Genomic DNA, 56,652 nt, shown 5'->3' on the forward strand with positions numbered 1-56,652 from the left:
CGATCGTGCCTTCGACGATGTCGCCATCGTTGAAGTACTTGATCGTCTTGTCGATAGCCGCGAGGAAGTCTTCCTCCGACCCGATGTCGTTGATGGCGACCTGCGGGGCCCCAACGGGGGCGGTCGGGGCGGTGGCGGTGTCGGTGGTCATTAGGCGGGTTGCTCCGGTGGATGGGATCGAGGGTTGGCAGTTGTCGGCGCGATGGGCTGCTACGGCATGCGACGACCCCACGAGCTACGTCCACCAGTGAACGACCGCGGCATGACCCGCAAACGGTGCGCGACCCGATTCCCAACCAGAAGCTGAGCGGAAGGCAGCGCGAACCCACTGCGCTAACACTTATCCTACGCGGCAGTCACCAGGCGGCACAATCAGGGTCCCCCCGCGATCGCTAAGGTCCTCGCGAAGGCAAACGCACGCAGGAGGACGCAGGTGGAGCAGGGACCGGCGGCCGGGACCGGAGACACCATCATGCCACCGAACGACCCCGCCGCGCCGGGGCGCCACGAAGCGGCCGAGCACCGGCTGGGCACGACCGCCGTCGCCTACCGCGAGGTCGGCGGGCCGGAGGCCGCGGCGGCGAACCTCGCCTGGTGGGACGCCGACGCCGACGACTACCAGGCCGAGCACGGCGGGTTCCTCGGCGACGCCGACTTCGTCTGGTGCCCGGAGGGCGTGCGCGAAGAAGAGGCGCGGCTGCTCGGCGACGTCCGCGGCAAGCGCGTGCTGGAGATCGGCTGCGGGCAGGCCGCGTGCTCGCGCTGGCTGACCGCGGCGGGCGCCCGCGCCGTGGCGACCGACCTGTCCGCCGGCATGCTGCGCCACGCGCAGGACGGCAACACACGCACCGGCGTCGCCGTGCCCCTCGTGCAGGCGAACGCCGAGTACCTGCCACTCGCCTCCGGCAGCTTCGACGCCGCCTGCTCGGCGTTCGGCGCGATCCCGTTCGTGGCTTCGGTGGACGCGGTCTTCGCCGAGGTGCACCGGGTGCTGCGGCCGGGCGCGCCGTGGGTGTTCTCGGTGACGCACCCGATGCGGTGGATCTTCCCGGACGACCCGGGCCCGCAGGGGCTCACCGTCACCCAGCCGTACTTCGACCGCACGCCCTACGTCGAGGTCGACGACGAAGGCACCGCGACCTACGTCGAGTACCACCACACCCTCGGCGACTACGTCCGCGCGCTGGCCGCGGCCGGGTTCACCCTCACCGACCTGGTCGAGCCGGAGTGGCCGGAGGGCCACACGCGGACCTGGGGCCAGTGGAGCCCGCTGCGCGGCCGGCTCTTCCCGGGCACCGCGATCTTCCGCACGCACCGCTCGTGAACCCCCTGGAGGAGCAGCAGAACGCGCGGTTCGCCGCGCTCGACCCGCTGCTCCCGCCGATCGCGGCCCCGCCGGCGGCGAGCGAGCCGCTGGTGGTCACCGCCGGCGGGCTGAAGGCCGGCGGCCTGCTCACGCACGTCGTGCACGCGCCGGGGTCGTGGCCCGCGCTCTGGGGGCCGCTTGAGCTCTGGGACCTGACGGCGGTGCCGGGTGACAGTGGAGCGGCGGGCCTCGCGGCCCTGCTGGACGCGTGGCGCGAGCGGATGCGCGGGACACGGCCCGCCCTCGACTCGGGCTGCTCGCTGACCTGGCCGAGCCGTGACGCGGAGGCGTCGGCGGTCCTGCTGGCGCACGGGTTCGCGCCGATGACCTGCCTGGCGGTGCGCGCCCCCGGCCCGCCCGCCGGCGACGGCCCGCCGCGGGTGTCCGTCCGCCGGGCCGGGGACTCCGACGTCGAAGCCCTGACCCGGCTGCGGCTGGCGGAATGGCGCTACACGTCGCTGGTCGGCACCGCGGTGCCGCGGCCGGGCGCCCGGCCGCTGCTGCGTGCGGAGGTGGTCCGCTCGCTGCGCTTCAGCGGGCTGGTCTGGCTCGCCGAAGACGACGGCGTGCCGGCCGGGATGGCCGCCTGCGCGCTGGCTTCGCCCACGCCCGGCGACAGCATCCACGGCCGGTTGGCGCCGGGGCGCTGGGGTTACGTCGACACGCTGTCGGTCGCGCCCGAGGCCCGCGGCGGCGGCGTGGGCCGGGCGCTGATGGCCGTCGCGCATCGTGAGCTGGCCCGGCCCGGCGTGCGCGGTACGTTCCTCTTCTACCACCCGGCGAACCCGCTCTCGCCGGTGTTCTGGCACCGGCAGGGTTATCGTCCACTGTGGACCATGTGGATCCGGCGCCCCGCCTGGTCCTGACCGAGACCCAGGGGGACCCATGGACGACCTCGCGGACCCGCTGTTCGCCGCCCACCGGGCGCGCTTCGCCGCGGTCGACGCGCTGCTGCCGCCCGCCGCGCCCCCGGCCGAGGGTGAGCGGCTGGACGCGGCGACCGCGGACGGCACCCGGGTCACCGCGGTGCTGCAGCGGCAGCGGTTCGCGCCCGGCGACGTCCCGATGCTGTGGTCGGCCGCCGACACCTGGCAGCTCTTCCCCTACATCGGCGCCACCGGCACCGAGGGCGCCGATCTGCTGCTGCGTGCGCTGAAGGGCCGGCTGGAGACCGAGGAAACCGGGGACGACTCGGCGTGCGTCGTCGTCTGGCCCAGCCGGGACGCCGAGGCGATCCGCGCCTTCCTCGACCACGGCCTGGTCCCGCTCGGCGCGCTGGGCGTGCGGACCGCTGCCCCGGCCGAGGCCGAATCCGCCGTCACGATCCGCCGGGCCGGGCCGGGCGACTTCGCCGCGGCGCTGGAGCTGGCCGCGGCGACGTTCGACTACACCGGTCTGGTCGCCGCGCCCCGCCGTGCCAACACCGCCGACCTGCTGGCCCCCGCCCTGCGAGAGGCCCTCGACGCCGGCGAGCCGGGGGTCTGGCTGGCCGAGGACGGCGGCGAGGTCCGCGCGCTGGCGCACTGCGCGTGGATCGACGTGCTGCCGGGCAGCGAAGCGGCCGAGATGCTCCCCTCGGGGCGCTGGGGTTACGTGAACAACGTCGTGACCGCGCCCGGCGAGCGCGGCGGCGGCTTGGGCCGGGCGCTGATGGCCCGCGTGCACCGGGAGTTCCACGAGGCGGACGCCACCGGCACCTACCTCTACTACAACCCGACCAACCCGCTGTCCTCGGTGTTCTGGCACCGGCAGGGCTATCGTCCACTGTGGACGACGTGGGAGGTGCGCCCGGCGTCGGCGCTGCGGTGAGTCACCCACGAGTGTGACGTGCGTCCGGTGATCTTGCCCCGGGCCCCGGCGAGGGCTAGTTTTTGAACTGACCGGTCAGTTCAAAAACATGCTGGAGCCACCGTGCAGGTCCGAGCCGATCGGGTGTCCCTCGAAGGGCACCACGGCACCTTGTTACCGCCCACCTCGCTGACCGTCGGCGAGGGTGACCTGGCGATCGTGCACGGCGAACCCGGTGTCGGCGTCACCGCGTTCGGGCTCGCGCTGGCCGGGCGGCTCAAGCCGACCACCGGCACGGTGCACGCCGAAGGCGCCGAAGGTGACCTGCCCGGCCTCGTCGCGGTCGTCGACGCACCCGGGGTCAGCGAGCCCGACGACGCGCTTTCCCTGCGCGTGGTCGTCGGCGAGGAGCTGGCGCTGGCCCACCGCCCGGCGGGCAAGGAAGACGTCACCCGCTGGCTCGCGGAGCACAACGCCGCGCCGTTCGCCGGCACGCGGTTCGAGAACCTCGTCCCCGCCCTGCGCACCCGGCTGCTCACCGAGCTGGCCGCGGAGCGCAAAGGTGTCCGCGTGCTCGTGCTCGACACCCCCGACCGGCACACCAGCGACGTCGGCAGCTGGGCCGGCCTGGCGCGTGAGCAAGCCGAACGTGGCCTCGCCGTCGTGGTGCTGACCGCGACCACGCCGCTGTCCGCGCTGCCGTTCACCCCCGCGCGCATCGGCTCGACCGAGCAGCCGGCGCCGCAGCACCTCTCCCCCGAACCCGAACCCACCGAAGAGCTCCCCGAGAGCGCCGACGGAGACCCCGCATGAACGCCTTCCGGATCGCCCGCAACGAGCTGCGCCGCCTGTCCACCGGCACGATGCCGAAGCTGGCGCTGGTCGCGCTCGTGCTGGTTCCGCTGCTCTACGCGTCCTTCTACCTCTACGCGAACTACGACCCGTACGGCCGGCTCGACAAGCTGCCCGCCGCGGTCTTCACCAGCGACACCGGCGCGCAGGACTCCGGCGGCCAGCAGCGCAACGTCGGCCGCGAGGTGACCGACGAGCTGGTCAAGTCCGGCACCTTCCAGTGGCACGAGGTGTCCGAGCAGGAAGCCCGCGACGGCGTCCGCGACGACAGGTACTCCTTCGCGATCGGCATCCCCAACGGCTTCTCCGCCGCCCTGCTGGGCGTCGGCACCTTCCAGCCGCAGCAGGCGACGATCACGCTGACCACCAACGACGCCAACAACTACCTGTCCGGCACCATCGCCAAGCAGGTCGCCGAGCAGGTGCGCAAGACGATCGCGGAGAAGGTCGGCAGTGAGGCCGCGGACCGGTTCCTCGTCGGCTTCTCGACGATCTACGGCAAGATCCAGGAGGCTTCGACCGGCGCGGCCCAGCTCGCCGACGGCGCCACGCAGCTCAAGTCGGGGCAGCAACAGCTCGCCGGCGGCGCTGCGCAGCTCGCGGACGGCTCGTCGACGCTCGCCACCGGTCTCGGCACGCTGAAGAGCAGCACCGCGGATCTGCCGTCCCAGACGCAGAAGCTGGCCGACGGCGCTTCGCAGGTGGCCGCCGGGGACCAGAAGGTCGCCGACGCGGCTTCGCTGGCCGCGACGGCGTCGTCCGACATCCAGGGCAAGCTCGACGGTTACCGCACCCAGCTCGTCACCGACCTGCGCAACGCCGGGGTGCCGGAAGCTCAGATCCAGGCGATCGTCGCCCGGGCCGACCAGCTGCGCTCCCCCGTCGACCAGGCCAACGGCAAGATCCAGCAGGCCAACGGCGACCTCGCGAAGCTGGCCGACGGCGCCCGCCAGGTGTCCGACGGCGCGGCCAAGCTCGCCGCCGCGTCCCCGCAGCTGGCGAACGGCATCGCGCAGGCGTCCGACGGCGCGAACCAGCTGCGAGACGGCGCTGCGAAGCTCAACGACGGTGAGAAGACCGCCGTCACCGGGACGAACCAGCTCGCGGACGGCGCGGTGAAGCTGCGTGACGGGCTTTCCGCCGGGCTCAAGGAGATCCCGAACCCGGACGACCCGACCCGGTCGGCGACGGCGAACACCATCGCCGACCCGGTGGCCGTCAACGCCAACGGCGAAGCGTCGGCGGGGACGTACGGCGCGGGCCTGGCCCCGTTCTTCATCTCGCTGGCCACCTGGATCGGCGCGTTTGTGCTGTTCCTGATCCTGCGCCCGCTCTCGACCCGCGCGCTGACCGCGGGCGCGGCGCCGTTCCGGGTCGCGGTCGGCGGCTGGCTGTCGTCGGCACTGCTCGGCGTCGCGCAGGTGATCGTCCTGTTCGGCGCGGTGACCTGGCTGGTCGGCATCCACATCGCGCACCCGCTGGGCGCGATCGGGTTCGCCGTGCTGGTGTCGCTCACGTTCACGTCGGTGGTGCACGCGCTCAACGCGTTCTTCGGCGCGGTCGGCAAGTTCCTCGGGCTGGTGCTGCTGGTGCTGCAGCTGGTCAGCGCGGGCGGCACGTTCCCGTGGCAGACCATCCCGGACGCGCTGTACCCGCTGCACGTGGTGCTGCCGATGGGTTACGCCATCGACGGCTTCCGCCACCTGTTCTACAGTGGCGCCACCGTGCAGATCCTGGGTGACATCGGAGTGTTGCTGGCGTACCTCGCCGGCGGGATCCTGGTGTCCACGCTGGCCGCGCGCAAGCGTCGCGTTTGGACGGTGTCCGCGCTCAAGCCCGAGCTGAGCCTGTGAGCGGCGGGACCAAGCAGAAGCTCTTCGAGGCCACTCTGGAGCTCTCGAAGAGCCGGGGCCTCGTGGGGCTGACGGTGGACGACATCGCCGCCGCGGCCGGGGTCGCCAAGGGCACGGTCTACTACAACTTCGGGTCGAAGGACGGGCTCGTCGACGCGCTGCTGCGCTACGGCGTCGACCTGCTCGCCGGGCAGCTGCGGTCCGCCGTGACCGACGCGGACCCGCTCGAGGTGATCGAGGCCCAGGTCGACACGACACTCGCGTTCATCGCCCGCTACCCGGGGTTTTCGCAGATCCTGGTGAGCGAGCTGTGGCGGACACCCGGCCAGTGGCACGGCACGCTTTCCCTGCTGCGCGAGGAGGTCATCTCGATCGTGAAGCAGCAGCTGTCCCGGTTGGAGTCGGCCGGCCGGCTACCGGACGGCGTCCAGATCCCGACGGCGGCGGCCGGGCTGTTCGGCACGATGCTGGTGGTGGCGCTGGATTGGCAGGTGTTCGGGCCACAGCGGACCCGGGCGGAAGTCCGCGAAGCGGTGATGGTGCTGATCCGCGGGCTGGGGCGCCGCTAGCTTCGCGGCTCGGCGGCCGGCTGCCCTCCCGGGGCCGACTGCTGCTCGAAAGCCGGCTCACCCGCGGCCGCCCGCAGGGGCGCCCCCCGTCTTCCACTCTACCGCCCGGCACCGACAATTCCGGCGCCCGAAAGCCGAGCGGGAAGTCAGCCGCGATCTTGGGTACGCGCCCGCGCCCAATGTGGCCTTCGGTGCGTCTCACGCACCCAAGGCGGCCTTGGTTGCGTCGCACGCACCGAAGGCCACATTGGGGCGCTGGAATCCGGCCGGCTGAGCGTCAGCCGCGGTCTTCGATGCGGGCCCGGACCGCCGCCGCATAGCTGTCCACCGCGGTTGCCGCCGCCGTCAGCTCACACGGGCCGTCGATCAGCAGCCGCTTAGCCGGGACGTACGCCTGCTCCAGCTCCGGGTCGCCGTCCAGGCCGTGCTCGCGGGCGAGCTCGTGGTCGCCGGCCAGCCGGGCGCGCAGCTCTTCGCGGCGGGCGACCAGACCGTCGAGCACCGCGCGCTGGCGGCGGCCGTCCTCGACCGCCGGGGCCACCGCGTGCTCGTGGCTGCCGAGGTGGCGCTCGACCCACTCCGCGTCGCCGTCGACCTCGGCCGACCGCAGCTGCTTGAGCGCGGCGCGCAGCCGCTGGGCCCGCGCCGGAAGCATCGCGACGCCGGTGAAGCGCGTCGCCACGCGCAGCTGGTAAGCCTCGATTTCGCCGAGCTCCTCGACGGACTGGGTGAGCACGTCGAGCCGGCCGGACAGGTCGTCCGCGGCCGGGCGGGCCTGGACCGTGCCGGCCTGCACCGCCGCGACGCCGGGCGAGGACTCCTCCCGGAACCCGAGCAGCAGCCGCAGGCCGAGCTCGGCCGCGCGGCCGGCCAGGGGCGCGAGCACCTCGCCGACGAGCCGGTCGGGCTCGGCGGAGTCGTCGATCGCGTCGACCACGAGGGTGCGGCCGGCAACACCGGTGGTGAGGCGGTCGGCGATGCGGTGCCGGACGGCGTCGGCGGTGCGGCCGGTGGCGTCGACGGCCAGGTCGACGCTGCCCGCCGGCGGCATCGAGCCGAGCGCGGGCGGCAGGCCGGGGACACCGAGGGAACGTTCGCGGTCGGCGAGGACGATGCCGAACCGCAGGGCCGCGGCGATGGGCGAGCCGGCCTCACCGGTGTCGACGACCCAGACCGTGCCGGGCTCGGCCTTGGCGAACCAGTCGGCGACGCGCTGGACGAAGGAGACGTCGACCGCTTCGCCGACCGGGCGCGAAAAACTGGCGTCGACGGCCGGGCTGCCCGAGGCCCAGATGCTCAGCTGCGGCAGGTGCCCCAGCATCGTCTCGACGGGGATCATCCAGGTGCCGGTGTCCTTGCCGACGACCATGCCGACCACGTGCCCGGTCGCCTCGTCCAGCACCGCGGTGCCGCCGAAGCCGGGGCCGAGCGGTTCGGCTTCGGCGGTCCGGAAGAGCCGGACCCATTCGCCGCCGGTCTGTTCCGGGGCGCCGAGCCGGGCGTGGGTCCAGCGGCCGACCGAACCGGGCGGGAACCCGAAGGCGCGCACGAGCTGGTGCTCGCCGAGCGGCATGCGGTGCAGCGGGGCGCGGAACACGCGGGATTCGGGGCGTTCCAGGCGCAGCAGGGCGAGATCGCCGTGACCACCGCCGTCGGAGGGCACCCAGCACCCTTCGACAACCGTGGCGGCGCCGGGCAGCGCCTCGGCCAAACCCACGAAGTCGACACTCAGCGCGGAACGCGGACCACCGGCGGCTTCGACGACGTGCGCGCTCGTGAGCACGTGGTACTCGTCGAGCACCGTGCCCGCCCCGCACACCCGGCCGAGCTCGTCGTGCAGCCGGACTCGCCAGCGTCGTCGCTCCCGCTCGAACCCCATTCGGCGGACCCTACGCCGTGATCGCCACGGCCTGCCGCCGACCTCCCTACCCAGCGGTAACGGCTCACCCGAACGGACTCCTCCGTTCGTCGCAACGCCGAGGGGTGTGGTGTGCCGGTGAGTGGTTCAGACCCGGCCGAAGACCCAGCTGCCGGGTGCCGCCGGGTCGTCGCCGGCCCAGAACTCGTACCAGTGCCCGGTGAACTCGGCGCGGGAGAGCCGGCCGTCGCCGTCGAGATCGAGGTGCGCGAAGACGTCTTCGGTGGGGGTGTCGACGCCGTTCCACGCCGCGATGAGCCGGTGGTACTCGTCGGCGGTGATCGCGCCGTCGCCGTTTTCGTCGACGGCTTCGAACATCACGTCGGCCGTGCCGGTGACCGCGCCCGGCATCTTCGGCAGCGCGTCGACGACGTCGAGGACCTCGTCGAGGGTGACCTTGCCGTCGCGGTCACGATCGGACGCGTCGAGCAGCGCCGCCCACCAGCCCATCATGATCGCGGCGAGCTTCTCCCCTTCGGGTGTGCTGCCGTCGGTGCCGCGGAGCTCGAGCCATCTCGACGTGAGGGCCCGGAAGTCGGACTCGGTGAGGTAGCCGTCGTCGTCGGCGTCCATGGCGCCGAAAACGCCGGAGATCTTGCGCCGCTGGAAGTCGGTGGCCATGTGCTGGTCCTTCCGGCCGGGCCCGGGTGGGCTGTTCGGGCCACCCAGCTTCGTCGTGTCCCCCGGCACGCTGCGCCGTCCGGCCGAGTAGACCCGCGCCACGACCCGGTGATTCCCGCGGCGACCCTCCGTAGGCGGCCCGGACACCGGCGAACCCCGCACCGGACCGGCACGGGGTTCGTCGGGAAGCAGCGAGACGCTAGTGCGCGGCGTCGTTCCAAGACCGGCCGTAGCCGACCGAAACCTCCAGCGGGACCGCCAGCTCGTAGGCCGAACCCATGCCCTGGCGGACGAGCTTCTCCAGCTGCTCGCGCTCGCCCTCGGCGACTTCGAGCACGAGCTCGTCGTGCACCTGCAGCAGGATCCGGCTCCGCAGCTTCGCTTCGACCAGCGCGTTGTGCACGTTCAGCATCGCGACCTTGATGATGTCGGCCGCGCTGCCCTGGATCGGGGCGTTCAGCGCCATCCGCTCGGCCATCTCGCGGCGCTGGCGGTTGTCGCTGTTGAGGTCCGGCAGGTAACGACGGCGGCCGAAGACCGTCTCGGTGTACCCGTTCTTCGCGGCCACGCCGACCACCGAGTGGAGGTAGTCGCGCACGCCGCCGAAGCGGTCGAAGTACGCCTCCATCTGGGACTTGGCGTCCTCGGTCGAAATCCGCAGCTGCTGCGAAAGCCCGTACGCCGACAGCCCGTACGCGAGCCCGTACGACATGGCCTTGACGCGGTAGCGCAGCTCCGGCGTGATCTCCTCCGGCGGCAGCGAGAACGCCCGCGACGCCACGAACGTGTGCAGGTCCTCGCCGGAGTTGAACGCCTCGATGAGGCCCTCGTCCTGGGAGAGGTGCGCCATGATCCGCATTTCGATCTGGCTGTAGTCCGCGGTCATCAGCTCGGTGAAGCCGTCGCCGACCACGAACGCGTCGCGGATGCGGCGGCCTTCTTCGGTGCGGACCGGGATGTTCTGCAGGTTCGGCTCGGTCGAGGACAGCCGCCCGGTGGCCGCGATCGTCTGCAGCAGCGTGGTGTGGATGCGGCCGTCGTCGGCGACGGACTTGATCAGCCCTTCGACCGTGGTGCGCAGCTTCGTCGCGTCCCGGTGCTCCAGCATGTGCTGCAGGAACGGGTGCTCGGTCTTCTCGAACAAGCCCTGCAGCGCCTCGGCGTCGGTGGTGTAGCCGGTCTTGGTGCGCTTGGTCTTCGGCATGCCGAGCTCGTCGAACAGCACCACCTGCAGCTGCTTCGGCGAGCCGAGGTTGATCTGCTTGCCGATCACCGCGTACGCCTCCTCCGCCGCCTGCGTGACGCGCGAAAGGTAGTGCGCTTCGAGCGTGGTCAGCTGCTCGAGGTCGACGGCGACCCCGGCGATCTCCAGCTCGGTGATCACTTCCAGCAGCGGCAGCTCCAGCTCGGCGAGCAGCCGCGCGCCGCCGATCTGCTCGAGCTCCTTTTCGAGCGCGCCGGCCAGCTCGAAGATGGCGCGCGCCTTGACGAGCTCTTCCTGGATCTCCTTCTGCTCCAAGCCTTCCGCGCCGCCGTCGAGCAGCGACAGCTGGCCGTCACCGCCGTCGGTCTCCGAGCGCAGCTCGCGGTGCAGGTAGCGCAGCGCGAGGTCGTCCAGCTCGAAGGTGCGCTGGCCCGGCCGCACCAGGTACGCGGCCAGCGCGGTGTCCATGGCGAGCCCGGCCAGCGCCCAGCCGCGGGCGCGGATCGCGTGCAGCGGGACCTTGAGGTCGTGGCCGGTCTTGCGGATCTTCGGGTCGGCGAGCCAGGCGGCGAGCGCCGTGTCGTCGGCCTGGTCCATCGCCGTCACGTCGACGTACGCGCCTTCGCCGTCCGCCGCCGCGAAGGCGACCGCGCGCAGGTCGGACCGGACCGACGTGCCGACGGCGCGGAAGGCCAGCGCCACCGGCTCACCCTCACCGGCGTGCGCGGCGAGCCACGCTCCCAGTGCGCCGGGGGCCAGCGCGTCGCCCGAGACCTCGAACCCTTCGTCGGCCTCGGGTTCGGCGCTCTGCAGCGTCGCGAACAGCCTGTCCCGCAGCACGCGGAACTCCAGCTCGTCGAACAGCGCGTGCACGGCTTCGCGGTCCCACGGACGCAGCTCCAGCCCCGACGGCCCGATCTCCAGCTCGACGTCGCGGATCAGCTCGGTGAGCTGGCGGTTCAGCTGGACCGAGCTGAGGTGCGCGCGCAGCGCCTCCCCGGCCTTGCCCTTTACTTCGTCCACCCGGTCGATCAGGTCGTCGAGCGAGCCGAACTGCTTGATCCACTTGGCCGCGGTCTTCTCGCCGACGCCGGGGATGTTCGGCAGGTTGTCCGACGGGTCGCCGCGCAGCGCCGCGAAGTCGGGGTACTGCTGCGGAGTGAGCCCGTACTTCTCCTCGACGGCGTCCGGGGTGAACCGCGTCATCTCCGAGACGCCGCGCTTCGGGTACAGCACGGTGACCTGCTCGGTCACCAGCTGGAGTGCGTCACGGTCTCCGGTACAGATGAGGACGTCGAAGCCTTCGGCCGTGGCCTGTGTGGTGAGCGTGGCGATGATGTCGTCGGCCTCGAAGTTCTCCTTCGTGAGCGACGGGATGCCGAGGACGTCGAGGACCTCCCGCACCAGGTCGACCTGGCCGCGGAACTCGTCCGGCGTCGCGCTGCGGTTGGCCTTGTAGTCGGCGAAGGTCTCCGACCGGAACGTCTTGCGCGAGAGGTCGAACGCCACCGCCAGGTGGGTGGGCGCCTCGTCGCGCAGGAGGTTGATGAGCATCGAGGTGAACCCGAAGACCGCGTTCGTGACCTGCCCGGTCTTGGTCTTGAAGTTCTCGGCGGGCAGCGCGAAGAACGCGCGGTAGGCCATCGAATGACCGTCGATCAGCAGCAGCTTCGGCCGCTCCGCGGTCGCGGTGGTTCCTGTGGCGTTGGCAACGGTCGTCTTCTCACTCGGGCTCACGGGCCCGAGTCTAGGCTGAGGGTCCGACACTCTTACGTGTCGCATAGGAAGAGGAGCATTGCGTGACCGAGAGTGCCGCCCACGTCGACGTGGACCGGCTGTCGGGGATCGACCCCGCCGCCGCCGACCAGCAGCTGAACGACAAGGTCGGCATGAAGCTGCTGGAAGCGACCGCCGAACGCGTGGTCGGCACCATCCCGGTCGAGGGCAACCTCCAGCCCTACGGCCTGCTGCACGGCGGCGCCAACGCCGTGCTCGCCGAGGCGCTGGGCTCCACGGTGGCCGCGCTGAACGCGGGCCCCGACCGCGCGGCGATGGGCCTGGAGCTGTCCTGCACCCACCACCGGGCCGTCCGCTCGGGCACCGTCACCGGCGTCGCGACACCGCTTCACGTCGGCCGCGGCACCATCACCGCGGAGATCGTGCTGACCGACGACGAGGGCCGGCGCACCTGCACCGCGCGGCTCACCTGCGTCGTCCGGGACCGTCCGCCGGGCGCGTGAGCCGGTGGACCTCGACCTCGCCCAGGTGCGGGCGTTCGTCGTCACCGCGGAGCAGCGCCACTTCGGGCGGGCCGCCCAGGCGCTGTTCCTGACCCAGCAGGCGCTGTCGAAGCGGATCCGGAAGCTCGAAGAGTCCCTGGGTGTGCCGCTGTTCCTGCGCACCAACCGCTCGGTCGAGCTGACCGGCGACGGCGAGCGCTTCCTGCCGCACGCGCACGAGCTGCTGCGGGTGGCCGACGCGGCGGTGGCCGCGATGGGCGCCGAGGACCGGCCGCTGCGTCTCGACGTCGTCGACTTCCGGCTGTCCCCCATGTTCGTGCTCCGCCGGCTCGCCGAGCGGGAGCCCGGGCTGCGGATCGACCGGGTCGCCGGCGGCGGGTTCGCGAACGCCGTCGAGCCGCTGCTGTCCGGCCGCCTCGACGCCGCCATCGGCCGGGTCACCGGTTTCGGCGGGCCGCTGCCCGAGGAGCTGGAGCACCGCCCGATCCGGCTCGAGCCCCTGGTCGCGCTGCTCGCCCCGGAACACCCGCTCGCCGTCCTGGACGTGTTGCCGCTCGACGAGCTGCGTGCCGACGGGATCTGGCTGCCCGGGTCCGGCGGGGCCGCCGAATGGCTGTCCTACCTGCAGGCGATGTGCGCCCGGTTCGACGTGCCGATCGACGACTCCGGCGTCAGCTACGACCTGCGGCACACCCTCGAGCAGACGCGGTACGGCAAGCGGCGGTCACCCTCGCCGGCGCGGACATGGAGCTCGCACCCGACCTGAACCTGAAGGTGCTGCCGTTCGCGCCGTCCCCGCTGTTCCCGTGGTCGCTGGTGTGGCGGCGCGGGAAGGCGCACCCGGCGCTGCGGCGGCTGCTGGCCCTGGCCGGGCGCACCAGCCGCGAAGAGGACTGGTGCGCCTACGACCCCGGCCACGCCTGGCTGCCGGACGAGGACCTCAGCCTCGTAGCCGGCGGGCGAACCACTCGCTGAACGCCGCGTCGACGGCGGCCGCGGCCGCCGTCCCCGGTGCGAACTCGTGCGCCATCCCGTCGACCGTCACCAGCTCGGCCCCCACTTTCCCGCTCAGTGCCGCGGCGGGCTCGCGCACGGCGACGTCGTCGTCCGCGCCGGTGACGAGCAGCAGTGGCGCGCTCAGCTCGGCGGCCCGGTTCACGTAGTCGTAGCGGGCCGCGACCGCGCGGGACCGCTCGGTCCACGGGTAGGTCACCCCGAAGCGCCGCTCGTTGGCGGCGATCATCGGCGCGAGCCGGACGACCGGGCTGGCGACGGCGGCGGCCGCGACTTCGACGGCTCCGCGCGCCAGCACCTCCAGCGCCACGATCGAGCCGGCCGAGCCGCCGAACACGCCCAGCGGGCCGGTCGCGCCCGGCAGCCGGTCGCGCAGTTCGGCCAGCGCCGCCGGGAACTCCGCCGCCGCCTGCTCGGTCACCGGCTCGAACACGTTCAGCACGGCGTCCTCGCTCGCCCGCCGGAAGAGTTCGTCGTGGCCACCTTCGGGCAGCCGGGCCCCGGTCAGCGGCAGGCCAAAATACACCCGCCACGCCTGCAGGCCCGCCATCGGGACGGCCGCGGCCATCGCCTGCTCACTGGCCGGCGCGTCCATCAGGTGCCAGCCCGCGACCAGCGCCGCCGGCGCGTCCGGGTTCGCCGGCGGCGCCGCCACGAACGGCACCCCGGCCGCGATACCCTCGACCATCCTGCACTCCCTTGTTCCTCGGTTTCCGTTGTGCGACAAGCAAACCGCGGGGAGGCCGGGCGGGTCCAACAGCCTTTCCGGCGCCGACGACAACCGATGGTTGTCACCGAAAACGAAAAACCGGCCCCGCACGCCGAAGCGCACGGGGCCGGTCGAAGAAGCTCCTTCGACGTCAGCCGACGCCGAGGTAGGCCTCCTTGATGCTGTTGTCCGCCAGCAGCTCCTTGCCGGTGCCGGACTTGGTGATCTGCCCGGTCTCCAGCACGTAGGCCCGGTGGGCGCGGGACAGCGCCTGCTGCGCGTTCTGCTCCACCAGCAGCACCGTGGTGCCCTGCTTGTTGATCTCCGTGATGATCCGGAAGATCTGCTGGATGAACTGCGGGGCCAGCCCCATCGACGGCTCGTCCAGCAGCAGCAGCTTCGGCTTCGCCATCAGCGCGCGCCCGATGGCGAGCATCTGCTGCTCGCCGCCGGACATCGTGCCGCCCATCTGCGTCTTGCGCTCGGCCAGGCGCGGGAACAGCTCGAAAACCCGCTCCAGGTCGCCGCTGAGGTCCTTGCGGTCCTTGCGGGCGTACGCGCCCATGTCGAGGTTCTCCATCACCGTCATGCCGGGGAAGATGCCCCGGCCTTCCGGCGCCTGCGAGATCCCGCGGACCACGCGGAGGTCACCGCGCAGCTTGGAGATGTCCTCACCGGCGAAGGTGATCTTCCCGCTCGAAATGGGACGGATCCCCGAGATGGCCCGCATCGTCGTCGACTTGCCGGCGCCGTTGGCGCCGATGAGCGTGACGATCTCGCCCTCGTTCACCGAGATGGACAGCCCGGAGACCGCCTGGATCCGTCCGTAGTGGACGGACACGTCCGACAACTCAAGCAACGTCATCGTCAGGCACCCCCAGGTAGGCCGCGATCACCGCGGGGTTCTCTCGAATCTCGGCGGGCACCCCTTCGGCGATCTTCTTGCCGAACTCGAGCACGACGATCCGGTCGGTCACGCCCATCACGAGCTTCATGTCGTGTTCGATGAGCAGCACGGTGTAGCCGTCGTCGCGGATCGTCCGGATCAGCTCCATGAGCTGTTCCTTCTCCGCCGGGTTGAAGCCCGCCGCGGGCTCGTCCAGGCAGAGCAGCTTCGGCTCGGTGGCCAGCGCCCGCGCGATCTCCAGGCGCCGCTGGTAGCCGTAGGGCAGGTTCTTCGCCCGGTCGGCCGCGCGGTCGGCGATGCCGACGAACTCCAGCAGGGCCATCGCCTTCTCGACGGCGGCCTTCTCCTCGCGGTGGTGCCGCGGGGAGCGCACCAGCGCGCCGAGCAGGCTGGTCTTGTGCCGCGCGTCGGTGCCGACGACGACGTTCTCCAGCGCGGTCATCTCGCTGAACAGCCGGATGTTCTGGAACGTCCGGGCGATGCCCAGCTGGGTGATGCCGTGCCGCGACGTCTTGCCCAGCGCCTTGCCTTCGAGCCGGACCTCACCCGAGGTCGGCCGGTAGACACCGGTCATCGCGTTGAAGCACGTCGTCTTGCCCGCGCCGTTCGGCCCGATCAGGCCGAGGATCTCACCGCGCCGGATGGCGAAGTTGATCGCGTCCAGCGCGACCAGGCCGCCGAACCGCATGGTCACGTCGTCGACCTCGAGCAGCGTCTGCCCGACCTCGACGTCGATCTCGCGGTCCGGCGCGACGACTTCGGCGACCTCGGCGTCGTGCTCGGCCCGCTCCTCCGCCGTCATCTGCTGCAGCTCGGCGACGAGGCCGCCCTCCGCGACGACCTCCGGCCCGCCGTTCTGGGGCTCGGTCATGACTTGCTCCCCGGGGTCGGTTCGGTCTGCAGCGCACCGTCACTGCTGATCTGCTCACCTCGGCCCAGCAGCCGCTGGTACGCCTGCCTGCCGTACGCGAGCAGCCGCTGGCGCGCGCCGAGCAGGCCCTGCGGGCGGAAGATCATCAGGATGATCAGCGCCAGGCCGAAGATCAGGTACTTGTACTCGGCGATCGCCTGGAAGCGCAGCGGGATGTAGGCCACCACGGCGGCGCCGAGGAGGACACCCACCTTGTTGCCCGACCCGCCGAGGATCACCGCGGCCAGGAACAGCATCGACGTGACGACGTCGAACTTCTGGTTGTTGACGAAGCCGAGCTGGCCGGCGTAGAGGGCCCCGGAGAGGCCGCCGATCGCCGCGCCACTGATGAACGCCCAGATCTTGAACTTGAACGTCGGCACGCCCATGATCTCGGCCGCGTCCTCGTCGTCCCGGATGGCGACCCACGCGCGGCCGACGCGGCTGCGCTCCAGGTTCCCGACCAGGAACAGCACGGCGATGATCAGCGTGACGCACAGCCAGTACCACGGCGTGCCGTTCGAGTTGTTGAACAGCGCCGACCCGTCGGCGTTCGTGCCCGGCGGGTGCCCGACCTCCTTGAAGCCGGAGTTGCCGCGCAGCGGTCCGACGTTGTCCGCGAGCAGGCGGACGATCTCGCCGAACCCGAGCGTCACGATCGCCAGGTAGTCCCCGCGCAACCGCAGCGTCGGTGTCCCGAGGATCACGCCGAAGATCATCGTCACGACCATCGCGATCGGCAGCACGACGAGGAACGGCAGGTGCGACAGCGACGAGTCGGGGCTGGTGAACAGCGCCATCACGTACGCGCCGATGGCGAAGAACCCGACGTACCCGAGGTCCAGCAGGCCCGCCTGGCCGACCACGACGTTGAGGCCGATGGCGACCAGCGCGTAGCGGGCCACCTCGAACATCGCGATCGGGAAGTCGTAACCCGGCTGGGTGGTGAGGATCGGCGGGTTCAGCACCGGCAGCAGGTAGACCAGCACCACCACGGGGATGAGGATGCCCCACTGCTGCACGCGGCTGAGGTTGTTCCAGCGCTCGCCGAACGAGCGCTTCCGGGCGGCCGTCGCCGCCGGTGGAGTCGTGGTCGTCGTCATACCCGGGCCTTTCCGAGCGACTCACCGAGAATGCCGGTGGGCCGGATCATCAGGACCAGCACCAGCAGGGCGAACGCGACGATGTCGCGCCAGCCGCCACCGAACAGCGACTGGCCGTAGTTCTCGGCGACACCGAGCAGCAGGCCGCCGAGCAGCGCGCCGCGCAGGTTGCCGATACCGCCGAGCACCGCCGCGGTGAACGCCTTGATGCCGAGGAGGAAACCACCCTGGTACCACGCGCCCTGCGGGATCTTCATCATGTAGAACAGCGCCGCCGCACCGGCGAGCAGGCCGCCGATGAGGAACGTCAGCACGATGACGCGTTCCTTGTTCACGCCCATCAGCGTCGCCGTGTCCGGGTCCTGCGCCACCGCGCGGATGCCGCGCCCGAACTTGGTCTTGTTGACGAAGTAGTTGACCGCCAGCATGAGCACGATCGACGCGACCACCGTGATGATCGTGACGTTGGTGATGCTGCCGCCGAAGAGCGTGAAGACCTCTTCGTTGCGCATGAGGCGGATGCCGAGCTCGGGGTTGCCGCCGCGCCAGATGAAGATGAGCTGCTGCAGCACGAAGGACGCGCCGATCGCGGTGATCAGGAAGACCAGCTTCGGCGCCCCGCGTTTCCGCAGTGGCCGGTACGCGACCCGCTCGAGCACCACCGCCGTGCCGCCGGAGACCGCCATCGAGGCGATCAACGCCAGCAACAGGAAGCCGATCAGCTCCACCACGGTCAGCGTGGGGGTGTTGCCGGGCCGGAACCCGAGGCCGTAGAAGGTGAACCAGGTCGCGTAGACCCCGTAGATGAACACTTCGGAGTGGGCGAAGTTGATGAGCTTCAGGACGCCGTAGACGAGGGTGTAACCCAGCGCCACGAGCGCGTAGATGCTGCCGTAGGCCAGCCCGTCGAACGTGTTGTTCCAGAACTGGTCCAGGAACGCGCTCACGTCGAAGGTGATCCAGCTGTCGCTCTGGGCCAGCACGAGCGAACCCAGGTGATGAGTCAATGACACACTAGTTCTCCATGTGGGACCGGGGTGCAGGCCCGGCGGGATCGAGCCGCCGGACGTGCACCCCGGTAATCAGATCGGAAGCGTTGCGCTACTTGATCTCGGTGTTGCGGACGATCTTCCCGCCCTCGACCTTGTAGGTCCACACGGTCGTGCTGGAGAGCTCGCCCTTGTCGTCCCACTTGAAGTGCTTGGTGATGCCCTGGCCGTCGTAGGTCTTCACGAAGTCCAGCAGGCCCGCACGGTCCTTCTTGCCCGCGTCGATGCCCTTGAGCAGGATCGTCGCCAGGTCGTAGGCCTCGGGCGAGTAGGTGCCCGGGTCCTTGCCGACCGCGGCCTTGTAGGCGTCGGTGAACTTGGTGAACTGGTCCGCCGGGACGCAGGGGCAGGTGAAGTACGCCTTCGCGGCCGCCTCGCCGGCGCCCTTGACGAACTCGTCGTCCTTCACGCCGTCCGGGCCGATGAACTTGGCTTCGACGCCCGCGTCGTTCAGCTGCTGCGCGAAGGGCGCGGCTTCCTGGTAGTACCCGGAGTAGAACACCGCGTCCGGCTTCTCGCTCTTGATCTTGTTGACCACGGCCGAGAAGTCGGTCTGCTTCGTCTTGACGCTGTCCTGGCAGGTGCCCTTGTCGCCGAGCGCCTGGATGGTCGACGCGGCCAGGCCGGTGCCGTAGTCGGAGTCGTCCTTGATGACGCACACCTTGTTGGCCTTGAGCTCGCCGGTGATGAACTTCGCGGCGGCCGGGCCCTGGGTGTTGTCGTTGCCCAGACCGCGGAAGAAGGTCTTCCAGCCGTTCTGGCTCAGCGTCGGGTTGGTGGCCGACGGGGTCACCGTGACCAGGCCCGCACCGTTGAAGATGTTGCCCGCGGCCTTCGACTCACCCGAGAACGGCAGGCCGACGACACCGATGATGCCCGCCGTGTTGACGATCTGGGTGACGATGCCCGGCGCCTTGTCCGGGGTGCCTTCGGTGTCGAACTGCTCCAGCTTGACCTGGCAGCCCGGGTTGGCCTTGTTGTGCTGGTCGACGGCGAGCTTCGCGCCGTTCAAGATGTTCTGGCCCAGCGCGGCGTTGGCGCCGTTGATGGTGCCCGCGTACGCGATGGAGGTCGGGGCGCACTGCGCCTTGCCGTCGCCGGCCGGGTCGGCCGCGTCGGCGGCGGCGGACGGAGCCGCGGCCTGGGACTGCGAGCTCGCGCTGCTGTCGCCCGAACCGCTGTCCGTACGCGCCGAACACGCGCTCAGGGAAATGGCCCCGGCTGCGGCCAGCACGATGACCTTCGCAAGTCGTGCTTTCTGCACTCGTTCCTCCAAATGCCACCTGGCCGTCCGGTCGGACGGCTGTCCCCACGTGGGACCTGACTGGCCGCTGAAAGTAGCCGCCCCGGGAGCCGTTGCACAGAGTCACGCGCGCTCTTGTAGCCACATCGTGACGGTCGTCACGAGTATTAACGTATGATTTACACCCGCTCGTCGTAATGACGACCAGCGGGTAGTGACTCTCGGTGCGCAACAGCCCGCAGACTGGCCCTTGACGCACGACTCGAGGTGTGCAGAGTCTACGGACCCGAAGTGGATCATCGCACCGGGACCACGCCGAGAAGGCTCGCAAAGGTACCAAGTGCACCCTTTCGGGCACTCGGAGCGTCACGAAAAAGGGTGCGACCGCCGCGCGGTCGCACCCTTTTAGGCGTTCGTCAGCTGCCGATGCTCTCCACGACGGCCTCGGCAACGGCCTTCATCGTGGTCCGGCGGTCCATCGCCGTGCGCTGGATCCACCGGAAGGCGTCGGGCTCGGTGAGGCCCTGCCGGCTCATCAGCAGGCCCTTGGCGCGGTCGATGACCTTCCGCGTCTCGAGCCGGTCGGTGAGCCCGGCGACCTCGGCCTCGAGGGCCTGCAGCTCGGAGAACCGGCTGACGGCCAGCTCGATCGCCGGCACGAGGTCACGCTTGGCGAAGGGCTTGACGAGGTAGGCCATGGTGCCGGCGTCCCTCGCCCGCTCGACGAGGTCCCGCTGGCTGAAGGCGGTGAGGATGACGACCGGAGCGATCCGGTCGCCGGTGATCTTGGAAGCGGCCTCGATGCCGTCGAGCTTCGGCATCTTGACGTCGAGGATCACGAGGTCGGGCTTGAGGTCGGTGGCCAGCGCGATGGCCTGCTCCCCGTCACCGGCTTCACCGACGACTTCGTAGCCCTCTTCACGCAGCATTTCGACGAGGTCCAGCCGGATGAGCGCCTCGTCCTCCGCGACGAGCACCCGTCGCTGCGGCACGGTGGCGGCACCGTTGGCCTCGGTAGCCTGATCGGTCACCGGGGTCCTCCTGAAAACTCGGCGGGACGTGGGTCTTCGCGGCTTCCCGCGAACCTGAAGCCTACCGGGAACGATCCAGTCGACGAGATGGCGTTCACCACGTAGTGGCCCGCACGACACCCCGGCCCCGGTCACCGCCCGAGGCCGGTGATCCCGTAGAGTCACCACGTCGCGCCCCCGTAGCCCAACTGGCAGAGGCAACGGATTCAAAACCCGTCCAGTGTGAGTTCGAATCTCACCGGGGGCACCCGCAGCAATCACACCAAGCTCGACCTGCGACTTGGCCGTCCGGACGACTTCTGCGTCCGCTGCGGCTGTGGCCACCTCCTCGATCCTGTCTCCGGGCAGTGTGATGTCGATCATGGCGTGGTCCGTTTCGTGGTCGATGCTGACTCGGAGTTTGGTGAGCTCGTAGAGCCGGACCTGGAGCTCGGCCGGCGCGCGGTGCAGGTTGACCGCCAGGTGCGGCAGCAGGTCGAGGACGTCGAGGTCTTCACGGGTGGCCGTGGCCGGTGCTTGCTGGTCGTCCTGATCAAGTTGGCCGATCTGGTCCAGCAGGTGCTGCCGTTCGATCCCGAGCTCGTTGTACCGGTCCTTCAGACCTTTGGTGAAGGGATCGCGGGGGTCGGCGTCCTCGGCCTGGCTGAGGATGTTGCTCTGCTTGCGCGCGAAGTCCGCGGCTCGCTTCTCCAGCCGAGCCCGACGCTCACGGCGTTCGGTGCGTTCCCGATCGTCAGCCTGATCCAACTGCGGGGCGAGCAGGTCGATCCGGCGATGGCCGAACAAGTACTCGGCATACACGTGATTGACCGCGGCGAGAATGGCGTCCTCGCGCATGTACACCGTCTGCGGATGGTCGGCGAACTTGTCCAGCCGACCGCGGTTGTTGTTCTTCGGCCAGCACCGGTAGTAGTTGTGCCCGCGGTGGTGATGCCCGAGCATCCGCCGGCCGCAACGGCAGACCACACGCCCCCGCAGCAGGTAGGCCCGCTTGGTGTTCGGGTGCAGGTTGAGGTCGCTTCCGTCTCGCGAGCCGCGTTTGGCCAGCCGGCGCTCGACCAGTTCGTCGTACATCCACTTCGGAATCAACGGCTCGTGCGCGGGCTCGACCGACCACACCCACATCTCCGGCGGGTTGACCACTCCGGTGCCGCCCCGGCTGCGCCGGGCGCGGCGGTTGTAGACCTGGTAGCCGGTGTACTTCGGGTTCTTCAGCACGTCGGCCACCGCAGACTTCGACCACGCTCCCCTGGCACGCCGACCACCGGGCGGTTCCGGCGGCGGATGAGCTTCCAGGTCCGCGTTCAACCGCTCGGCGATCGTGTCGAAGCCCAGTTGCTCGTGATAGCGCCACTGGGCCATCAACGTCACAGTCTCGGCCCGTTGTCCGTCCGGCTCCAGGCGCGTCTTCGTGATGCCCTTCTCCGCCTTGACCGGGTTGGGGTGCCGGTACTTCTTCGCCCGGTAGCCGTACAGCGGCTTGCCGATGTTGTAGCCCTCGCGGACGTGCGTGCACGTCCCGCCCCAGGACTGCTCCAGCATGTTAAGCACTTCGTACTCAGCAACCGACTGGTTGATCCGCCGTTGCAGAATCTGCTGCGCACGGCCACCAGTGAGCATGATCGGCTCGTTCGAGGCGAACACCGTCACGCCGACGTCTTCCAGCCGACGCTCGACACTCAACGTCTCGTACATCCTGCGCGCGAGTCGCGCCATGGACTCGCACATCACCACGTCGAACCGACGGCCTGGTCCAGCCGCTTCGGCGAGCAGGTCGCCGATGCCGCCGTCGCGAGCAATCGGGATGTCGAATCGCTCGTAGTTCGACTTCCGGCTTCGCTTGTCCAGCTCCATGCGCCCGGACTCGACGTCGTAGAAGTGCGCGACGATTACCCAGGATTCCGGCAGTGCGACCTTGGACCGCTCCAGCTGCCGCAGCAAGGACTGCCGCGGATCCTGATGCTCCTCGGTCGACGTCCGGCCCACCCATGCGACCCGGACTTCCTTCGCGCGCAATGCCAGCGGCAACCCGAACGGGGAGACCGCCAAGTCGGACATGCCGGTGTGCCCGACCCGTGCGGCGACGGCAGGAGATGGTGGATTGACAGCCTCGGTCATGCGGCACGCTCCTGCGAGTCGTCTATGGATTCGGCACCAAGCTCGCGATCTTCACGCGCCCAAGCAAGCAGGTCTCGCATCACGGTCGCGAGTTCGCCTGCAAGCCAGGCCGCCTCGACACCGCGTGCTTCATGGACAGCAGTGCTGAACTCCCACTGTCGTTGCGCTTCGATGACTGCCGCGCGCCGACCATGCGGGAATTGAATGACGTCCTCCGCGCCTGCCATGCGGTCACCTCCCCCGACCCTCGTGCTCGCTCGGACCTTGGCGATCTCGGCCAGCTGTACCAGCTGAAACAGCTGGTACACAAGACGAATCACCCCAGCACGCGCGAGCTTGAAGCGGCTGGCTACATTCCGGCGCAGATTTCCCACCGAGTTCGGCGGACGTTGTCGACGCCCCGCGAGGGGCGCGGCCGAGACGCCGTTGCCCAGCCCGGGCGGGGCCGGAGATCGGCAACGGGGAGCAGGCCCGCGGCACGCAAACTCGCGCCGCTCTCCCCCGCTTGCGTGTAGCTGACAAGGCGCACGTACCCCACGGCTCGCGCCGCGCGCCAGACCGCGCCGTACAGCTTCGAGTTCGCGTTCGGCTCGCCGACGGTGCAGCTGCGCGTGACCTCGAGCGTGACGCCGTCATCAAGGCACCGAGCGACAGGACGACCGGCGGTCGCCACACCGACCAGTTCGTCCCCACGCGCGACGCCGATCGCGAACTTCATTCCGCGGGGTGGTCGGTGGTGCCGGTGGTGCGCGTCGATGAACTCGCAAGCCTGCCGGAACGTCACGGGAACGATCGTCAAGCGCACCGCGGTTCATCCCCCGTCCGGGGCTGGGCACGCTGGAAGACGTGCTCGTCGACCAGCGGCTCGTGCACCTTCGGCGCCGAAGTCACCCACTGCTCGACGGGAGCCGGACGCCCGGCGACGGTGCGGGCCCAGACCTGGCGGCCGGTGTACTTGACGTTGGCGACGATCCGCTGGACGGCCTTGGCGGTCCACTGACCGCCGGGCACCGGAGGCGGGTATTGGCGCGGATCCCCGTTGAGCCGGACGGCGATGGCGGCGAACGTCAGGCCGTCGTCGGCGCGCCAGCTGAAGATCTGCTTCACGACCGCGGCGGTCTGCCAGTCCGGGACGAGAACCGCCCGCAGCTGGCCGCGTCCGGCTGGCTCGATCACGCGGATGCGCAGGGCACGGTAGCCGTAGGGCGGCGGGCCGAGCTGGTAGCCGGCACGGACGACGTCGGCCATCGCCGCGCAGGCGCGGCGGGTGGTTTCTGCGTGGTGGGCAGCGAGGAGCTGCTCGTCACGAGACTGGACTTCGAAGCCGGCGAGAGACCGGCCTGTACACAGAGTTGTCCATAGCTTGGACAGCCATCGTCGGCACGTCATGCCGCTCGCCCACAGCCTGGGCTTGCAACGGTTTTGGCGGGCAGCCGGCCGACCTCAGCGGCGGCGAGTTCGGCGTCGTGAACGAGCTGCAAGACAAGCACTTCGAGGTGGGCGACGACCGCGGTTTGCGATCGGTCCGCGGCGCGGCGTTCGGCGAGGGAGGCGTGGGTCACGAGGTGGCTGCCGCGCAGTTCGGCTGTCAAGGCGATGCACCGCTCGATCGGCGCCAGCCGGGCCGAGACGCCGGCCGCGATGAGCGGCGTGGTCAAGTCGGTCAGGGAACCGTCGGCGCGGCGGCGGGGACGCGAGACGACGGCGACGTATCCGCCGGAACGCAGCAGTGGCTCGCAATGGACCAGCGTCGTGGCGAGCTCAGCGACGACGACTTCCGTAGCCGCCGAGTCCGTACCTGTCGCGCGGGCCGGCGCCGTACGCACGCTGGTCAGGATGAGCCCGGCTCGCCCGAGCAGTCCGGCGGCTCGGACGGTCGAGAGCACCTTCGGCCGGGCGTCGAGGACCGAGCCGTCGCACCAAGCTCCCCCAGCCTTGGCCGCGGTGATGTTGGCGCGAGCCAGCTTCCACCATCGGCTGTGGGCGGTCAGTCCGAGCACATGCCGTCCGGCGCGCAGCGCTTCGGCGAGCACGGTGCCGGCGCCGCAATCCGGGTCCAGTACGAGGTCGCCGGGACGCGAGTACGCGGCGATCGCGTGCGCAGCGACCTCCGGTGGAATTCGCTCGGTGTCGGTCTCGGTGCCGGGCGCATAGCCCGCGTCGCGGAGCTGCGTGAGCGGGTCACGCTGTCCGGTCGGCCAGACCGACAGCGGTGCCATAGAGGGCTCATTCATCGGAGGTCTCCCCCGCCGTCGGTCCCGGACATCGACGTCGGCTGGCGGGTGAACACGAGGAGGTCATCGTGCACGGGGAGGTGCCGGATGGGCGCCGCAAAGATCTGCGCGGCCGGCGCCGCGGCGGCGAGCGCGCCGTCCCGCACCGGAACGCGCAGCAGGGCGACGCGGTCGAGGTAGCGCACTCCCACGTGGTGCGCGGCGCGCACGAGCGGACCGGCCGGGTCCATGACGCGACCCGGTTCGCGATGACCGTGTGTGATCACGGCAAGCGTGCCTATTGAGGTGAGCAGATCGGCCCAATCGGCCGGACGGAACCAGTCGAGGGCGCGCGGTTCGGTCGCGATGATGACCAGGTCATAGCGGTCCGGACCGGACGTTGACGTAACCGGGTCCCGCCCGCGACCGTGCCCTGCGAACTCGTCAGGGACAGGACCGCGAGCGAGCGGTCCGGGTCCGGACTCGGACTCGTCCGGTGCGGCGCCGTGCTGTTCGCCAACCGGCCCCGGGACGGCGACAGCAGTCTGCGTCCGGACGCCGCGACCGAGCCGGACGACGGTCCAGCCTGCCTCGTGCAACCCGGCATACGGTCCGGGCAGAGACCGGCCACGGGGACCACGCACCGGCCGCGAGGCAGACGGTGAGAGATAGGGCGCGGGCTCGACGAGGAGCACCCGTTGGCCCGGCCGGGTGTAGGTCGTGACGATCTTGATGATCGCGGTGAGGAGCCAGCCGGCGAGCAGTCCGGTACCCGCGAGGACGTCGTCCTGAGCGCACGGCCAGACGGTGCTCGGCCGAGCTGGGCGGGGATTGCGCAGGTTGACCCGGTGCCTTGTGCGCTGCCTCCGCGGATGCGGGATCGGGATGGTCGGCGGGTCGAAGACGCCGTGCTCGTCCGAGCTGCAGTCTGACGGGTCATCGTGGTGCGACGAGGTCATCGCGGTTTCCTCCGAGCGGTGGGCGCCATGCGTTCTGACACCCCTCAACTCCGCATTTCGGCCGCAGTTTGGACATGCGCCATCGAACTTCTTTTCGCATGCCGATTGACGCGGAAGGAAACCGCCGAAAGAGCTACTAGTGCAGTGCTAGTAGCCAACTATAACGCCATGTCAGACGGCGTAGCGCGCCGTTTGAACTCTTCAATTCCAAGCGGAATGTTGATCTTGACGACCGAGCTGGTCAGGACCAGATAGTAGACCGCTGGTAGCCGCCGAAAATCTGCCGAAGACGCCTAGCAGCGAACTGGTATTTCCGTGGTACGAGGCCTGGCTTCATGACGTCGTTCCTGTTCGCATCGACGCCGTGGGAGCTAAGACATGGCTACACAAACCGCCTTTTGCCGCCGTCGCAGCGAGGCAGCACCGAACTCCTTGGATATCGCCCGCGACACGTTCACCTTGCTGGTGACGGGGCCGCAGCCACTCTCCCTGAACGGCAGGTTGTTCCCCGGCCTCCCGGACGAGGAAATCCCGCTGGACGAGGTCCGCGACCGGCTGCTGGCGCGCCGGTGCCCGCAGGCGACACGGGATGCGGTCTGGGCGCACCTGGTGTTGCGCTCCCGGGCCGAAGGGGCGACCTGGACCGTCGCCGCGGTCGGCGTCGCACTGCCCGCGCTGACCTCCGTCGCGGCCATCTTGTCCAACCGGTTCGCCGGCGATCCGGCCGACGTCCACGCCGAGGTCCTGCGTGGCTTCCTCGCGGCGTTGTCGACCATCGACCTGCGCCCGCCGCGGATCATGTTGCGGCTGCGATGGGCCGCGTACCGATCCGGCTATGACGCTCTCGCCGAAGCGTTGGCGAGTCCGACTCCGGTCGCGCCGGGATTCCGATCGACGCCGCCGCACGCGCCGTGGGGTCACCCGGATCTCGTCCTCGCCCGTGCCGTCGCGGACGGAGTCCTGACCGAGACCGAAGCCGCGCTGATCGGTGCGACCCGGTTGGAAGAGGTGTCGGTCGCGGACTGGGCCGCGCGGCACCAGGCCGGCGAGTGGGCGGTCTACAAGACACGCAAACGCGCTGAGCTCCGGCTCGCCGCGTACTTGCGCGAAGGCGCCGTCGAGACCGATCCGACCGACCCCTTGGTCGACCAGGTGGCTACCGCGATGGCCCTGGCAGGCCCCGTCACACCCGCTCGTGAGACGCCACGGCTGTCACCGTCCGTGTCCGACACCAACGGCGAATCGGAGCGGGAAGTTCGGCGCCGCGTGTCCAAAACGGACGCGGATTCCGGAGTTCAGGGCTGCGGGACGAACCCGCCCTCAGCCCGAACTTCGGAGGTGACCCGATGCGCGTGATCGATGCCGAGAGCGGGCTGCGTAGTGCTCGACTCGACGGCGACCCGCAGCCGCCGGACCAGAGCGCCGATGCGAGTTCGACGCCGTCCAGTGCTCCGATCATCAATCCAGGCGACTCGATTCCGGCTCGCCGACGGCGGTGGCCGCACGTGGTGCTGGTGGTCAAGCTGTCGGCCATCGCGTTGCTGGTCTCGGCGTCGGCGGGGCACGCCGACACGATGGTCGTCGCCCTCGCCGGCTCGGTCACCGACGTCCTGAACAACGTCCGCAACTGGATCATGGGCATCCTGGCCGGCCTGGCCACGGTGTTCCTGTCCATCGGTGGCGTCCGTTACGTGATGGGCGGCGGCGACCCCGGCGAGGTCGAGAAGGCCAAGACAGCCTTCAAGTCCGCGGGGTGGGGCTACGGCCTGGCGGCGCTCGCGCCGCTGGTCGTGGAGATCCTCAAAGGGCTCGTGGGGGCCTGACCGATGGCCGTCAGCAGCCCGCCCACGGTTCGCCCGTACCGCCGGTTCGGCAGCCCGCCCGAGGCTGCTGCCGCGGCGGATCGACCGATGCTCGCCCCCGTCCGCGACGCCGGCCAGCAGGTCTCCATCCGACGGCGGCGCCGGCGAGCGGGCTGGCTGCTGGTCCTGACCGTCGTGCTCCTGGCCGGCATCCTCGCGGGCAACGCGTGGGCCTCGCCGGTCGCGCCTCGGCAGCCGCCGGCGGACCCGCCGCTGCCTCCTCCGACCGCGCTGCCGACGCCCACGACGTGCAGCTTCCCCGGCCAGCTCGGCTGCACCTCGTCGAGGCCGACCACGAAGCCGAGCAAGCCGTGCACGGGCGAGGACTGCATCCCGCAGCCGACTCCGCCGGCGCCGAGCACGAACCCGCAGCAGCCGGGCACCGGGAGCGGCGACAGCGACTCGGACTGCGGCATCACCGACGTCGGCGCGTGCATCACCGAGGCCATCAACTCGGCGTTCCGCAGTGTCGTCGACGACGCGCTGGATCCGATCCTCGAGCTGATCGGCCACACCGCGCTGTCCACGCCGACGATCAGCGACCTGCCCGGCATCGGCGAGCTCTGGAATAGCTCCTGGGAGATCGTGGTCGCCGCCTACGGGCTGCTCATCCTGCTCGGCGGCATCCTGTTGATGGGCCACGAGACCGTCCAGACGCGCTACTCGATCAAGGAGATCGGGCCGCGCATCCCGATCGCGTTCATGGCCTCGGCGCTCTCGCTCTTCTTCGCCGACAAGCTCATCCGGCTGGCCAACGGCCTGACCCTGGGTGTCCTCGGAGACGGAGTCAACGCGCCCTCGCTGGGCAACACCCTGCGGGACGCCGTTCAGGGGATCGCGACTGGCGGCCTGTTCATCATCCTGGTCGCGCTCGTACTGGTGGTCCTCGGCCTCGGCCTCCTGGTCGTCTACGTCGTCCGGATCGTCATCACGCTCGTCCTGATCATCAGCGCGCCGTTCTTCCTGATGTGCCACGGGCTGCCCCACACCGAGCCGCTGGCGCACTGGTGGTGGAAGGCGATCACCGTGACGACCGGCGTTCAGTTCGCCCAGGCGCTGGTGCTGATCACCGCGGTACGCACGTTCCTGTCCGGCGGCGTGCACCTGTTCGGCTCGACGCTCTCCGCGCTCGGCACGCTGATCGCCGCGATCGCTCTGTTCTTCGTCCTGTTCAAGATCCCGTTCTGGATGCTGAAGGCCGTCAAGGTCGGCTCCGGCCGTTCCTTCCTCGGCGGGTTGGCTCGCGCGTACATCGCGGCGAAAACCTTCGGCATGGTCGCGGGTAAGACCGGTGCGTTCGGCAAGGCCGGCGCCGCCAGTGCGACGAAGAACGCCGGTCGCGGCGGCGGCGCGGCGGCCGATCCACCGCGGCCGGCACAGCCGCGTCTTGCGCCCAACCCCGAAGCGGTCAACCGGCGGCTCAAAGCGGCCCAGGACGCCGAGCGTGCCCGCGCAGCTCAACGGCCGTTGCTGCCCTCGCAAGCGCCGCAGTTCCTGCAGCCCTTGCCGCAAGACAGCACCCACGACCCCGCCGTGATCCCGGCGAACCAGGGACCGACCATGCCCGAATTCAGTTCCGCGCCGACGCCTGTCTCACCCACGCCACTACGAAGGCCACGGTCGGCAACTCCGCATTTTCAAGCCGCCGGCGGCCCGCGTCGACGTGGCGCCACATCGCCATCGGCTCGCCCGATCCGCACGGCATCGGTGCCGCCGCAACTGCAGTTCCAACCGGCGACGCCGCCCGCCCCACAACCGCTCCCGGCCCAACCGGCCTCCGCACCTGCCGCGCCGGCGTTCAGGCAGGCGACGCTGGAGCCCCGCCTCGGTGATGCCCATCGCCGTACCCAGTCCGTTCCGCCGCCGATGTTCCGCGCGCCGAAGCCAACTCAAGGAGGTGAAGCGAAATGAGCCAGCCCGTCCGGATTCCCGCCGACGTCGACCGCGAAGACCGGGTGATCGGTCCGCTCACCGCGCGACAGCTGCTCATCCTGACCGTCACCGGGATCGTGCTCTACGGGACGTACACGATCACCCGCGCGTTCGTCCCGCTGGCGGTGTTCCTGGTCATTGCCATCCCGATCGGCGTGACCGCCGCGTTCCTCGCGCTGGGTCAGCGCGACGGTATCTCCCTAGACCGGCTCGTGCTGGCGGCGCTGCGTCAGCGGATGAGCCCGCAGTACCGGGTAGCCGCGCCAGAGGGCATCCGGCCCGCGCCCGAGTGGATCGGGCAGACCGCGAGCACAACCAGTTCTTCGGCGTCGGCGGTCTCACCGGCCGCGCTGCGGCTACCTGCCGAAGGGATCTCCGACACCGGTGTCATCGATCTCGGCGAGGACGGCGCCGCCGTGGTCGCGGTCTGTTCCACGATCAACTTCGGGCTGCGCACGCCTGCCGAGCAGGAGGCGCTCGTCACCTCGTTCGGCCGGTATCTGCACTCGCTGACCGCGCCGGTCCAGGTGCTCGTCCGGGCGGAACGGCTGGACCTGTCGGGGCAGATTGCGGAACTTCGCGAGCAGGCCGGTGGGCTGCCGCACCCCGCGCTGGAACGGGCGGCGCGTGAGCACGCCGAGTACCTCGACCAGCTCGGCCGCGCCACCGACCTGCTACGGCGCCAGGTCCTGCTGATCCTGCGAGAGCGGCTACGCACCAGCGGCCCGACCGACGGGCTGGGTGGTGCCTCGCCGCTGGCCGCATTGTCGGCGCGACGCAGGGCTACGAGGCAGGCTGCGTCGATCGACGACGCCGCTCGACGCGCCGCCGAAGCGCGGTTGGTGCGTCGGCTGGGCGAGGCGGTGGAACTGCTGTCGCCGTCCGGGATCGTGGTCACCCCGCTGGATGCCGGTCAGGCCACCGCCGTCCTCGCCGCGGCGTGCAACCCCGACAGCTTGATCCCGCCGAACTCCGACCTCGCCGGCTCCGACGAGGTCATCACCACCGTCCCGGACGAGAGCTGGAACGACACCGCATTCGGCCGCACCGCGTTCGGCGCTGCCGAGCCCGGGTGGGAGGACGACGAAAACCCCGACGACTACGACGACGTCGCGAGGAGGGACCCCCGATGAAGAGGACCAGGCAACGCGACGCCGCAGGCAGGCGGGCACCCGTCGGGCAGGCCGGTGCGTTCACCCCGGACGCCATCTCCGTGCGTCCCCGAGAGCTCGAAGTCGGAGGCGAGTGGGTCGCGTCGTTCGCCGTCACCGGCTACCCGCGCGAGGTTCACCCGGGTTGGCTGCAGCCCCTGCTGACTTATCCCGGACGAGTCGACGTCTCGCTGCACATCGAGCCGATCGACGCCGTCACCGCGGCCAACCGGCTGAAGAAGCAGTTGTCGAAGCTGGAGTCCGGTCGCCGGCACACCAGCGACAAGGGACGGCTGATCGACCCCCAGGTCGAAGCAGCCACCGAGGACGCCTACGACCTGTCCGCGCGAGTCGCCCGCGGCGAGGGCAAGCTCTACCGGCTCGGGCTCTACCTCACCGTGCACGCGGTGACCGAGGAGGCGCTAGGCGACGAGGTAGCCGCGATCCGGTCGCTGGCGGCATCGCTCCTGCTGGACTGCAAGCCGACCACCTACCGGAGTCTGCAGGGCTGGATCACCAGCCTCCCGATGGGCCTGGACCTGGTCGGGATGCGCCGCACCTTCGACACCAGCGCGCTGTCGGCGGCGTTCCCATTCACGTCTCCGGACCTGCCGCCGCCGGACCCGACGTCGGTCGGTGCCCCGAGCGGCGTGCTTTATGGCTTCAACGTCGGCAGCCAAGGGCTCGTCCACCACGACCGGTTTGCGCTCGACAACCACAACAGCGTGATCCTCGGCCGGTCCGGCGCCGGCAAGTCGTACTTGGTGAAGCTCGAGCTCTTGCGCAGCCTGTACCGCGGGATCGAGATCCACGTCATCGATCCGGAGGACGAGTACGCCAGGCTGGCCGCCGCGGTCGGCGGCACCTACGTCCACCTCGGCGCTGAGCAGGTCCGTCTGAACCCGATGGACTTGCCGATCCACACTCGGCCGGACGGACGCCGGACAGCTCCCCGCGATGCGCTCATCCGGCGCAGCCTGTTCCTGCACACCGTCATCTCGGTACTGCTGGGCAACGAGCTCGCCGCGACCGAGCGGGCCGCGCTGGACCGGGCAATCACCGCGACCTATCAGCGCGCCGGCATCACATCGGATCCGCGAACTTGGACCCGGCCGGCACCGCTGCTGGCCGACCTTGCGGAGGTCTTGGCTGAGGAAGACGGGGCGGACCTCGCGGCGCGGTTACAGCCGTTCACCACAGGCGCGTTCTCCGGGCTCTTCTCGGGTCCGACCACGACACGGCCCGAGGGCCACCTTGTCGTGTTCTCCCTGCGCGACCTCCCCAGCGAGCTCAAGGCAATCGGCACACTTCTCGCGCTTGATGCGGTGTGGCGACAGGTGTCCAATCCCGCCATCCGCAAACCCCGGCAGGTCGTCGTCGACGAAGCCTGGTTGCTGATGAAGGACCCGGCCGGCGGCGAGTTCCTCCTCCGGATGTCCAAGGGCTCCCGCAAGTGGTGGGGCGGCGTCACGGTGGCGACCCAGGACGCCCCCGACGTGACGAGCACCGACCTGGGCAAGGCGATCATCGCGAACGCGGCGACGCAGATCTTGCTTCGCCAGGCACCGCAGGCGATCGACGAGATCTGCCGGATCTTCGACCTTTCGCAGGGCGAACGGCAGTTCCTCCTCACCGCCGACCGCGGCCAAGGACTGCTCAGTACCGGCACGCAGCGAGTGGCGTTCCAGTCCATCGCGTCGCCGGTCGAGCACCAGCTCGTCACGTCGAACCCCGCTGAGTTGGCCGAGAACTCCGACACCTCTCCGGAGATCGAAAGCTCCTTCGTCGACCTCGACGCCGCCTGACACTTCGCACTGCACCGAGGGGATATCCATGTCTACTTCTGCTGCTCGCCGTCCTACCCGGCTGCTGACGCAGAACAGCGAGATGCGCCAGATCGGCGTCTGGAACTGGTCGCTGCCTGCATGGGCCGGGCGACTGGCCGACGGCCGCACGTACAACACCTGCCCGAGCGCCGGGATTTGCGCGCAGGCGTGCTACGCCCGGCACGGCACGTACACCTGGCCCGTCGTCCGTGCCAAGCACCAGGCGAACCTGATGTACGTCCTCGACGACCTCGCCGGCTGGCGAACCGCGATGGTCGACGAACTCGGCGCGGCCAAGTTCTGCGGTGGCTGGATCAGGATCCACGACAGCGGCGACTTCTTCTCCGACGAATACCTGTTGGCATGGCTGGACATCTGCAGGACTCGCCCGGACACGAACTTCTACGCGTGCACCAAGGAGGTTTCCCGGTTCCGATCCCTCGTCGAGCCCGATCCGCCGCCGAACTTCCTGTGGGTCTACTCGTACGGCGGTAAACAAGACGCCGCGCTGAACCCGGCCGTGGACCGCGTCGCCGACGTGTTCCCGGACGAAGCGGCGATCGTCGAGGCGGGATGGGCGTCGCAGGAGGCCAGCGACCTCCTCGCGGTCCTCGGCCCACAGCTGGTCGGTGTGCCGGCAAACCGGATTCCGAGCTACCTCAAGCGCCTGGCTGGCCGCCGGTTCTCCGAATGGCAGGCCGAAGTCGACGCCGCACGTTCCGCCCGCCGCACGCATCTGCGGCTAGTCGTCGACAACACCCGTTCCGAGGCGCGGCCTGAGCAAGGCGGCGAACCGCGAGCTGCCTGATCCAGCGCTCCAACTTACGTTCGGAGGTCTTGATGTCCTTGCCGTTCGCCCTGTCCACCTCTCTCGCCTCACCTGCCGGCGACTACCTGCGCGACCCGCTCGGTGCGTTCCAGACCGTCCTGGCCCACCTTCGCGATTTTCTCTTCTCCTGGGGTCCGATCGCCGGGCCGCTACTGGCGGTCGTGACGGCCGCCGCGGTGATCGCTCGACGGCGCTGGCGCTGCCGCTTCCACGAGAGCCTGGTCACCGACGCCCGGTTGATCACCGTGCTGGCGCCGCCGACCGTCGAACCGTCCGGCGCGATCACCGTGTGGTCCAACCTGATCGGCCTGCTGCGACCAGGTTGGCGGCGGCGCTTCGGCGGGCAAGCTCACCTGGCTTTCGAGTTGACGTTCACCGACGACGGCGTGCAGATCCGCTTATGGGTGCCTGGCGTGGTGCCGCCGGGCATGGTCGAGCGCGCCATCGAGGCCGCTTGGCCCGGCGCGCACACCCGCACGACGCCGGCCAAGCCCCCGATCCCCACCGCCTCCGCAGCGGGCCGGCGAATCGAAGCGGTCGGCGGCGAGCTGCGGCTGGCTCGCTCGGAAGCCCTCCCGATCCGCACCGAGCACCCCGCCGACCCGATCCGGGCCCTGCTCGGCGCCCCCGTCGGGCTCGGCCCCCACGAGCGGGCCTGCGTACAGATCCTCGCCCGTCCCGTCGCCGGGCACCGCGTGACCAAGGCACGGCGCGCGGCGAAACGGGTACACGCGGGCAACTCGGTCAACCTGGCCGGCCGGCTGCTGGACATCGTCACGCCAGGCAAGACCGCGAAGCCGTCATCCAGCGCGCGGACGCCGGGGCTGGATCGGCAGACCAGCCTGGAGTTCGCCGCGCAGGACCGCGCCGTCGTGGAGAAGCTGCGGCAGAACCAGTTCGAGACCCGCATCCGATACGCGGTCGCCACCACAGTCCCCGAGCACGCGACGACCACCGAGGTCCAGGCCGTCCGGGAGGTACTACGGGGACGCGGGCACGCGATCGCCTCTGCGTTCGCCGCCTTCTCCGAGCACAACTACTTCCGCCGGGTCCGGCTCCGTCTGGCCCCGGTCCAGGTGCTGGCCGAGCGCCGGTTCGGCAAGGGCGATCTGCTGTCGATTCCGGAGCTGGCCGCGCTCGCGCACCTGCCGATCGACGAAGCCGCGCCCGGCCTCCAGCGCGCCGGCGCGAAGGCCGTCCCGCCGCCACCAGGCATCGCCACAGCTGGCAACTTGATCAAGCCACTCGGCTTGTCAGACTCGGGGCACTCCCGGCCGGTCGGCCTGCACGTCGCCGACGCACGTCACCACCTGCACATCCTCGGCGCGACCGGCTCCGGCAAGTCGGAGCTGATGGCCCGCCTGATCCTCGACGACGCCGAGGCCGGCCGCGGCGTGGTCGTCGTCGATCCCAAGGGCGACCTGGTGTCGGACCTGCTGATGCGGCTTCCCGACGAGCTCGGCGAGAAGGTCGTGCTCTTCGATGCCGACTCCCGTGCCCGGCCGCCGGTGCTCAACCCCCTGGAGGGAGCAGACAAGGCCCGCGCGGTCGACAACCTCGTCAGCATCTTCTCCCGGATCTACGCCTCCTCATGGGGCCCGCGCACCGACGACATCCTGCGCGCCGGCCTGCTCACCCTGACCGCGATGCCCGGCACGCCGACGCTGGTCGACCTGCCGAAGCTCCTCACGGTCCCGGCGTTCCGGCAACGGGCCTGCGACCAGATCGACGACGACGTACTGCGCGGGTTCTGGTCCTGGTACGACGCCCTGTCCGAAGCAAGCCGGGCGCAGGTCATCGCGCCGTTGATGAACAAGGTCCGCGGCTTCCTGCTGCGCCCGTTCGTCCGCGCCGCAATCGCCGGCGGCAAGTCCACGGTGGACATGGACGAGGTGCTCAACACCGGCGGCATCTGCTTGGTGCGCATCGCCCGCGACGCGCTGGGAATGGAAACGGCACGGCTGGTCGGCTCGATCGTCGTCGCCCGCACCTGGCAAGCCGCCACCCGCCGGGCCCGCGTCCCCCAGCGTCAGCGGCGCGACTGCGGGCTCTACGTCGACGAGTGCCACAACTTCCTGAACCTGGCGTACCCGCTGGAAGACATGCTCGCCGAGGCTCGCGGATATCGCCTGTCGATGACCTTGGCCCACCAGTACCTCGGCCAGCTCCCGAAGGAACTCGAAGAGGGCATCAGCACGAACGCCCGGTCGAAGATCTTCTTCAACGCGTCCCCCGAGGACGCGAAGCGGTTGGCACGCCACACCATGCCGCGGCTGAGCGACCACGACCTGTCCAACCTGGGCGCCTTCCACGTCGCCGCCCGCCTGGTCCTCGGCGGCGAGGAAGCACCGCCGTTCACCGCGGTGACCGAAAAGCTGCCGCCCGCGGTCCCCGGCCGTGCCAGGGCGATTCGTAAAGCAGCCCGCATCAACACCCGGCCACCAGTCGCCGAGGTCGAGCCCATCACGCCCGGAGCCGCAGCGCCCACCGCCGATCCCCGCCGCGCCGCCTAAAACCGGAGGTACTCCGATGATTTCGAACCCCACTCCTCAGCGGGCGTTGCGCGGGCACATGCCCCAGCGCCCCACGCCGCGAGCGGCCATCACCGGTGAGCACCATGCCCAGCTCGCCGGGCGGCTGACCCACCGCGACCGGTGGCTGGCCCGGATGCTCTACGAGCACAAGGTCTTCACGACCCAGCAGATCGTCGAGCTCTGCTACCCGAGCCTGCGCGCGGCCAACCACCGGCTACTTGACCTGTTCAAGTGGCGGGTCGTCGACCGGTTCCAGCCGTTCGTCACGACCGGCACCGCCCCGATGCACTACGTGCTCGACATCGCCGGCGCGGTCGCGCTCGCCTACGAAGACGGGCTCGATCCGAAGTCGATCGGCTACCGGCACGAAGACGCGATCGGGATCGCGCACTCCCTGCGTCTGGCCCACACGGTCGGCGTCAACGGCTTCTTCACCGCCCTGGTCGCGCTGGGCCGACGTCCAGGTGCTCGAAGTTCGATGACCGCGTGGTGGTCCGAGCTCCGGTGCGGACGCCTGTTCGGCGACATGGTGCGTCCCGACGCCTACGGCCGGTGGCGCGAAGACGACCAGCAGCTCGAGTTCTTCCTCGAGTTCGACTTCGGCACCGAAGACCTCGGCAAGCTCAGCCGCAAGCTCCACGGCTACGAGAAGCTCGCCGCCGCGACCGGCATCACCACCCCGGTCCTCATCTGGCTGCCCACCCATCGGCGCGAGACGTCCGCCCGCCGAGCGCTCGCCAACTGCCTGTTCCAGCTCGACCGGCCGGGGCTCGTGCCGCTGGCCACCACCGCCGCGGACGCAGCCGGCGACCCCGCCGCCGCCCGATGGCTGCCGATCGCCAGGTCGGCAACGCGTCACCCCGGGCGGTTGCGGCTCGTCGAGCTCGCCCAGCTCTGGCCACAACCTGATCTGCCCGGCGACGTGCCGGCGTCTAGCTCGGCCCCGGCCCAGCAGGGTCCAGCGACCCTGACCGCTCCGGATCCGTTCCCACCCGCCTCGCCCGCCAGCCGCTTCCGGAGGCGCCCATGAAGTTCGCCTGCACCGCGGTCGTGGTCATCATCATCCTCATCGGCGGCATCGGGCAAGGCGTCGTGAAGGCCGTGTTCGGCAGCAGCAGCACAGAGCCCAGCCAGGAGGCCATCGCCGACATCCCCGCCGACTACCTCGCCCTCTACCGAGCGGCAGCTGCCGCGTGTCCCGGGCTGGATTGGTCGATCCTCGCCGCGATCGGCAAGGTCGAGAGCGACCACGGCCGCAGCAAGCTGGTCGGCATCGCCGAGGGGACCGAGAACTCGTTCGGCGCTCGCGGACCGATGCAGTTCCTCCAGTCCACGTTCGACGGAGTCGTCGCCAGGCATCCACTACCCCCGGGCGGCAAGACCCCGCCGTCACCATGGGACAAGCACGACGCGATCTACGCGGCGGCGTACTACCTGTGCGAGTCCGGCGCGCCCAGCGACATCCGCAAGGCGCTGTTCGCCTACAACCACGCGGATTGGTACGTCGCCGAAGTCCTCGACCAGGCCGAGAGGTACAGCCAGGCCGCAGTTGGCACCGGCCGATGCGACGACATCCAGGCACCGAACCCTGCCACTGCAACGGCGATCAACTTCGCCTGCGGCCAGCTCGGACTGCCGTACCTCTGGGGCGGCAACGGACCGTTGAACGGCGACAGTGGCTTCGACTGCTCGGGCCTGACCAAGGCGGCCTACGCGGCTGCCGGCGTTGCCCTGCCGCGGACGGCCCGGACCCAGTACTCCGCCGGACCGCTGGTGCCGGGCGGCCAGCCGCTACTGCCCGGCGACCTGGTCTTCTACGGCGCGCGCGGCAACGTCCACCACGTCGGCCTGTACATCGGGGCCGGGAAGATGGTGCACGCGCCGACCTTCGGCGAGCCGGTCCAGGTCAGCTCGTATCGCTGGAGCGGGGACGACTACCTCGCGGCTTCGCGCCCCGCCAGATGACCTGCGGACGTTCGATCAATCCTTCGGCGCATCTTTCAACGGCGTCTCGTCGACCAACTTGGCGAATGCCGCAGCATAGAGTGGCTGCGGTTGGCGACCGGACCTGGCCACGAACAAAAGAACTCCGCGGAGTACCATATTCGCCGCAGCAGTGATCGATTGCGTGATCGCCTTCGGGTCTGCACGCAGAGTTGTGCGAAAGTAGCCGGGCTCGTACTCACTACCGACTTCCGTACTGTAGGCGACGTACTGGAACCAGTTCTTGCCGTGCGCCGCCGCGCTCGCGCCGCGCCAGAGTACTTCAAGAACGTCGGGCTGCATATCGATGACGGCCGCGCACTCGTGGACCATCGACGAGTACTTCGGCTCGCCCTTAACGATGGACTCAAAAGGGTACCTATCGCCGAGACGAGTCTGCAGAGCACTCATACGATCCCGCACGGACGGCGCACGGTTATCACCTTGCTTCTCGAACGCCAAGGCCATCTGGCGTAGGTCGTGATACAACAGCCGCAGGTGACGATGCACCCTCTCCGTCGAATCGTCCTCTTTGAGGACCCACACGGCTTGCGCAGCGGACTCCAGCCCGGCACGGGCAAGCGTGAAGTACGGCCGCGGAGGGTTTCGAACGATCATCCCTTCGAAAATCTTCTGAGGAGTGACGATATTCGCCCAGAGGGTCAAGTGATCAAGCGCGGCAACCAAAGATGACCGCGTCCAAGCTGAACATTTCTCCCATCGGTACTCGGCATCGTCTGCGGCAAGCATGCTCCCAGGCACCGGGTCAACCACCTGGTCGAGCACATACCCAGCGAGGCGAGCAGTATGGGCTGCGGCAGCCCAATTCGCCGTGTCCTCGTCAGGGACTCGTTCACCCTCGTCGGGCACGTCACTCATGCGTCAATCGTAGCGCGCGACACGTAAGACGCTTACCTCGAAACGCCTTTTCATCGCTGCGAAAGTGACTTCACCAAAGCAATCAATGCTTGATCGCGCCGCAAGTCCGCGGCGATCCGACGGAGTTCATCGCGCTGAGCCAGCGCGACCTCTCGCCAACCAGGCTCCAGCGTGTCGCCCGCATGGAAGACGATATCGGTTCCGAGATTCCAGATCATGCTGTTCACAGTGGCGCAGCCCACGGCGAGCGAGTCGACGTCGCACCCGATCCAGCGGATCGTGCGCGGGTCTCGGCCCTGCTCGCGCATAACTTCCGCGGCCGCGCGGAACATGCCGCCCGTCCCCATCATCGGGTCGGTGACGTTGCTGCGCTCCTGGATGTCGGACATGCCGGCGAGGAGCTTCGCGACGGACCCGGGCGTGTAGAACTGACCACGAGCCTTGAGCGCCGACTTCGGCCGGAGAACGGTCAGCACGGTGCCGAGCAGGTCGACGTCGAAGCGCCGTTCGGTGCCGGTGAGGTGCGTTTGCCCTGCACGCAGCGCGGCCTGCGCGACGGCCAGTGCGTGGCCGCGCACGTCGCGGTCAGGGCCATCGAAGATCCACGCGATCATCGGATGGAGTAGGTGCGTGATTTCGGTGCGGTGCCGGATGACCGATGACCACGTGTGCCGCGCGAAGTCGTGAAATGTGTCGGCGTCCCAGCTGAGCACCGAGTCGCTGACGTTGTGCCGCACGAATCTTTCTCCGGCAAGGCGGCGAGCGTGGCAACAACTGAAACCGGGATATCAAGCCGACCGGTTCCGTAGGTTCGGTGCCATGCGGACTCGACTGCCGTAGCGATCTTATGCGCAAATTGACCAGCATCGACAGAAGTAGAGATTGCACGACGGGATGAAGACACGGGAGTTCCCTCCAGCCATCAGAGGCACGGCACGGCGTCACACCGCAGGTACGAGCCATGCGCTAAACTGGAGGCTCGCGCACCCTTCTGGGGTGTGCGGTGTTGGAGCCCGGCGGGTGGTTGCCGCGCCTCTCCGGAGGTGTTCACCCGCCGGGCGCTACTAACAAATTCGGAATCGGATTTCAACGGTCCCAGTTGTGCCGCTCAAGATGTGTCACGTCGGTCTTTGCCGCCGCAGCGATAGCGTCGGGCCAGCGAAGCCCTTTTGTTTCGTAATGCTGTACCGCGTCGGCCAAGGCTTCGGCCCGCGGAGTGAGTCGCCAGCCGAGCGACCGGAACAGCGTGACCGCCCGGGTTTCCCGCGTGCAGGTCGCGGTGACGGCGTCCACGCGCAGATCTGCGGCCACGTGACCGAACAGCGTCGCCGGGTATCCGTCGAGGAACAGCGGTTTGTCGGGCGGCGACCACCCGGGCAACGGCGTCATCTCGGGTGGGTGCTGACGCCCGACGTGGCGGGCCACGGCCAGCAAGGCCATGTCGCCGAGCTTCTGGTCGTCCTCGGCGTTGTCGATCTGGTGCGCCAGGCTGGCTGCGGCTCGGATGGCGTCACCCCACGTCCAGGACGCTTCGAACTCCTCCGAGAGCTGCGCCAGGCGAGCTGCCTTCTCGGTGAGCCGGAATCCGAACGCCGGATAGCCGGCCGAGGCTCCGGTGAAGCCGTCGAGGTATTCGGGGGCGGCCCCGAGGCCCTGCAGGACGTGGCCGTGCAAGCCGAGCGGGTCGTGGTCGTCGAAGGCGGATGCGGTTGACGTGCCGGCGGGCGGATGGGTTCGCCGTTGCGCCCCGGCGTGGTTGGTGACGTAGCGAAGGCGGCCGTAGAGCTCGGCGGAGCCCAGGATTGAAGGAGTCATAGCGCGCCCGGCCGATTCACGCGACCGCGGGAACGCTATGCGCAGCAGCCAGATCCTCGAGAGTCGTTGCCACGGGTGAAGCTGCCGCGTGGCCAAGCCGGTTCAGGATCCGATCTGCGACTCGGAGCACGCACTCCGCCGAAGTGCGTGCCGTCTCGCGATCGGCCGCCCAACCGGCGACGTAGGGCACGGAGTACGCCAGCGTGTCCATGCCGCAGACCGCGGCGACGATGCAGGCCACCGACTCGGCCTCGACCTCCAGCACATGCCGTGGCGTGGTGGCCAAGCGGGTTTCGTGGTCGCACAGGATGTGCGCAAGCTCGTGCGTCAGCGTCTTCGCGGCCTGCGCGGGTTCGACGTCGTCGCGCACGGTCACGCGTCGCTCGGAGAAGACGGTTCGGCCGAAGGCGCCGCCGCAGTCTCCACGCTCGATCCTGAAGCCGCATGCGCCGATCTGGGCGGCGACTCCGTCCCACAGGCCGCGTGGCGCGTCACCGCACAGCGCGATCGGTTCCGGCGGGGACGGCTGCGCGGCCCGCGGATCCCCCTGCAGCTGGGAGACGTCGACGACCGGCACGAGCATGAATCCCGACAACGCGGGCGCCTTGTCCGGATCCGTCTCGGCGCCTTCGGTCGGTTTGGTGTTCTCGTCTTCGGTCGTCCTGCGGAAGCACGGCTTCCAGACTTTGATCTTGTGCGTGCCCTTGCGCATGAAGCCGTAGCCTTCGCGCTTCCACTCCGAGAGCGGCCGCACGTCGGTGGCTTCGGGGCACTGCTGCAGGATCATGATCAGGTTGTTGAGGCTGTAGCGGCGCAGCCAGGCGCGGGAGGTGATCAGCTGTTGCCAGCCGTCGGCGGTCATCAGCTTGTCCACGCCCTTCAGCAGCTGCTCGCGGGCAGCTTCGAGGCGCTCGGCGCGTTCTTCGGGCGAAACCGTGCGCCGGGCCTTCGTTGCGGCCCTGGACGGTCGACGGGGTGTGCGCGTCATGACGGATCCCTTCGGACGGGTGTGGTGCGGTGTTGGTGGTTCGGTGGTGTGCCGGGGTTGCCGTCCCGGAACACCACGGCTGTGCGTGGTTCTCGTTGTTCGCGAGCTGTCAGCTTTTGGCGCGTTCCCACTCGAAGTCGGCGCCGATCGCGTACCGGCCGTCCGCCTCTAGGACGACTTGCGTCGGCATGTATCCGTCCTGGATCGCGGCGAGCGGGTCAAGGAGCATGATCGTGTTGCCCTCCCAGTACGCCACCGTGGCGCCCGGGTACTGCCGCCCGCAGGCGTTGAGCCAGGCGACTACGACGACCGCGACGTCGGGGCGGAAGCGCGGGGTCCCGGACCGGCTCCAGCCGGACACGGGGTCCACCTGGGCCGGGAAGCCGGGATCGCTGCCGGTGGCGTTGATCTTGACCAGGACTTCGCCCGCCTCGGGCGCGAGCCGGTAAGCACCGGCGAGCAATGTTTGCTCGGCGGCGACGTCGGCGGCTGGTGTGGTCAGCTCCCATTCCCACGCACCGGCGCCGATCGGGTAGCGGCCATCGGCGCCCGGTTCGATGCGTTCCGCGCGATCGGCCGCGTTTTCGGTGATGGCGACTGCCTCGCCGTCGAATGCGGCGGCGATGGCACCGTGGCAGTCGGTCAGCCAGGCCACCACGGCTTCAGCCGCCGCGCGGCTGAAGCGCGGCCGAGCGAACCCGTTCCAACGCTCGTCCTCGATCACGGCCGGGAAGACGGCGCCGGAGTCGGCCACGGTCACGTAGACCTCGCCCGGCTGGGCGCCGTCGCCTGCTGGTGCGGTGTTCATTCGTGAACCTCCGTAGGCGTTCAGGCGGCGGGAGGAACCGAGTGCAGACGCCGAGTCGGCGCGTAGGTGCCGACGACGTGAGTTCCTTCGTGCAGCACCGTCAAGGCGGCGTGCGGCATCGGTTCTCCGGCGTACGGGGTGTGCATGATCAGCCGTCCGGCGAGATCGCCGTCGGCGTCGTCCGGCACGCGCCGGATGGTAAAGGTGAAGGCGCCGCGCGGGTCACCGACCGAAATGGACACCGTGACCGAGTCCTCGGATTCGTCGGTGTTCACGGCCGCGCTGTTGCACCAGGACAGCGGGATCCGCTCGGGATCGTGCGGGCCCTCGCCGTAGTCCGGGTCGGTGTCGGCCGTCGGCTCGAAGTCGGCACACGCGGTGTCGCCGGACGTCGATTCGTAGCCGTCCGGAGTCTCGGCCAGTTCCTCCTCGCACGCTCGGCACCGATGCGTCGGAGCCGAGTCCGTGTCGAACTGCAGGGTGATCGATTCGGCGACGTCGTCGGACAGCCCCATCGGGGTTCCGTCCACGGAGAGCACAGCGAACATTGGAGCCTCACAAGGAAGTAGAGGTGAGCGCACGGCTTACGAAGACGCGGGACCGCCCGCGCAACGGCGAAAGATCAGAAGATGGAGAAGCCGACGCGACCGGTAGCGCATGCCGGGCACGCGACGGTGCCGGATTCGTCGTCGATCTCGGCGGTGTCGTCGAAGTCCCAGGCGTCGGCGTCGCAGTCGTCGGGCCGGAAGTGCCACGATCCCGACTCCGCCGACCAGCGCATCCCGCACGATCCGCACCCGGCAAGACAGGTTGACGCGCCGAACCCTTCGATTTCAAACAGAGAGCACAGCAAGTCGTCGCTGTCCCCTGAGATGCCGGCAACGCCGACCAGGGCCGCTGTGAAGTCGCCCGTCTCGCCGACCAGGTACCACCCGGCCGGGACGGTGTAGGCGCGTTCGGTGATCTCCCACCGGTCGGCGTACGCGTGCCCGTATCGGATCGCTCGGCTGTTTGCTTCCCGGGAAAAGCGGTAGTCGACGCCGACCAGCGCGAAGGGCCGGACGACGTGCACGGCCGTCACTGTGCGTCCCTCGGACAGGTAGGTCTGGCCCGCGTCTTCCTGCAGCACGTCGCGCGTCTCGACGTACCCGACAGCCTGCAGCTCACCCAGCACACCGGACACGGACCGGTCGGCGACGTCGGGATACTTGGGCGTGTCCGGCCGGAAGTCCGCAACTTCGATACGCGCGTACGGCTCAACGGCGTACACGCACTCCGCGTACGTGGCGAACTTCAGCGCATCGTGGAGCCGTCGGCCCCAAGGGTGGTCGGAGCTGCCCACCAGGGCTTGAATGGTGTCCGCCGCGTCGACGGTTAGGGGAAATTGGGATACGCACGCCTCAAGCATGATCATCACTGAGCCTTCGGTCAGGTGAGCGGTGTTGGTTGGCGAACCGGAGAGTTTGGGGTTGCCGTCCCGTTCTCTCCTACAATCAATTTTAGGGCTGAGCCACAGAAAATCAAGACCCCCAAGGGGTTATTTCCCGACAATTATGCGCTCCTCGCAGACTCGCCGAGCCAGAGCAAGAGGTCAGTGGATGAAAGCAAACACGCAGGCCAGAGCGCCGCCGAAACGTAGACGAGCAGATACAGGAATAAACAAAGACCAAGACAAAATAGAGCGCGAGAGATAAAGACAGAAGACGAGTGAAAGGATTTTTTTCGAATGAATTCGGTTACACGTCAACGAAGCTGTCGGCAGCCCACCCCTACCGACTGTTCACATGCCTGCCGGCATCCGAGTCGGGCGTCACATCGGTAGGCACCATAAGCGTGCCGACCTGGCGCTTCATATGCTGGCGGGGGCTACCGATCTAGCAGGCACAGCGAGAAGACCGTCGGAAGGACCTTGCGGAGGTAGCACCCCCCCGCCGGTCAACTAGCTGCTGCACTGCCGGCGGCATTCTTACGCCGCGCGCTGCCTCGACGCTGGAGGAAATCCGCGAGATTGAGGGTCTCTGCGCTCACCTGCGCGTCGATCTCGGCGAGCGTCGTGGTCAGGAGCGCGACGGTCCGCGGAATAGCCGCGTACTGTCCCAACAGTGCCTGCATACGAATGATATCGCGGTAGACGCCTTCGTTGTACTGGTCGAACTTGCGAGCTCGTTCGAGCAGAGCCAGCGCGGCCTCCGGAGCAATGTCGCCGTCGGCGCGGGTAAGAGCGCCGACCGCGTCCAAGACGTCTCTGCGAACGGATTCGCGGAAGGGTTCGATCCACTGGGCGAGCAGATCCTCGGCGAGGTCACCGCGATACAGCTCGACCGCGTCGCGGAGGCCGGCATTGCCGTGCTCGTCAGGTGGGCGCTGCGCGTGTAGAACGCGCTGCAGCTGCCAGAAGTCGACGTCGAGGATTTCGTCGCTGAGTCGGTATCGGCCGTCCTCGTTGAGGACGAGGTTGCCCGTCTGGCCATCGGTCGCGTCGGCGAGCGCGCGACGCAACGTCGAAAGGGTGTTGTGGAATGAGTTGTACGGCCGCGGCGGGCGGCTGTCGGGCCAGACGGCCTCGTTGAGGACCTCGCGCCGGACTCCCTGGGGATGCAGCGCGAGGAAGACGAGCACTTCACGCTGTTTCGGCGTGAACGCACCGCCCAGCTCGCGATCGCCTGCTTCATCCCGTACGGCGAGTTGGACTCGGCCCAGCACACGCAGGAACAGCCGGGGCTGCTTGGCACCGACCGGCGATTCCTCGCGGGCCGCCGGCTGGTTGTCCTCAGCGTGCTGCTCCTCCTGCTCGAGCGAGCTGCTCACCTCGACCTCCGTCGATCGCTGCTCGGGAACCGGTTCCCGAGCCTGTTCGACGGCGCCCTCTGCAGCTCGGAGCACTTCGAGGAGAGAGGTGGCGTCGGCAGCCGGAACGTTGAACAGGCGCGTACCGGTGAGGTCGTCGTCGATCCCGGGACTGGTCGCGCTGATTGTGCCGTCCTGGCGGATGAGCAGAGTCGCCCCGGGACGCCACTGGCCGAGGAGCACGCCGGCCAGGCCGAGCGTCGAGCCGTTGTCGAGGACGGCTTGCAGGCGACGATCAGCGTGGGATGCCGGGCTGGCGAGCAGTACGAGCGAAGGTACAGCGGGCCGAGCTCCGGCCTCCTCGATCGCGTGGCGAGTACGAGTCAGCAGGGCCGCCTCCATCTCGTCGAGCGCGGCATCGAGCGTCGCGACGACGTGAACGCTGCTCGGCAGGTCCTCAACGGCGATGCCGTCGAAAACCAGACGTAAGTCGTCAACGGGCACGATCACGCCGACACCGTTGCCAGGTTGCTGCTCGGCAAGCAGGTGCAGGAGCAGCGCGCGAGCGGCCGCGGTCGCTCCTGCGCCGGCGAGGCCAAGCCCGCAGGTGCTGGCGAGGTTCAGAGCCAGTTCGCGACGTTCTCGAACGCCGATCTTCACGGGTACCTGGGCCAGCTCGCCGCTAGGTTCAGGCTCCCCCGGTGATGCCAGGTCGACGAGCTCGGCAACTTCAGCAGGACGCAGGTCGCCGTCGTCGTGCGCGGCGCAGAGGGCGCGGACCACGGAGGCGATCGGGCGCTGGAGGTCAGCACGGTCGCCGCTTCCGATCCGATAGCGCCGCCGGCGCCACATCCTGGTCGACACCACGGCCGCGGCGATCGCTCCGGCGAGGCCGAGGCTGACGAACACGCCCGTCACCAGGTCCACGGCAGGCTCGGGACGGTCTTCGCGGTGCTCCCCCGCCGCGGTTGGCTCCGGAGCGGGCGGGGTGGGCGCCGTGGTCGTAGGAGGTGGTGGTTGTCGGGGCGGCACTGACGGATGTTCCTGGTTGGGCGCTGGGACGTACGCGGTGATCTTCCAGCCGGCCCGCACCAGGCTGGGGTTCGTCAGGGCACGTCCGTCGGGCTGCTCCACGCCGCGGTTCAGCTGAAAGAGCTCGGGCCAACGGCTGCCGCCGCCAGGACCGTAGACGCGCTCGGCGACGCGCCACAGGCTGTCGTAGACCCCGTCGTGTGGGAGCCGGACTTCCTCGGTGACCTGGACCGTGCCGGCCGGAGCTGGCGCGGCGGTATCGATCACCACGCTGGTCGCCTGTGGTGCCGGACCTGGAGGCAGCGCTGCGACGACAGCGACCGGCCGGAGGCCGACGGTAGGCGCCACGGTGCCCGCAAGCGGCGCCGAGTACGAGCTCCGGCTGCCGAGCAGGGTAAGCACGATGGTCCCGACGAGGACCGCGGCGACGCCGCGCAGTGGGCCGGGCCGGCGAGTCGGCCACGTTATTCCGCGCACCGCGTCGACGGAGCAGCGGAGGACGTCCAGAACGAAGAAGAACCAGACGATCCAGCAGACCACCGCCAAGGTGTTCAGCAGGAAGCGGACGCTCATCGGGTTGAGCAGGGTCGCCTGGATCTCGGCCCAGGTCGGCAGCTGGTCGGGCAGCGGCCAACCCACGAAGTGCACCAGAGCCCAGGGCAGGCCCGCCACGAGGCCGAGCAGGACGCCGGACGCGAGCAGTACGCGGACACACCGGAGTGCCGCGGCGAACACCCGCGTCCGGCGAGAGAGGGGCGGTTGCGAGGTCACGGCACCGGTACGGGAGCCCGTGTGGACGCATCGGCGGCCGACATTCGCCTCCCGGCGACCGTCGGCGGCGCGCTCGGACTGATCTTCGGGGTAGGCGTGTTCGCGGTCTGCCGCTTGCGCCTGGCCCGGGTCGCTTTGCGGCCGTCGCGCCACTGGGCGAGGTCGGCAGCCGGGACATCGGTGAACCTGGCCAGCTCGTCGACGCCGATGACGTCGCTCGCTCCGACGAGGACGTCCCCGAGCTTCCGGTCGATCTCGGTGAGCTTCTCGGCCAGTTCAGTCCGCTGCTGAACGAGCTCGCCGACGCGCCGCGCGGCCTCGGTCCTCTTCGCGCTGCGGGCTGCGTCAGCTTCCTCGATGCGGCGTTCGATCTCCTCGGTAGTCGCCATTTCGTGTCCTCTCATGGAAGTACGCCGGAGATTCCACGCTGTGGTTCAGCTTGTCCGGCTCCGGTTACGGTGATCGAGGCGATGCTGACGAGCCCAAGCAGCTGGGTGGGCTGGTCGATGGTGACGGTCACGGCGACCTCGTTTCCGCTGACCGACACGCTGCCGGTATGCCCCGCGGCGGCGAGGTAACTCCGGGCCGCGGCGCCAGCCCGCTGCGGGACCAGGCGCAGCGAGCCGTCGGCGCGGTACGCAGCCAAATCGATCTCCTGGGCGCCGGCCCGCGCGGCCTCCTGCGCCTCGCCGATGGCGCGGACCTTGGCGGCCAGCGCCAGCCCACCATCGAGCACGAGACCGGCGACGAGGAGGGCCGCGAGGGCCATGGTGACGACGAAGGCGGTCACCCGGCCGTCTTCATCGTCGCGCAGCCGACGCAGCACTGCGATCAACCTCATGCCGTACCTCCAGAGCTGCCGCGCCAGACGTCGACCGGCGAGGAGAAGGTGGATTCGAACGTCCGGCTGCCGGGCACGCCGAGCGAGGCCAGGTCACCGAGTCCGACGCTGCACGACACGGTGACGGTCACGGTGGAACCAGGTTTGAGTCCCTGGGTGTCGGCGGAAACCGCCAGCGACTGGCAGGTGATCCCGGCAGACAACAAGGCCGCGTTGGCGGTGGCCTGGGCGTCGGCGGTGGCTTGCGACGGACTGCGGGCCAGGGTGGCAGCGCGGGCGGCCTGGTGGGCGACGTCGTTGATTCGCAGCTTGGTATCGGCCAGCCGGCCGCAGAAGACGACGAACAACAACAGCAGGATCAGCAGCGGAGTCAGTAGGGTAAGCTCGGCCGCGGCAGATCCCCGGTCGTCCCGCCGTAGCGCAAGGAGGCTGCGGGCCGCGGTCATGGTGTCACCGCCCCGGCTCCGCTCGGCGGGGTGAATTTCTCCACTGGCCCAACGGATTCTGCGTGGACCGTGAGGGTTGTGAACGGGATAAGACTGGTCACGGTTCCTGTGACCGTCACGGATACTTGGGCAGCTCCACGCTGGACGTTCACCGAGGTCTCCCGTAAGGGTCCGTTGCCCAGTTGCGTGAGGACTCGTTGTCCCTCGGTGTCACCCGTGGCTGAGCTGCCGCTGGAGATTCGTGCCGCGGACAGTGCCTGGGACGCAGCGGCTTGAGCAATGTGGACGGCGTGCATGTACAGCGCGAATTGAGCGATGAGCAGAACCAGCAGCAACAGCAGCGGGGTGGCGATGACGAGCTCGGCCGTGCCGGCGCCGCGCTCATCCGTGCGAAGTCGGCGCAGTACGTTTCGAGGCATCGTGGTCACCCGGCCTAGAGGGTGATGCCGTTGGCCTTCTCGGTCACCTTGGCGACGATGATTGCGACCACGGCAATCGCCAGGAGGACCAAGGCAGCGGTCACCACGACGGCTTCGGTTGAGTAGCCGCCTTCGTCATGCCGGAGCTGTTCCAGCTCGGCACGGACGCGGGCGATCAGAATCTGAACTTCGTTCAACATCAGCTTCTCCTTGAAGGTACGGCGGTCTGAAGTGGACTCATAAGCCGGCCAGCACGCTGGCAAGGGCCGGATATCCGATGAAGACGAGGAAGCCGATGAACAGCATTACCACGGGCAGGCTCATCCGCTCGGTCGCTGCCTGGGCATCGCCTTCAGCATCGGTGAGTTCGCGAGTACGCAGTGCCGCCGCCTTGGCCGCGAGGCTCGCGCGGACGCGGGCGCCTTCGGTACCCGCGAGACTGACCGACGCGGCGAGCTCGGAGAGTTGGTGCACGTCGAGTTCGCCACCGAGCTGACCGAGGGTGGCCCATGGCGTGGTGCGGGTCAGCTTGGCGGTGACGAGCGCGCGACGAAGCTGCTGGAACGCCCAGCCTTTGCCGATCCCGACCGCATCCGACAACGCGCCGTCGACACCGGCGCCGCCTGCCAGCAGGACCCGGATGAGGTTTAGGTAGGCCGACAACGCGTGCCGGAAGGTGGAGCGGCGCCGCTCGGCGTCCTTCCGGACGCGGATGTCCGGGAGCAGGAATCCGCCGAGTCCGAAGAGGAGACCGGCGATCGCGGGAACTTCCCAGGCGAGGCCGACGCCGGCCACGACGAGCAGCACCTGCATCGCGGTCGGCAGCAGCAACCCGGCCAGCGCTAGCGCTGCCTTCTCGGCCAGGTGGTGCTCGATGCCCTTACCGGTGACCGCGAGGTCGTTGCGCAGCTTGCTGTGTGGCAATCCGAGGGCAGCCAGCGGCTTGACGAACGGGCGGCCCACCCGCAGCGCCCAACCGTCGGATTCCGCGGTGAGGATCGGCGGCGGCGCTGGCGCAGCGTGCAGCCGGTCGACCAGGGCCCGCAGCGGCGGCCGCGGCGGGAACACGTAAACGACGAGCGCCCACAAGCCGACGCCGAGCCCGGCTCCCCACAGCAACGCCTCGATCATGATGACGCTCCCTTCCCGGTGAGCAGGTCATCGACGTCGGCGTCATGCTGGCGGATCGCGCTCAGCTCGGTCAGGAACCTCTCGGGGTCACGCTGGCGCACGATCCGGCCGAGCCAAGTGAAGGCGACCGTGAACAGCAGGCCGACGAGCAGCAGCATGACCTGCCCGAACGCGGAGTCGTAGGGAGCGAGGTAACCGCGGTTGAGCAGCACCAGCCCGACCGCGAAGACCAACGTGGTGATCACGACGACCCGCACGCTGGTCCGAGTGCGAGCACGGCCGGCCTCAACCCGCATGCGCATCGACGCCTGTTCACGGGCCTCGGCGGCGAGTTCGCCGAGCAGGTCGGCCAGCTGCCGAGCCTGGTGCTCGGCCGCCAGCACGAGTGCGGAGATCACCAGGTCGGCGGTCGGGTCGCGGAGCTGGTCGGCGAGGCGCCGCAGGGAAGGTGCGAGGCGTTCGCCGCGTTCCAGCCGGATGGCCAGCTCGGTGATCTCCTCGCGGATCGCCTCCGGACAGGCCGGGGCGGTGGCGAGGATGGCCTGCTCAAGTCCGGCCGCGGCGACGAGGGTGTCGCGCAGCATCTCCGTCCACCCGGCGATCGCCTCGATGCGTTCGAGCTGACGCTGGTGGTCGACGTTCGAGCCGAGGATCCGCGGCAGGCCCACCACCGCAACTACGACCAGGATGCCGCCGACCACCCAGCCGGTGACCACGCCGACCGCCAGGCCGGCGAGCACGGCGACGACGAGCAGGCCGACCTGCTTGCGGTCGTGCCGTGCGGCCAGCCAGGTGCTCAGCCGCGACGACGTCGCCACACGCGCGGGCCGCCAGCGCAGACCGGCGACGATGAGCAGTGCCCCGACGGCGACACCGCCTCCGAGCACGCCAAGCAAGACGATGGTCATGGCGTCCACCAACCTTCGCGCCGCTCGAACATGTCCGGGTCGTAGCCCGCTTCGACGAGCAAGTCGACGGTGTCGGTGCGCAGCGGCGCGCCGGGCACCGCGCGCAGATCCGTGCCGGGCCGCCAGACCTCGTTGCTGATGATCTGGGTGCCGTCGGCACCGACGACTTCGCGGATCGAGGAGACGACGCGCTTGCTGGGGTCGTCTCGGGGCTTCTCCAGGTGCACTACGAAGTGCAGCGCGGCGGCGACCAGGAGGTTGGTCGCCTCCATCGGCAACCGCTCCGGACCTTGCACCGCGTAGGCGGCGAGCTTGGTGAACGCGCCCTGGCTGCTGGAGGAGTGCAGGGTGCCCATGCTGCCGTCGTTGCCCATGGACATCGCGTTGGTCAGCGGGATGACCTCGGGGCCGCGGACTTCCCCGACGATGACCCGGTCAGGGCTCATCCGCAGGGACTGCCACACCAGGTCCGACAGCGAGATCTCGCCCTGACCCTCGATGTTCGCCTCGCGGGCCTGCAGCGCCACCACATCCGGGTGGACCTCGGCGTCCTCACCGAGGCCGAGCTCGAAGACGTCCTCGATCGTCACCAGGCGCTCCCACGGCGGAATCGCCGACGCCAAGCCGCGCAGCATGGTCGTCTTGCCGATCGCCGTGCCGCCGGTGACGAGGATGTTGCGCTTCGCCTTCACGAGGGCTTTCAGGAAGCTCTCCAGGGCGAGGTCGATCGTCCCGTTCTTGCGCAGATCGGCCAGGCTGACCTTGGCGAACCGGTGCCGGCGGATCGACACCGACGGCCGCGCGGTCACCGCCATGACCGCCGAGACGCGCTCGCCGCCGGGCAGCTGGAAGTTCACGATCGGGCTGCCGCGGTCGAACCTTCGCTCCTCCACGCCGGAGCGGGTCGCCAGGTCCCGGATGAGCTCGATCAGCTCGGTGTCGGAACCGACCACCGGAGGCAAACGCTTGCGACCGCCGTCGGCGCGCTTGACGAAGACGCGGTCGCCGTTGATGTTGATGTTCTCGATGTCGGTGTCGGCGAGCAGCGGCTCCAGGCCGGCCAGGCCGAAGACCTCGTCGAGGACCTGGCGGATCACGCGCTGCTCGACCTCGGGCGCCACGAGCATCCCGCCGGCCGCGGAGTTGCGTAGCTCGGCCTGTGCGTGCGCTTCGGCCGCGTCGGTCAGGATGGCCTCGGCCAGGCGACGGCGTGCCGGTGCGTCCATCGGCGGCCGACCGGCGGACTCGTCGGCCCGGACGCGGTCGCTGAGCTGGCTGGACAGCTCGTCGCGCAGGTGCTGCCGCAGCCGTTCCACCGCCGCGGTCTCACCGGCGGGCCGGTGCGGAAGGTCTGTCGGCCCAGGCACGTGCGGGCGGCCGTTAACCGGCACGGCCAGGTCGGGGCGCGTCATGGCGTCGCACCGTTCCGGATGTGCGGGCCGACCCGCTGCGGGGGTACGCCTGGAACCGACTCGCCGACAACCGCCAGCCGCAGGTGCGGTGGCCGGCTTCCGTCGGTGGTGGTCGGCTGGTGCCCGTGCGCGTGGAGGTTGAGCGCGATCATTGCTGCGGCCCGGCCGAGCGCGGATTTGTCCGCCCCACGCCGGCTCGTGCCCTGGCCGCTGAGCATCGCCGCGCCCTTGGCGTCGGCGGGCACCCGGCCCATCACCGGGATCTGCAGCGTCTGCGAGACCTCCGCGGTCGGGTAGCCGTCGCCCACCAGGACGAGGCACGGTCGGCGTGACCACTGCTGGGCGGCCTGCCGCTTGAGCGCGACGTGGGCGAGCTCGTCGTCGTGCGGGCGGGAGAGCAGCAGCATCGCGTCCGCACCACGGACGATCGGCAGCGCGGGAGAACCGGGATCGACCCGGCCGCAGTCGGCGATGACCGCGATGTCCGGCTGGTCGGCCGCGCGACGCAGCGGCGACGAGACTCCGGAGGCCAGCACCGCGAGCGCTGCACGAGCTTGTTCAGCACCGACCGGTCCAGGCACGACCCGCAGGCCGCCCGGCAGAGGCTGGGAGTGCTGGACGAGCAGGTTCGGTTCGGCACCTCCACGGCCTCGGGCCGCTGCGGCCAAGCTGACCAGGCCCGGAGTGTCGGGCAGCCGGAAGCGGGCCATCAGGTCGCCGCCGGCCGGGTCGGCTTCGACGACGATCGGACTCCGCTGGGTCGACCAACAGGCCCCGAGTGCGGTCGCCAGGGTGGTCGCACCGGGCGAGCCTTTGAGGGAGCAGACGGCGATCAGCATCAGCGTCCTCCCCCGGCAATCGCCACGAGGCTGAGCTGGCCCGCCGGGGCCGAAGCCAACGCGCGAGCGTCCGATTCGGCCAGCTGCAAGGAGACCACGGTGACCTGCTCGGTCTCCCGGGCAGCGACGGCGGACACCACCGCGGTCCATGACGACGTCTGGCCGACCGGCGTTCCGACAGCTGGGCTTTGCCCCGGCGTCGCGAGGACCGCCACCGTAGTTCCGGGCGCCAGGTCGGGCGGAAACTGTCCCGGCTTCAACCCCACCGCCGCTACACCCTTGCCGGGCGCAGGAATCTGAAGAACGCCGAGGACCGAGCGCGTCACCAACGAGCCGACGGGCAGGCTGAATGCCACCGGCCGACCGACCACAGTGGACGCTGCCGACGCGGGCAGCACGTCCATTCCGGAGTCCACCGCCATGCTGACCTGCTTGAGATCCTGAACCTCGAGAAGCTGGCCCACGGCAACGGCACGGGCAAGCGCGACGACGCTTTCCCGGTCGCCGAGCTGCATCCCGGCGAACACGCCTCCGGCCGAGCAAACGGCGACTAGCAGGACGCCGAGCAGCAGGTGGGGCACGCTGCGGCGCCGGCCCCCGCCACTCAGGCGTGCGGGCATCTTGCCATCACGGCTCGCCCACGAGTTCAGCGACGCGGGTTTCACGTCCGGGCTGGTTGAACTTGCGGTAGTGGTCACCACCGACCTCCTCAAGGCGTGACGCCATCGCGACGCGTCGACTCGGGTGTTCGACGTGCCTTTTCTCAACGGGGGGGTTGTGTTGTGCGTGCCGGACCTCAGCCGGTCGCGATTCCCTGGCTCTCCGCCACACGGAACGCCGACGCGGCCGAGGTCGTCATGTTCGGGAACGTGCCACCCGTGCCTGCGCCCGACCACGTCACGGTCCAGTTCACCGTGGCGGTCACCGGGAACGCGTCCGAGCGCTGGCCGGCCGAGGACGTCTTGTACGTGTAGCCGCAGTCCGGCGACGCGCTCTTCGGGTCGCCGCCTCCGGGAAACGGCGAGCCGGGACCGGTGCAGGTCACCGAGCCACCTTCGCCCATCGACCAGGTCACCGAGGTCGGCTTGGCGACCGCGGTCACCGAGACGCCCGGGACCGACGCGGTAGCCGAGACGTCACCCCAGCTGCTCCGGTCCAGCCACAACCAAGTCGGCAAGGTGACCAGCTGGTCGCCGGCGGGATTCGCTTTAATCTTCGGCGCGGGCAGACGTAGCTGGTTCCGCGCCTGCGCGGCGAGCTCAGCGGGCGACGGCAGCGGCGCCGGACCCGGTTCACCGTCCGCGATCCAGACGGGTGGCCGGTACAGCGCGTCCCGGAAGCCGGCCCCGGTGCACTTGTAGACGTACCAGGCACCGGGCGGCGGCTGAGCGCCCGCCAGTCGACGATAGACAGCAGGCACCACCGTGGCCGGTCCAGTCCTCGGTGGGATATGGAACGCTGCCGGCTGAGCGCTTCCAGGTGGCGGTCCCTGGTATCCGCTGCGCTCGTAGCCGCACTGGGCGAGGTTGCCGCCACCGATGATCGTGTCGCCGCCGGGATCCGAAGGTCCGCCGCCGGAGTTGTGGTGCCCTGGGCCTCCGGGCTTGTTCGGCTGGTTGCCGTGGTCACCACCCTGCTGTCCGCCCTTGCCCGCTCCGAGTTCGCAGCCGGGATTCGGGTACTGGCTGCAGTCGGTGTAGCCGTAGCCGTCGGCGAGCGCGGGCGCGGCGCCGATCACCACGATGGCTGCCGCCAGCACGGCCGCGGGCGCCGCACGGTTCAGCATGTCCCCACCCCCTCGACCGCGAACCTGGTGACCTTCCACGAGCCGTCCGCCTGCTTCTTGACCTCCGCGGTGATCGCGCGATGCCCGCCCGGCGAGTCGGTGAAAGGTGAACCGTCCTTCTTGTACTTCAACCAGTTCGTGCTGTCCCCGCAGTCGGAGATCATGATCGTCGTGGGCTTGCTCGGCGGCTTCTCCTCGGTGACCTTCGGGCTCGTCACCGGCGCTCCCTTCGACACCACGCCGTTGAGGTGGTCGGTGTAGAGGCTGCGGTTGATCACGCCGAGCGCGTCACCGGTCGCGTACTTCGCCACTTCGGGTGATTGCCAGTCCGCCGTCTCGCCGGCCTTTGCCATCGCTCGCCACATGCCGACGTAGGCATCGGCCGCCAGCTGGGGCGCAGGAGCCGGCTGCGGAACCGAGGTCGAGCTGGTCGCCGGCGGGTTCGACGCAGAGGCTGACGGTGCGGAAGAACCGTCGCCGGAGCACGCGCTGAGCGTGAGCGCGGCGAAGCTCAGCAAGATCGCGTGGGTTGACACCTTCGTCCATGATGGACGAACCGCACCTGACGGAGTCGACATCATTCCGCTACCCCTGTTCATCCTGACCGGCATCACGGCCGCCGTCGCGGTCGTGATGGGTGGTGCGCTCGTGGTCCGTTCTCCCCGCCGGCAGGTAGCGGCGCAGCTGGTGATCGCGGCCGCACTCGTCGGCGCGCTCGCGTGGCGCGTTCACGACGTGGCGCCGTTCGCGATTTCCGCGAGCGTGGCGGCGTTCGGCGTGCCACTCGCCTTCGCCGACGCGCGACACCGTCGCCTGCCGAACCTGCTTGTTCTCGGACTCGCGGGTTCGGTCGGCGCCGCGGTCGTCACGACCGCCGTCTTCAACCGCGAGGCCGGTTCGCTGGCTCGCGCCGTCGCCGGCGCGGCCGTGACCGCCGCGTTCTTCCTCGCCGTTTACTTCATGGCGCCCGACCAGCTCGGTGGCGGGGACGTGAAGCTGGCCGTTCCGCTCGGGGCGGCGCTTGCGTGGTTCGGCTGGCAAACGCTCGTTCTCGGCAGTCTGCTGCCCTGGCTGGCCGCCGCGATTACGGCGGCGATCGTGCGTCTCGGTCGGCGTCGGACCGCGATCCCGATGGGACCGTTCCTGATTGCCGGCACGCTGGCCGCCATGATCCTCGCGAACGGGTAGCCGATTGATCGGCTCAATCGAGCAAGACGTCATCGCAGCTTCCCTCCCCCTGTAGGTCGCGGTGACCGGCCGGCCTTCTCGCCAGACACAGCCGGCCACCGTCCCCTTCGATTCCTCTTCCGTTCCCAGGCGCCGGAGCCCGGGTGACTTCCGGTTTAGCGGCCTGACCTCGGCTGAGTGCAATGTAAGTCGGCGGGTGAGTCTGGACTCAGTCGACGGATCTTCACTCGTTCGGACGAAGGTGTCCGGCCGACGGGACGTCAAGGGCTCGACTGGGGCAAGCCGGGCGGAACTTCGTGATAGGTCTGCAGGTGTGGATGACTGGGACGTGCCGTACCGACAGAGCGTGTACGAGGTACTTGCCCTGCTGCGAGGTGACTGGACCGTCGCCGTCCTCGCGACCCTCGCGCTCGGCGAGCTGGAGTTCACCAAGCTGCGGAACGAGGTGAATGAAGCCGAGGAGCGCTCCGGCTGGACGGCGCACTCGAAGCCACTGACGGCTCGCACGCTGACCGACACCCTCCGGCGGCTCGAGCAGGACGGGCTCGTCGAACGACGTGCGGAAGGCAGCGCCTTCTCCAATGTCTGGTACAAGCTGTCACCCGACGGCCGTGCGCTTCTGCGCGCGTTGCGTCCCTTGGCTACATGGTCGAAGCAGCGTCGCGACCAGACACGAGCGGACAGCCGCGGCCATCGCTAGGCAGTCGACTTGACGACTCGGACCTGATTGCGCCCGGCGTCCTTCGCCGCGAACAGCGCGTTGTCGGCGGAGATCAGGACCTCCTCCAGCGAACTGCCCGCCGCGGGGAACGCGGCTG

The 56,652-nt window shown here is 69.6% G+C and carries 53 protein-coding genes, 1 tRNA gene and 3 pseudogenes (1 of these 57 only partly in view); 20 read left to right on the forward strand and 37 right to left on the reverse strand.

What is annotated here, in order from left to right; translation table 11 throughout:
• Positions 1–151 (reverse strand): annotated as a pseudogene (rpsA, locus tag ACIA5G_RS51415) (30S ribosomal protein S1); the annotation flags it as partial.
• 321 nt (positions 152–472) lie between these two features.
• Here rpsA and ACIA5G_RS51420 point away from each other — a divergent pair.
• The 6 genes from ACIA5G_RS51420 to ACIA5G_RS51445 all read left to right on the forward strand — a co-directional run bounded on the left by ACIA5G_RS51420 (position 473) and on the right by ACIA5G_RS51445 (position 6,428).
• Entirely contained in the window at positions 473–1,324 is an 852-nt protein-coding gene (locus ACIA5G_RS51420; protein WP_395937591.1) for a class I SAM-dependent methyltransferase, read from the forward strand.
• A complete protein-coding gene (locus tag ACIA5G_RS51425; RefSeq protein ID WP_395937454.1) occupies positions 1,321–2,232 on the forward strand; it encodes a GNAT family N-acetyltransferase in 912 nt (303 codons plus the stop codon). The genes ACIA5G_RS51420 and ACIA5G_RS51425 overlap by 4 nt, the downstream gene beginning before the upstream one ends.
• Positions 2,233–2,251: 19 nt before the next feature.
• Positions 2,252–3,175 (forward strand): GNAT family N-acetyltransferase, encoded by a 924-nt coding sequence (locus ACIA5G_RS51430; RefSeq protein ID WP_395937455.1) that lies wholly within the window; start codon positions 2,252–2,254, stop codon positions 3,173–3,175.
• Positions 3,176–3,277: 102 nt separating this feature from the next.
• Complete coding sequence (locus ACIA5G_RS51435; RefSeq protein WP_395937457.1) at positions 3,278–3,967, forward strand: ABC transporter ATP-binding protein; 690 nt, start codon at positions 3,278–3,280, stop codon at positions 3,965–3,967.
• A complete protein-coding gene (locus tag ACIA5G_RS51440) occupies positions 3,964–5,859 on the forward strand; it encodes a YhgE/Pip family protein (protein ID WP_395937459.1) in 1,896 nt (631 codons plus the stop codon). The genes ACIA5G_RS51435 and ACIA5G_RS51440 overlap by 4 nt, the downstream gene beginning before the upstream one ends.
• Positions 5,856–6,428 carry a TetR/AcrR family transcriptional regulator gene (locus ACIA5G_RS51445; RefSeq protein WP_395937461.1) on the forward strand — a complete coding sequence of 191 codons (573 nt, stop codon included), beginning with the start codon at positions 5,856–5,858 and terminating at the stop codon, positions 6,426–6,428. The genes ACIA5G_RS51440 and ACIA5G_RS51445 overlap by 4 nt, the downstream gene beginning before the upstream one ends.
• Before the next feature lie 277 nt (positions 6,429–6,705).
• On the opposite strand, the gene ACIA5G_RS51450 is transcribed toward ACIA5G_RS51445, so the two are convergent.
• The 3 genes from ACIA5G_RS51450 to polA all read right to left on the reverse strand — a co-directional run bounded on the left by ACIA5G_RS51450 (position 6,706) and on the right by polA (position 11,908).
• Positions 6,706–8,307: a serine protease gene (locus tag ACIA5G_RS51450; protein WP_395937463.1), complete on the reverse strand. Its 1,602-nt coding sequence runs from the start codon at positions 8,305–8,307 to the stop codon at positions 6,706–6,708.
• 126 nt (positions 8,308–8,433) lie between these two features.
• A complete protein-coding gene (locus tag ACIA5G_RS51455) occupies positions 8,434–8,967 on the reverse strand; it encodes an EF-hand domain-containing protein (protein ID WP_395937593.1) in 534 nt (177 codons plus the stop codon).
• A 199-nt stretch (positions 8,968–9,166) separates the two neighbouring features.
• Positions 9,167–11,908, reverse strand: coding sequence for a DNA polymerase I (polA, locus tag ACIA5G_RS51460; RefSeq protein WP_395937465.1), 2,742 nt, complete (start codon positions 11,906–11,908; stop codon positions 9,167–9,169).
• 62 nt (positions 11,909–11,970) lie between these two features.
• Between polA and ACIA5G_RS51465 the strand changes: the two genes are divergently transcribed.
• Positions 11,971–12,411, forward strand: a complete 441-nt coding sequence (locus ACIA5G_RS51465; RefSeq protein ID WP_395937467.1) for a PaaI family thioesterase — start codon at positions 11,971–11,973, stop codon at positions 12,409–12,411.
• A 4-nt stretch (positions 12,412–12,415) separates the two neighbouring features.
• A pseudogene (locus ACIA5G_RS51470) lies at positions 12,416–13,386 on the forward strand (LysR family transcriptional regulator).
• Here the strand turns inward: ACIA5G_RS51470 and ACIA5G_RS51475 are convergent.
• The 7 genes from ACIA5G_RS51475 to ACIA5G_RS51505 all read right to left on the reverse strand — a co-directional run bounded on the left by ACIA5G_RS51475 (position 13,352) and on the right by ACIA5G_RS51505 (position 20,377).
• Entirely contained in the window at positions 13,352–14,113 is a 762-nt protein-coding gene (locus ACIA5G_RS51475; protein WP_395937469.1) for a prolyl oligopeptidase family serine peptidase, read from the reverse strand. The pseudogene ACIA5G_RS51470 and the gene ACIA5G_RS51475 overlap by 35 nt on opposite strands.
• A 172-nt stretch (positions 14,114–14,285) precedes the next feature.
• Positions 14,286–14,999, reverse strand: coding sequence for an ABC transporter ATP-binding protein (locus tag ACIA5G_RS51480; RefSeq protein WP_395937471.1), 714 nt, complete (start codon positions 14,997–14,999; stop codon positions 14,286–14,288).
• Positions 14,986–15,912, reverse strand: a complete 927-nt coding sequence (locus tag ACIA5G_RS51485) for an ABC transporter ATP-binding protein (protein WP_395937473.1) — start codon at positions 15,910–15,912, stop codon at positions 14,986–14,988. The genes ACIA5G_RS51480 and ACIA5G_RS51485 overlap by 14 nt, the downstream gene beginning before the upstream one ends.
• Positions 15,909–17,054 carry a branched-chain amino acid ABC transporter permease gene (locus ACIA5G_RS51490; RefSeq protein ID WP_395937475.1) on the reverse strand — a complete coding sequence of 382 codons (1,146 nt, stop codon included), beginning with the start codon at positions 17,052–17,054 and terminating at the stop codon, positions 15,909–15,911. Before ACIA5G_RS51490 ends, ACIA5G_RS51485 begins: the two co-directional genes overlap by 4 nt.
• Entirely contained in the window at positions 17,051–18,067 is a 1,017-nt protein-coding gene (locus ACIA5G_RS51495; protein ID WP_395937477.1) for a branched-chain amino acid ABC transporter permease, read from the reverse strand. Before ACIA5G_RS51495 ends, ACIA5G_RS51490 begins: the two co-directional genes overlap by 4 nt.
• A gap of 88 nt (positions 18,068–18,155) precedes the next feature.
• Positions 18,156–19,337 carry a branched-chain amino acid ABC transporter substrate-binding protein gene (locus tag ACIA5G_RS51500; RefSeq protein WP_395937595.1) on the reverse strand — a complete coding sequence of 394 codons (1,182 nt, stop codon included), beginning with the start codon at positions 19,335–19,337 and terminating at the stop codon, positions 18,156–18,158.
• Positions 19,338–19,762: 425 nt separating this feature from the next.
• Positions 19,763–20,377 carry an ANTAR domain-containing response regulator gene (locus ACIA5G_RS51505; protein WP_020646628.1) on the reverse strand — a complete coding sequence of 205 codons (615 nt, stop codon included), beginning with the start codon at positions 20,375–20,377 and terminating at the stop codon, positions 19,763–19,765.
• A 173-nt stretch (positions 20,378–20,550) separates the two neighbouring features.
• On the opposite strand from ACIA5G_RS51505, the gene ACIA5G_RS51510 reads away from it, so the two are divergent.
• Positions 20,551–20,624 (forward strand) — tRNA-Leu (locus ACIA5G_RS51510).
• A gap of 617 nt (positions 20,625–21,241) precedes the next feature.
• Here the strand turns inward: ACIA5G_RS51510 and ACIA5G_RS51515 are convergent.
• From ACIA5G_RS51515 to ACIA5G_RS51535, 5 genes and pseudogenes are all read right to left on the reverse strand, one after another.
• Positions 21,242–22,495, reverse strand: a pseudogene (locus ACIA5G_RS51515) (recombinase family protein); the annotation flags it as partial.
• Between the two features lie 349 nt (positions 22,496–22,844).
• Positions 22,845–23,279, reverse strand: a complete 435-nt coding sequence (locus tag ACIA5G_RS51520; protein ID WP_395937480.1) for an XF1762 family protein — start codon at positions 23,277–23,279, stop codon at positions 22,845–22,847.
• An 11-nt stretch (positions 23,280–23,290) separates the two neighbouring features.
• Positions 23,291–23,743 (reverse strand): recombinase family protein, encoded by a 453-nt coding sequence (locus ACIA5G_RS51525; protein WP_395937482.1) that lies wholly within the window; start codon positions 23,741–23,743, stop codon positions 23,291–23,293.
• Positions 23,744–23,880: 137 nt separating this feature from the next.
• Positions 23,881–24,714: a DNA methyltransferase gene (locus tag ACIA5G_RS51530; RefSeq protein WP_395937484.1), complete on the reverse strand. Its 834-nt coding sequence runs from the start codon at positions 24,712–24,714 to the stop codon at positions 23,881–23,883.
• 11 nt (positions 24,715–24,725) lie between these two features.
• The gene (locus tag ACIA5G_RS51535; protein ID WP_395937486.1) at positions 24,726–25,667 is read right to left on the reverse strand and encodes a hypothetical protein; all 942 of its coding nucleotides are present in this window, start codon (positions 25,665–25,667) and stop codon (positions 24,726–24,728) included.
• A 378-nt stretch (positions 25,668–26,045) separates the two neighbouring features.
• Between ACIA5G_RS51535 and ACIA5G_RS51540 the strand changes: the two genes are divergently transcribed.
• From ACIA5G_RS51540 to ACIA5G_RS51580, 9 genes are all read left to right on the forward strand, one after another.
• A complete protein-coding gene (locus ACIA5G_RS51540; RefSeq protein ID WP_395937488.1) occupies positions 26,046–27,023 on the forward strand; it encodes a hypothetical protein in 978 nt (325 codons plus the stop codon).
• On the forward strand, positions 27,014–27,490 hold the full coding sequence (locus ACIA5G_RS51545; protein WP_395937490.1) for a pilin: 477 nt from the start codon (positions 27,014–27,016) through the stop codon (positions 27,488–27,490). Before ACIA5G_RS51540 ends, ACIA5G_RS51545 begins: the two co-directional genes overlap by 10 nt.
• Before the next feature lie 87 nt (positions 27,491–27,577).
• Positions 27,578–29,440, forward strand: a complete 1,863-nt coding sequence (locus tag ACIA5G_RS51550) for a hypothetical protein (RefSeq protein WP_395937492.1) — start codon at positions 27,578–27,580, stop codon at positions 29,438–29,440.
• Entirely contained in the window at positions 29,437–30,594 is a 1,158-nt protein-coding gene (locus ACIA5G_RS51555) for a PrgI family protein (protein WP_395937494.1), read from the forward strand. The genes ACIA5G_RS51550 and ACIA5G_RS51555 overlap by 4 nt, the downstream gene beginning before the upstream one ends.
• Complete coding sequence (locus ACIA5G_RS51560) at positions 30,591–32,417, forward strand: VirB4 family type IV secretion system protein (RefSeq protein ID WP_395937496.1); 1,827 nt, start codon at positions 30,591–30,593, stop codon at positions 32,415–32,417. Before ACIA5G_RS51555 ends, ACIA5G_RS51560 begins: the two co-directional genes overlap by 4 nt.
• A gap of 28 nt (positions 32,418–32,445) precedes the next feature.
• A complete protein-coding gene (locus ACIA5G_RS51565) occupies positions 32,446–33,246 on the forward strand; it encodes a hypothetical protein (protein ID WP_395937498.1) in 801 nt (266 codons plus the stop codon).
• Positions 33,247–33,278: 32 nt separating this feature from the next.
• Positions 33,279–35,780: a type IV secretory system conjugative DNA transfer family protein gene (locus ACIA5G_RS51570; protein WP_395937500.1), complete on the forward strand. Its 2,502-nt coding sequence runs from the start codon at positions 33,279–33,281 to the stop codon at positions 35,778–35,780.
• Positions 35,781–35,796: 16 nt separating this feature from the next.
• On the forward strand, positions 35,797–36,831 hold the full coding sequence (locus ACIA5G_RS51575) for a replication-relaxation family protein (RefSeq protein ID WP_395937502.1): 1,035 nt from the start codon (positions 35,797–35,799) through the stop codon (positions 36,829–36,831).
• Positions 36,828–37,766 carry an NlpC/P60 family protein gene (locus ACIA5G_RS51580; RefSeq protein WP_395937504.1) on the forward strand — a complete coding sequence of 313 codons (939 nt, stop codon included), beginning with the start codon at positions 36,828–36,830 and terminating at the stop codon, positions 37,764–37,766. Before ACIA5G_RS51575 ends, ACIA5G_RS51580 begins: the two co-directional genes overlap by 4 nt.
• A gap of 15 nt (positions 37,767–37,781) precedes the next feature.
• Here the strand turns inward: ACIA5G_RS51580 and ACIA5G_RS51585 are convergent, their stop codons facing one another.
• From ACIA5G_RS51585 to ACIA5G_RS51680, 20 genes are all read right to left on the reverse strand, one after another.
• A complete protein-coding gene (locus tag ACIA5G_RS51585; protein ID WP_395937506.1) occupies positions 37,782–38,663 on the reverse strand; it encodes a hypothetical protein in 882 nt (293 codons plus the stop codon).
• A 50-nt stretch (positions 38,664–38,713) separates the two neighbouring features.
• Entirely contained in the window at positions 38,714–39,400 is a 687-nt protein-coding gene (locus ACIA5G_RS51590) for an N-6 DNA methylase (RefSeq protein ID WP_395937508.1), read from the reverse strand.
• Positions 39,401–39,749: 349 nt separating this feature from the next.
• Positions 39,750–40,574 (reverse strand): hypothetical protein, encoded by an 825-nt coding sequence (locus ACIA5G_RS51595; protein WP_395937510.1) that lies wholly within the window; start codon positions 40,572–40,574, stop codon positions 39,750–39,752.
• Positions 40,495–41,466, reverse strand: a complete 972-nt coding sequence (locus ACIA5G_RS51600) for a hypothetical protein (RefSeq protein ID WP_395937512.1) — start codon at positions 41,464–41,466, stop codon at positions 40,495–40,497. Before ACIA5G_RS51600 ends, ACIA5G_RS51595 begins: the two co-directional genes overlap by 80 nt.
• A gap of 109 nt (positions 41,467–41,575) precedes the next feature.
• Positions 41,576–42,226 (reverse strand): hypothetical protein, encoded by a 651-nt coding sequence (locus ACIA5G_RS51605; protein ID WP_395937514.1) that lies wholly within the window; start codon positions 42,224–42,226, stop codon positions 41,576–41,578.
• 68 nt (positions 42,227–42,294) lie between these two features.
• The gene (locus ACIA5G_RS51610) at positions 42,295–42,789 is read right to left on the reverse strand and encodes a hypothetical protein (protein WP_395937516.1); all 495 of its coding nucleotides are present in this window, start codon (positions 42,787–42,789) and stop codon (positions 42,295–42,297) included.
• 107 nt (positions 42,790–42,896) lie between these two features.
• Positions 42,897–43,688 carry a hypothetical protein gene (locus ACIA5G_RS51615; protein WP_395937518.1) on the reverse strand — a complete coding sequence of 264 codons (792 nt, stop codon included), beginning with the start codon at positions 43,686–43,688 and terminating at the stop codon, positions 42,897–42,899.
• A gap of 521 nt (positions 43,689–44,209) precedes the next feature.
• Complete coding sequence (locus ACIA5G_RS51620) at positions 44,210–46,828, reverse strand: hypothetical protein (protein WP_395937520.1); 2,619 nt, start codon at positions 46,826–46,828, stop codon at positions 44,210–44,212.
• Between the two features lie 32 nt (positions 46,829–46,860).
• Positions 46,861–47,253, reverse strand: coding sequence for a hypothetical protein (locus tag ACIA5G_RS51625; protein ID WP_395937522.1), 393 nt, complete (start codon positions 47,251–47,253; stop codon positions 46,861–46,863).
• 11 nt (positions 47,254–47,264) lie between these two features.
• On the reverse strand, positions 47,265–47,705 hold the full coding sequence (locus tag ACIA5G_RS51630) for a hypothetical protein (protein ID WP_395937524.1): 441 nt from the start codon (positions 47,703–47,705) through the stop codon (positions 47,265–47,267).
• Complete coding sequence (locus ACIA5G_RS51635) at positions 47,702–48,151, reverse strand: TadE/TadG family type IV pilus assembly protein (RefSeq protein ID WP_395937526.1); 450 nt, start codon at positions 48,149–48,151, stop codon at positions 47,702–47,704. Before ACIA5G_RS51635 ends, ACIA5G_RS51630 begins: the two co-directional genes overlap by 4 nt.
• Entirely contained in the window at positions 48,148–48,570 is a 423-nt protein-coding gene (locus ACIA5G_RS51640) for a TadE/TadG family type IV pilus assembly protein (protein WP_395937597.1), read from the reverse strand. The genes ACIA5G_RS51635 and ACIA5G_RS51640 overlap by 4 nt, the downstream gene beginning before the upstream one ends.
• A gap of 14 nt (positions 48,571–48,584) precedes the next feature.
• Positions 48,585–48,770, reverse strand: coding sequence for a hypothetical protein (locus tag ACIA5G_RS51645; protein WP_103355629.1), 186 nt, complete (start codon positions 48,768–48,770; stop codon positions 48,585–48,587).
• A gap of 37 nt (positions 48,771–48,807) precedes the next feature.
• Complete coding sequence (locus ACIA5G_RS51650; RefSeq protein WP_395937528.1) at positions 48,808–49,701, reverse strand: type II secretion system F family protein; 894 nt, start codon at positions 49,699–49,701, stop codon at positions 48,808–48,810.
• Entirely contained in the window at positions 49,698–50,609 is a 912-nt protein-coding gene (locus ACIA5G_RS51655) for a type II secretion system F family protein (RefSeq protein ID WP_395937529.1), read from the reverse strand. Before ACIA5G_RS51655 ends, ACIA5G_RS51650 begins: the two co-directional genes overlap by 4 nt.
• A complete protein-coding gene (locus tag ACIA5G_RS51660) occupies positions 50,606–52,021 on the reverse strand; it encodes a CpaF family protein (protein ID WP_395937530.1) in 1,416 nt (471 codons plus the stop codon). The genes ACIA5G_RS51655 and ACIA5G_RS51660 overlap by 4 nt, the downstream gene beginning before the upstream one ends.
• Positions 52,018–52,860, reverse strand: a complete 843-nt coding sequence (locus ACIA5G_RS51665) for a chromosome partitioning protein (RefSeq protein ID WP_395937531.1) — start codon at positions 52,858–52,860, stop codon at positions 52,018–52,020. The genes ACIA5G_RS51660 and ACIA5G_RS51665 overlap by 4 nt, the downstream gene beginning before the upstream one ends.
• Positions 52,860–53,558 carry a hypothetical protein gene (locus ACIA5G_RS51670; protein ID WP_395937533.1) on the reverse strand — a complete coding sequence of 233 codons (699 nt, stop codon included), beginning with the start codon at positions 53,556–53,558 and terminating at the stop codon, positions 52,860–52,862. The genes ACIA5G_RS51665 and ACIA5G_RS51670 overlap by 1 nt, the downstream gene beginning before the upstream one ends.
• Positions 53,559–53,656: 98 nt before the next feature.
• Positions 53,657–54,646 (reverse strand): hypothetical protein, encoded by a 990-nt coding sequence (locus tag ACIA5G_RS51675; RefSeq protein WP_395937535.1) that lies wholly within the window; start codon positions 54,644–54,646, stop codon positions 53,657–53,659.
• Positions 54,640–54,999, reverse strand: coding sequence for a hypothetical protein (locus ACIA5G_RS51680; protein ID WP_395937537.1), 360 nt, complete (start codon positions 54,997–54,999; stop codon positions 54,640–54,642). The genes ACIA5G_RS51675 and ACIA5G_RS51680 overlap by 7 nt, the downstream gene beginning before the upstream one ends.
• A 142-nt stretch (positions 55,000–55,141) precedes the next feature.
• On the opposite strand from ACIA5G_RS51680, the gene ACIA5G_RS51685 reads away from it, so the two are divergent.
• Both ACIA5G_RS51685 and ACIA5G_RS51690 read left to right on the forward strand, forming a co-directional pair.
• Complete coding sequence (locus ACIA5G_RS51685) at positions 55,142–55,834, forward strand: prepilin peptidase (RefSeq protein ID WP_395937539.1); 693 nt, start codon at positions 55,142–55,144, stop codon at positions 55,832–55,834.
• A 313-nt stretch (positions 55,835–56,147) separates the two neighbouring features.
• Positions 56,148–56,534, forward strand: a complete 387-nt coding sequence (locus ACIA5G_RS51690) for a winged helix-turn-helix transcriptional regulator (protein ID WP_395937541.1) — start codon at positions 56,148–56,150, stop codon at positions 56,532–56,534.
• Here ACIA5G_RS51690 and ACIA5G_RS51695 read toward each other — a convergent pair.
• Positions 56,531–56,652 carry the final stretch of a diguanylate cyclase gene (locus ACIA5G_RS51695; RefSeq protein ID WP_395937543.1) on the reverse strand. It continues 1,003 nt past the right edge of the window, so the window shows 122 of its 1,125 coding nt (coding positions 1,004–1,125); the start codon falls outside the window, past its right edge; the stop codon is at positions 56,531–56,533. The genes ACIA5G_RS51690 and ACIA5G_RS51695 overlap by 4 nt on opposite strands.

Source organism: Amycolatopsis sp. NPDC051758 (assembly GCF_044453095.1).
In the GTDB taxonomy this organism is placed as follows: domain Bacteria; phylum Actinomycetota; class Actinomycetes; order Mycobacteriales; family Pseudonocardiaceae; genus Amycolatopsis.

Bases quoted from the DNA above. Each gene is read 5' to 3' on its own strand.
- ACIA5G_RS51420 (WP_395937591.1), top strand. From the start codon at position 473: ATGCCACCGAACGACCCCGCCGCGCCGGGGCGCCACGAAGCGGCCGAG.
- ACIA5G_RS51430 (WP_395937455.1), top strand. From the start codon at position 2,252: ATGGACGACCTCGCGGACCCGCTGTTCGCCGCCCACCGGGCGCGCTTC.
- ACIA5G_RS51440 (WP_395937459.1), top strand. From the start codon at position 3,964: ATGAACGCCTTCCGGATCGCCCGCAACGAGCTGCGCCGCCTGTCCACC.
- ACIA5G_RS51450 (WP_395937463.1), bottom strand. From the start codon at position 8,307: ATGGGGTTCGAGCGGGAGCGACGACGCTGGCGAGTCCGGCTGCACGAC.
- ACIA5G_RS51455 (WP_395937593.1), bottom strand. From the start codon at position 8,967: ATGGCCACCGACTTCCAGCGGCGCAAGATCTCCGGCGTTTTCGGCGCC.
- ACIA5G_RS51475 (WP_395937469.1), bottom strand. From the start codon at position 14,113: ATGGTCGAGGGTATCGCGGCCGGGGTGCCGTTCGTGGCGGCGCCGCCG.
- ACIA5G_RS51480 (WP_395937471.1), bottom strand. From the start codon at position 14,999: ATGACGTTGCTTGAGTTGTCGGACGTGTCCGTCCACTACGGACGGATC.
- ACIA5G_RS51485 (WP_395937473.1), bottom strand. From the start codon at position 15,912: ATGACCGAGCCCCAGAACGGCGGGCCGGAGGTCGTCGCGGAGGGCGGC.
- ACIA5G_RS51490 (WP_395937475.1), bottom strand. From the start codon at position 17,054: ATGACGACGACCACGACTCCACCGGCGGCGACGGCCGCCCGGAAGCGC.
- ACIA5G_RS51525 (WP_395937482.1), bottom strand. From the start codon at position 23,743: ATGGCCGACGTCGTCCGTGCCGGCTACCAGCTCGGCCCGCCGCCCTAC.
- ACIA5G_RS51530 (WP_395937484.1), bottom strand. From the start codon at position 24,714: ATGGCACCGCTGTCGGTCTGGCCGACCGGACAGCGTGACCCGCTCACG.
- ACIA5G_RS51535 (WP_395937486.1), bottom strand. From the start codon at position 25,667: ATGACCTCGTCGCACCACGATGACCCGTCAGACTGCAGCTCGGACGAG.
- ACIA5G_RS51540 (WP_395937488.1), top strand. From the start codon at position 26,046: ATGGCTACACAAACCGCCTTTTGCCGCCGTCGCAGCGAGGCAGCACCG.
- ACIA5G_RS51545 (WP_395937490.1), top strand. From the start codon at position 27,014: ATGCGCGTGATCGATGCCGAGAGCGGGCTGCGTAGTGCTCGACTCGAC.
- ACIA5G_RS51550 (WP_395937492.1), top strand. From the start codon at position 27,578: ATGCTCGCCCCCGTCCGCGACGCCGGCCAGCAGGTCTCCATCCGACGG.
- ACIA5G_RS51555 (WP_395937494.1), top strand. From the start codon at position 29,437: ATGAGCCAGCCCGTCCGGATTCCCGCCGACGTCGACCGCGAAGACCGG.
- ACIA5G_RS51560 (WP_395937496.1), top strand. From the start codon at position 30,591: ATGAAGAGGACCAGGCAACGCGACGCCGCAGGCAGGCGGGCACCCGTC.
- ACIA5G_RS51565 (WP_395937498.1), top strand. From the start codon at position 32,446: ATGTCTACTTCTGCTGCTCGCCGTCCTACCCGGCTGCTGACGCAGAAC.
- ACIA5G_RS51570 (WP_395937500.1), top strand. From the start codon at position 33,279: ATGTCCTTGCCGTTCGCCCTGTCCACCTCTCTCGCCTCACCTGCCGGC.
- ACIA5G_RS51575 (WP_395937502.1), top strand. From the start codon at position 35,797: ATGATTTCGAACCCCACTCCTCAGCGGGCGTTGCGCGGGCACATGCCC.
- ACIA5G_RS51580 (WP_395937504.1), top strand. From the start codon at position 36,828: ATGAAGTTCGCCTGCACCGCGGTCGTGGTCATCATCATCCTCATCGGC.
- ACIA5G_RS51585 (WP_395937506.1), bottom strand. From the start codon at position 38,663: ATGAGTGACGTGCCCGACGAGGGTGAACGAGTCCCTGACGAGGACACG.
- ACIA5G_RS51600 (WP_395937512.1), bottom strand. From the start codon at position 41,466: ATGACGCGCACACCCCGTCGACCGTCCAGGGCCGCAACGAAGGCCCGG.
- ACIA5G_RS51610 (WP_395937516.1), bottom strand. From the start codon at position 42,789: ATGGGGCTGTCCGACGACGTCGCCGAATCGATCACCCTGCAGTTCGAC.
- ACIA5G_RS51615 (WP_395937518.1), bottom strand. From the start codon at position 43,688: ATGATCATGCTTGAGGCGTGCGTATCCCAATTTCCCCTAACCGTCGAC.
- ACIA5G_RS51625 (WP_395937522.1), bottom strand. From the start codon at position 47,253: ATGGCGACTACCGAGGAGATCGAACGCCGCATCGAGGAAGCTGACGCA.
- ACIA5G_RS51630 (WP_395937524.1), bottom strand. From the start codon at position 47,705: ATGAGGTTGATCGCAGTGCTGCGTCGGCTGCGCGACGATGAAGACGGC.
- ACIA5G_RS51635 (WP_395937526.1), bottom strand. From the start codon at position 48,151: ATGACCGCGGCCCGCAGCCTCCTTGCGCTACGGCGGGACGACCGGGGA.
- ACIA5G_RS51640 (WP_395937597.1), bottom strand. From the start codon at position 48,570: ATGCCTCGAAACGTACTGCGCCGACTTCGCACGGATGAGCGCGGCGCC.
- ACIA5G_RS51645 (WP_103355629.1), bottom strand. From the start codon at position 48,770: ATGTTGAACGAAGTTCAGATTCTGATCGCCCGCGTCCGTGCCGAGCTG.
- ACIA5G_RS51650 (WP_395937528.1), bottom strand. From the start codon at position 49,701: ATGATCGAGGCGTTGCTGTGGGGAGCCGGGCTCGGCGTCGGCTTGTGG.
- ACIA5G_RS51655 (WP_395937529.1), bottom strand. From the start codon at position 50,609: ATGACCATCGTCTTGCTTGGCGTGCTCGGAGGCGGTGTCGCCGTCGGG.
- ACIA5G_RS51660 (WP_395937530.1), bottom strand. From the start codon at position 52,021: ATGACGCGCCCCGACCTGGCCGTGCCGGTTAACGGCCGCCCGCACGTG.
- ACIA5G_RS51665 (WP_395937531.1), bottom strand. From the start codon at position 52,860: ATGCTGATCGCCGTCTGCTCCCTCAAAGGCTCGCCCGGTGCGACCACC.
- ACIA5G_RS51675 (WP_395937535.1), bottom strand. From the start codon at position 54,646: ATGCTGAACCGTGCGGCGCCCGCGGCCGTGCTGGCGGCAGCCATCGTG.
- ACIA5G_RS51680 (WP_395937537.1), bottom strand. From the start codon at position 54,999: ATGGCAAAGGCCGGCGAGACGGCGGACTGGCAATCACCCGAAGTGGCG.